At 72.3% G+C, this 44849-nt stretch carries 31 protein-coding genes (1 of these 31 only partly in view); 20 read left to right on the top strand and 11 right to left on the bottom strand.

The genetic code is table 11. The features are described 5' to 3' along the window. Window positions 1-207: 207 nt before the first annotated feature. From ABFX51_RS23865 to ABFX51_RS23855, 3 genes are all read right to left on the bottom strand, one after another. Window positions 208-429 (bottom strand): DUF5703 family protein, encoded by a 222-nt coding sequence (locus ABFX51_RS23865; RefSeq protein WP_091503613.1) that lies wholly within the window; start codon window positions 427-429, stop codon window positions 208-210. Beyond that, the gene (locus ABFX51_RS23860) at window positions 426-1433 is read right to left on the bottom strand and encodes a YncE family protein (RefSeq protein ID WP_346054985.1); all 1008 of its coding nucleotides are present in this window, start codon (window positions 1431-1433) and stop codon (window positions 426-428) included. Before ABFX51_RS23860 ends, ABFX51_RS23865 begins: the two co-directional genes overlap by 4 nt. Window positions 1434-1511: 78 nt before the next feature. Next, window positions 1512-2474: an aldo/keto reductase gene (locus ABFX51_RS23855; RefSeq protein WP_177228488.1), complete on the bottom strand. Its 963-nt coding sequence runs from the start codon at window positions 2472-2474 to the stop codon at window positions 1512-1514. Window positions 2475-2589: 115 nt separating this feature from the next. Here ABFX51_RS23855 and ABFX51_RS23850 point away from each other — a divergent pair, with 115 nt between their 5' ends. From ABFX51_RS23850 to ABFX51_RS23840, 3 genes are read left to right on the top strand one after another with little or no spacing between them, the layout of a single operon-like run. Next, window positions 2590-3426 (top strand): undecaprenyl-diphosphate phosphatase, encoded by an 837-nt coding sequence (locus ABFX51_RS23850; RefSeq protein ID WP_346054984.1) that lies wholly within the window; start codon window positions 2590-2592, stop codon window positions 3424-3426. Between the two features lie 15 nt (window positions 3427-3441). Continuing rightward, window positions 3442-4152 carry a histidine phosphatase family protein gene (locus ABFX51_RS23845; protein WP_091504283.1) on the top strand — a complete coding sequence of 237 codons (711 nt, stop codon included), beginning with the start codon at window positions 3442-3444 and terminating at the stop codon, window positions 4150-4152. Further along, window positions 4149-6209, top strand: a complete 2061-nt coding sequence (locus tag ABFX51_RS23840) for a M3 family metallopeptidase (RefSeq protein ID WP_346054983.1) — start codon at window positions 4149-4151, stop codon at window positions 6207-6209. The genes ABFX51_RS23845 and ABFX51_RS23840 overlap by 4 nt, the downstream gene beginning before the upstream one ends. A gap of 394 nt (window positions 6210-6603) precedes the next feature. Here ABFX51_RS23840 and ABFX51_RS23835 read toward each other — a convergent pair whose 3' ends face one another. From ABFX51_RS23835 to ABFX51_RS23825, 3 genes are read right to left on the bottom strand one after another with little or no spacing between them, the layout of a single operon-like run. Beyond that, window positions 6604-7596: a malate dehydrogenase gene (locus ABFX51_RS23835; protein ID WP_091503619.1), complete on the bottom strand. Its 993-nt coding sequence runs from the start codon at window positions 7594-7596 to the stop codon at window positions 6604-6606. Continuing rightward, the gene (locus ABFX51_RS23830) at window positions 7593-9752 is read right to left on the bottom strand and encodes an FUSC family protein (protein ID WP_346054982.1); all 2160 of its coding nucleotides are present in this window, start codon (window positions 9750-9752) and stop codon (window positions 7593-7595) included. Before ABFX51_RS23830 ends, ABFX51_RS23835 begins: the two co-directional genes overlap by 4 nt. Beyond that, a complete protein-coding gene (locus tag ABFX51_RS23825; protein ID WP_428832497.1) occupies window positions 9752-12706 on the bottom strand; it encodes a GH92 family glycosyl hydrolase in 2955 nt (984 codons plus the stop codon). The genes ABFX51_RS23830 and ABFX51_RS23825 overlap by 1 nt, the downstream gene beginning before the upstream one ends. Before the next feature lie 139 nt (window positions 12707-12845). Between ABFX51_RS23825 and ABFX51_RS23820 the strand changes: the two genes are divergently transcribed. Continuing rightward, the gene (locus ABFX51_RS23820; protein WP_346054981.1) at window positions 12846-13640 is read left to right on the top strand and encodes a class I SAM-dependent methyltransferase; all 795 of its coding nucleotides are present in this window, start codon (window positions 12846-12848) and stop codon (window positions 13638-13640) included. Window positions 13641-13656: 16 nt separating this feature from the next. Here the strand turns inward: ABFX51_RS23820 and ABFX51_RS23815 are convergent, their stop codons facing one another. The 3 genes from ABFX51_RS23815 to ABFX51_RS23805 all read right to left on the bottom strand — a co-directional run bounded on the left by ABFX51_RS23815 (window position 13657) and on the right by ABFX51_RS23805 (window position 19606). Continuing rightward, window positions 13657-17421: a GH92 family glycosyl hydrolase gene (locus tag ABFX51_RS23815; RefSeq protein WP_346054980.1), complete on the bottom strand. Its 3765-nt coding sequence runs from the start codon at window positions 17419-17421 to the stop codon at window positions 13657-13659. Window positions 17422-17496: 75 nt separating this feature from the next. Beyond that, window positions 17497-18786, bottom strand: coding sequence for a M20/M25/M40 family metallo-hydrolase (locus tag ABFX51_RS23810; RefSeq protein ID WP_346054979.1), 1290 nt, complete (start codon window positions 18784-18786; stop codon window positions 17497-17499). Further along, on the bottom strand, window positions 18779-19606 hold the full coding sequence (locus ABFX51_RS23805) for a M55 family metallopeptidase (RefSeq protein ID WP_091503624.1): 828 nt from the start codon (window positions 19604-19606) through the stop codon (window positions 18779-18781). The genes ABFX51_RS23810 and ABFX51_RS23805 overlap by 8 nt, the downstream gene beginning before the upstream one ends. Before the next feature lie 258 nt (window positions 19607-19864). Between ABFX51_RS23805 and ABFX51_RS23800 the strand changes: the two genes are divergently transcribed. The 4 genes from ABFX51_RS23800 (at window position 19865) to glgC (ending at window position 23341) form a co-directional block, all read left to right on the top strand. Then, window positions 19865-20194: a putative quinol monooxygenase gene (locus tag ABFX51_RS23800; protein WP_091503626.1), complete on the top strand. Its 330-nt coding sequence runs from the start codon at window positions 19865-19867 to the stop codon at window positions 20192-20194. 151 nt (window positions 20195-20345) lie between these two features. Further along, window positions 20346-20792, top strand: a complete 447-nt coding sequence (locus tag ABFX51_RS23795) for a C40 family peptidase (RefSeq protein ID WP_245782821.1) — start codon at window positions 20346-20348, stop codon at window positions 20790-20792. 177 nt (window positions 20793-20969) lie between these two features. Beyond that, the gene (gene glgA, locus ABFX51_RS23790) at window positions 20970-22124 is read left to right on the top strand and encodes a glycogen synthase (protein WP_346054978.1); all 1155 of its coding nucleotides are present in this window, start codon (window positions 20970-20972) and stop codon (window positions 22122-22124) included. Further along, window positions 22121-23341, top strand: coding sequence for a glucose-1-phosphate adenylyltransferase (glgC, locus tag ABFX51_RS23785; protein ID WP_177228489.1), 1221 nt, complete (start codon window positions 22121-22123; stop codon window positions 23339-23341). The genes glgA and glgC overlap by 4 nt, the downstream gene beginning before the upstream one ends. 2275 nt (window positions 23342-25616) lie before the next feature. On the opposite strand, the gene ABFX51_RS23780 is transcribed toward glgC, so the two are convergent. Next, complete coding sequence (locus ABFX51_RS23780; protein WP_346054977.1) at window positions 25617-26978, bottom strand: hypothetical protein; 1362 nt, start codon at window positions 26976-26978, stop codon at window positions 25617-25619. A 154-nt stretch (window positions 26979-27132) separates the two neighbouring features. On the opposite strand from ABFX51_RS23780, the gene ABFX51_RS23775 reads away from it, so the two are divergent. Beyond that, a complete protein-coding gene (locus tag ABFX51_RS23775) occupies window positions 27133-27891 on the top strand; it encodes a hypothetical protein (RefSeq protein ID WP_346054976.1) in 759 nt (252 codons plus the stop codon). 42 nt (window positions 27892-27933) lie between these two features. Here ABFX51_RS23775 and ABFX51_RS23770 read toward each other — a convergent pair whose 3' ends face one another. Further along, window positions 27934-29067 (bottom strand): nucleotide disphospho-sugar-binding domain-containing protein, encoded by a 1134-nt coding sequence (locus tag ABFX51_RS23770; RefSeq protein WP_346054975.1) that lies wholly within the window; start codon window positions 29065-29067, stop codon window positions 27934-27936. 197 nt (window positions 29068-29264) lie between these two features. Here ABFX51_RS23770 and ABFX51_RS23765 point away from each other — a divergent pair, with 197 nt between their 5' ends. From ABFX51_RS23765 to ABFX51_RS23715, 11 genes are all read left to right on the top strand, one after another. After that, a complete protein-coding gene (locus ABFX51_RS23765) occupies window positions 29265-29816 on the top strand; it encodes a TetR/AcrR family transcriptional regulator (protein ID WP_346054974.1) in 552 nt (183 codons plus the stop codon). A gap of 120 nt (window positions 29817-29936) precedes the next feature. After that, a complete protein-coding gene (locus tag ABFX51_RS23760; protein ID WP_346054973.1) occupies window positions 29937-31424 on the top strand; it encodes an aldehyde dehydrogenase family protein in 1488 nt (495 codons plus the stop codon). A 98-nt stretch (window positions 31425-31522) separates the two neighbouring features. Next, entirely contained in the window at window positions 31523-32887 is a 1365-nt protein-coding gene (locus ABFX51_RS23755) for a serine hydrolase domain-containing protein (protein ID WP_346054972.1), read from the top strand. After that, on the top strand, window positions 32884-34458 hold the full coding sequence (locus ABFX51_RS23750) for an ABC transporter substrate-binding protein (RefSeq protein WP_346054971.1): 1575 nt from the start codon (window positions 32884-32886) through the stop codon (window positions 34456-34458). Before ABFX51_RS23755 ends, ABFX51_RS23750 begins: the two co-directional genes overlap by 4 nt. Window positions 34459-34579: 121 nt before the next feature. Next, on the top strand, window positions 34580-35566 hold the full coding sequence (locus ABFX51_RS23745) for an ABC transporter permease (protein WP_346054970.1): 987 nt from the start codon (window positions 34580-34582) through the stop codon (window positions 35564-35566). A 3-nt stretch (window positions 35567-35569) separates the two neighbouring features. Further along, complete coding sequence (locus ABFX51_RS23740; protein WP_346054969.1) at window positions 35570-37468, top strand: dipeptide/oligopeptide/nickel ABC transporter permease/ATP-binding protein; 1899 nt, start codon at window positions 35570-35572, stop codon at window positions 37466-37468. Then, window positions 37465-38391 carry an ABC transporter ATP-binding protein gene (locus tag ABFX51_RS23735; RefSeq protein WP_091503645.1) on the top strand — a complete coding sequence of 309 codons (927 nt, stop codon included), beginning with the start codon at window positions 37465-37467 and terminating at the stop codon, window positions 38389-38391. The genes ABFX51_RS23740 and ABFX51_RS23735 overlap by 4 nt, the downstream gene beginning before the upstream one ends. Before the next feature lie 24 nt (window positions 38392-38415). Beyond that, a complete protein-coding gene (locus ABFX51_RS23730) occupies window positions 38416-41715 on the top strand; it encodes a serine hydrolase (RefSeq protein WP_346054968.1) in 3300 nt (1099 codons plus the stop codon). A 1-nt stretch (window position 41716) separates the two neighbouring features. Then, entirely contained in the window at window positions 41717-42601 is an 885-nt protein-coding gene (locus tag ABFX51_RS23725) for a GNAT family N-acetyltransferase (protein WP_346054967.1), read from the top strand. Next, the gene (menC, locus tag ABFX51_RS23720) at window positions 42598-43704 is read left to right on the top strand and encodes an o-succinylbenzoate synthase (protein ID WP_346054966.1); all 1107 of its coding nucleotides are present in this window, start codon (window positions 42598-42600) and stop codon (window positions 43702-43704) included. Before ABFX51_RS23725 ends, menC begins: the two co-directional genes overlap by 4 nt. Window positions 43705-43788: 84 nt before the next feature. Beyond that, window positions 43789-44849: the 5' portion of a PucR family transcriptional regulator gene (locus tag ABFX51_RS23715; RefSeq protein ID WP_346054965.1), read on the top strand. Its footprint extends 583 nt past the window's final position; the window shows 1061 of its 1644 coding nt (coding positions 1-1061); the start codon lies at window positions 43789-43791; its stop codon lies off the right edge, out of view.

Here is a 44849-nt window from a genome sequence, read left to right as displayed (position 1 = left end):
ACCACGCACTCCACACCGACCACCACCACTTGACATAGAAGCTTCCTGACGGCGTCGCTTCGCGATGGCTTCGCCCACCCTTGACCCGCCGGATCGGCCGTAAGTGCGGCTGGGGATCGGGGCGGGGGTGGGTGTGGGCGGTGTGGCCGCTCGCTTCGCGTCGCCGGGTGGCGGTGTGTGTGGGCGGTCATCCCGTGCCTGCGGTTGTTACGAGGCCAGGTAGTTCACATCTGCTGGGCGGCGCTTCCTGCGGAGCCAGACCCTGCGGGTGCCGTCGGAGTACAGGCGGACCGTGGACAGTTCCCAGCCCGCGAACTCCGCGTGGATGGACAGTTGCGTGGCGGCCGCACGCCGGGAGACGCCCGGTGGCAGCTGCAGCCGCCGGTACTCCCAGTCTCCGTCGACCACCGCCTCGGACGAGGTTGTCATGGCTGGATCACCTGGACCCCTTCTCCCGTTGCCGAGCCGACGTAGACCTTGCCGGTCCGGGCGTCGACCGTTACCGAGTTCGGCTGGCGCACCGTCGGGAACCGGTACTTCTCCACGGGCTCCCCACCCCGCACGTCGAAGCCCACCACCTCGTTGCGCTCCGTGAGCGTCACCCACGCCATCGAACGCTGGGCGTCGTACGCGATGCCGTACACGCCGCCGGGCACCGGGTACATCTGGCGCAACAACAGCGGATCCATCGAGAACGCGAGGAGCGCCCCCGCCCGCGTGTCCGTCACCAGGACCCGGCCGTACGAATCGGCCACGGCGTTGGTCGCGCCGTCGCCCGCCCGCAGGCCCTCACCGATCGCACCGCCCGGCACGTCGACCGTGAAGACCGCCGTGCGCAGCCGGTCCAGCACCACCGTGTGGTCCCCGGAGCTCACCACCTCGTCGGCGCTGTACAGCCCGCCCGTGATCGTCTTCACGAGCTTCCCGCCCTGGTACACCTCGACGGCCTTGCGGTCCCGCACCGCCACCAGCGTGTCCGCGCCCGCCGCGACGGCGTCCGCGGGCTGGCCCGGCACGCCCAGCTCACCGGCCTGGCCACCGCCCACCGGGATGTTCGCCACGGTCCCGCGCCCGGGGATGCTGGCCAGCACCTGCCCGGCCCCGAAGCTCAGCTGCTCGACAGCACCCGGCACCGCGACCCGCACGGGCTGCGCGCTCGGCTCATCCAGCCGGTACAGCAGCACCGCGGGCGGCTGGTCCACCGCCACGGCCAGCGTCCGGGACGCCGCATCCGCCGCCATCGCCGTCACCGCCGGCGACGCCAGCACCGTGCCGGCGGGCGTCACAGCGGGGGCGGGGGAAACGGCGGCCGTCGCCGCGACCGGGTTGTTCACGATCTGCAGCTCGTCGTCGCCCTTGCCGGTGTCCGAGGAGCAGCCCGCCACGAGCAGCGCGCACGCGACCGGCATTGCCACCACGGCGGACCTCCGCACCCGACCTCCGGACCTTCCGACGTTGCGCCCCAGCATCCTCCACAATGCCCGCCACGTCACGTCTGTGTCACCTGCTTGTCACCTCGGCCACCGCTCCGGGTAACCGAACTCGATCGCGCTGACGTCGTCCAGCGCGGCTTTGATGGCGTTCGGGAGCACGATCTCCTCCGCCGCGAGCGAGCCCGTGAGCTGCCCCGTGTCCCGCGCCCCGACCACCGGCGCGACCACTCCGGGCCGGTCCCGGACCCACGCGAGCGCGACCGCCAGCGGCGACGTGCCGAGGCCGTCCGCCGCGGTGGACACCGCCTCCACGATGCGGGCCGCGCGGTCGGTGCGGTGCTGCTCGACGTACCCCGCGTACGTGGGGGAGGCGCCGCGCGAGTCCGCCGGGGTGCCCGTGCGGTACTTGCCGGTCAGCACGCCCCGGCCCAGCGGCGCCCACGGCAGCAGCCCGACCCCGTGGTGCAGCGCGGCGGGCACGACCTCCCGCTCGACCCCGCGTTCGACCAGCGAGTACTCGGCCTGCACCGACACCAGCGGCAGCGTGCTGCTCGCCGCGGCCGTGGCCAGCTGCCAGCCGGAGTAGTTGGAGACGCCGACGTAGCGGACCTTGCCCGACGTCACGGCGTAGTCGAGGGCGGAGAGCGTCTCGGCCAGCGGGACGGTGTCGTCCCACGCGTGCAGCTGCCACAGGTCGATGTGGTCCACGCCGAGCCTGCGCAGCGAACCGTCGAGCGCCGACAGCAGGGCGCCGCGGGAGGCGCCGCCGCCGAACGGGCCGTCCGTGCGCCGGGCGACGGCCTTCGTGGCGATCACGACGTCCTCGCGGGGCACCAGGTCCGCCAGCAGCCCGCCCAGGATCCGCTCGCACTCGCCCTCGGCGTAGATGTCCGCCGTGTCGACGAGCGTGCCGCCGGCGTCCACGAACGCGACCAGCTGGCTCGCCGCCTCGTCGGCGTCGGTCTCCCCGCCCCAGCTCATCGTGCCGAGCGCCATCCGGGAGACGCGCAGTCCCGACCGGCCCAGCTGTCGCTTCTCCATGCCACAGAGAGTAACTGCCCTGCACGGACTCAAGCCCGACGGTCCGGTGATCAACGCTGCCGATACCCTTCGGCACCGTGCAAATCAGACTCAACCCGACAAAGGCCCGGTGACCATGGGCTGGATCGAAGCGATCATCCTCGGCCTCGTGCAGGGCCTGACCGAGTTCCTCCCCATCTCCTCCAGCGCGCACCTGCGCATCACCGCCGCGCTGGCCGGCTGGGAGGACCCCGGCGCCGCGTTCACCGCGGTGATCCAGATCGGCACCGAGCTGGCGGTGATCCTCTACTTCGGCCGCAAGATCGGCCGGATCATCCGCGCCTGGTTCCTGTCGATCTTCCGCAGCGAGTGGCGGCAAGACCCGGACGCGCGGATGGGCTGGCTGGTGATCGTCGGCTCGATCCCGATCGTCGTGCTGGGCCTGCTGTTCCAGGACTCCATCCACTCGACGTTCCGCGACCTGCGGATCACCGCGACGGTGCTGATCGTGTTCGGCATCATCCTCGCGATCGCCGACCGGGTGGGACGCCAGTACCGCACGCTGGACCACCTCACCGTGCCGCACGGCCTCACCTTCGGCATCGCGCAGGCGCTCGCGCTGGTGCCGGGCGTGTCGCGCTCCGGCGGCACCGTCACGGGCGGTCTGCTGCTCGGCTACACGCGTGCCGAGGCGACCGAGTACTCGTTCCTGCTCGCCGTGCCCGCCGTGCTCGGCTCGGGCTTCTACGAGGTCAGCAAGATCGGCGAGGGCAGCGGACCCGAGTGGGGGCCGACGATCCTCGCGACGCTCGTCTCGTTCGGCGTGGGCTACCTGGTGATCTCGTGGCTGATGCGGTTCATCAAGACACGCAGCTACGTCCCGTTCGTGATCTACCGGGTGGCGCTGGGCATCGCGCTGTTCGTGCTGATCGCCGTGGGCACGCTGGACCCGAAGGCCGGTCCGGACTTCTGACGTAGTGTGGCGGCCGTGGCTACCGTGATCCTCCTGCGGCACGGCCGCTCGACCGCCAACGGTTCGGGCGTGCTTGCCGGCCGCACCCCCAAGGTGGGGCTCGACGACACCGGCCGCGGCCAGGCCGACGCACTGCCGGGCAGGCTGGCCGGCGTGCCGCTGGCCGAGGCCGTCGTGTCGCCGATGCTGCGCTGCAAGCAGACCGTCGCCCCGCTGCTCGCCGAGCGGGGGCTCGACCGCACCGTCGAGCCCCGGCTGTCCGAAGTGGACTACGGCGAGTGGACGGGGCGCGAGCTGAAGACGCTCGTCAAGGAACCGCTGTGGCGGGTGGTGCAGGCGCACCCGTCCGCGGCGGTCTTCCCCGGCGGCGAGGGCCTGGCGAGCATGCAGGCCAGGGCCGTGGCGGCGGTGCGCGAGCACGACGCCCGGATCAGCGCCGAGCACGGCGACCACGCGGTCTGGCTGCTGTGCAGCCACGGCGACGTGCTGAAGGCGATCCTCGCCGACGCGCTGGGCCAGCACCTGGACGCGTTCCAGCGGATCGTGGTCGACCCGGCGTCGATCTCCGTCGTGCGCTACACCGAGACGCGGCCGTTCGTGCTGCGGGTCAACGACCACGGCACGGACTTCGCCGGGATCGTGCCCCCGCCGCCGAAGCGGGGTAGGAAGAAGGCATCCTCCGACGCGGAGGTCGGAGGTTCCACAGGACGAAGGGGCCGTCAGTGAACTCTCAGCTCTCTCCGGACAACCCGTTCGCGAGCCCGAGCGAGCTGCCCTACGGGCTGCCGCCGTTCGACCGGATCGCCGACGAGCACTACGCGCCCGCGTTCGAGGCGGGGCTGGCCGAGCACGCCGCCGAGGTCGAGGCCATCGCCGCGAACCCGGAGCCGCCGACGTTCGACAACACGATCGTCGCGCTGGAGAAGTCGGGGCGGCTGCTGTCGCGCGTGGCGTCGGTGTTCTTCAACCTCACCTCCTCGGACACGAACCCGGTGCTGCAGGACCTGCAGGCCGAGGTCGCGCCGAAGCTCGCCGCGCACTCCGACGCCATCCACCTCGACCCGCGGTTGTACGGGCGGGTGCGGGAGCTGTACGAGCGGCGGGAGTCGCTGGGCCTGGACGCGGAGTCGGCGTGGCTGCTGGAGCGCGTGCACACCGACTTCCAGCGGGCCGGTGCCGGGCTGCCGGAGGGCGACCAGGAGCGGCTGCGTGAGCTCAACGCGGAACTGTCCACTTTGAGCACCCGCTTCCAGGAGAACCTGTTGCGGGACACCAATGATCTCGCCGTCGTGGTGGACGACGAGCGGGAGCTGGCCGGGTTGTCGGCGGACGCGGTGGCCGCGGCGCGCGAGGCGGCGAACTCACGCGGGCTGACGGGGAAGTTCCTGCTGACGCTGAACCTGCCGACGTCGCAGCCGCTGCTGGCGTCGCTGGAGAACCGCGCGGTGCGGGAGCGCTTGTTCCGCGCCTCGGTTTCGCGCGGCAAGCGGGGCAACGACAACGACAACAGCGAGGTGCTGACGCGCATCGCCGCGTTGCGGGCGGAGCGGGCGGCGTTGCTGGGCCACCCGCACCACGCGGCGTACGTGATCTCGGACGAGACCGCGGGGACGGCGGAGGCGGCGATGAGCCTGCTGGAACGCCTCGCCCCGGCCGCGGTGGCGAACGCGAAGCGGGACGCCGAGGAGCTGCAGCGGTACCTGGAGCAGGACGTGCCGGGCGCGACGCTGGAGCCGTGGGACTGGGCCTTCTACGGCGAGCGGGTGCGCAAGGCGCGGTACGACGTGGACGACGCCACGCTGCGGCCGTACTTCGAGCTGGACCGCGTGGTGCGGGACGGCGTGTTCTTCGCGGCGAACAAGCTGTACGGGCTGAGCTTCACGGAGCGGCACGACCTGCCGGCGTACCACCCCGACGTGCGGGTGTTCGAGGTGTTCGACGCGGACGGTTCGCCGCTGGGGCTGTTCCTGGGTGACTACTACACGCGCGACTCCAAGCGCGGTGGCGCGTGGATGAACACGTTCGTCGACCAGTCGGGCCTGCTGGGGGAGCGGCCGGTCGTGGTGAACAACCTGAACATCGCGCGCCCGCCGCAGGGTGAGCCGACGCTGCTGACGTTCGACGAGGTGGTAACGGCGTTCCACGAGTTCGGGCACGCCCTGCACGCGCTGCTGTCGGACGTGCGGTACCCGACGTTCTCGGGCACGAACGTGCCGCGGGACTTCGTGGAGTACCCGTCGCAGGTCAACGAGATGTGGATGCTGTGGCCGGAGGTGCTGGCGAACTACGCGAAGCACCACGAGACGGGGGAGCCGCTGCCGCAGCGGCTGGTGGAGCGCCTGCAGGAGGCGGCCCAGTACGGCCAGGGCTACTCGACGACGGAGTACCTGGCGGCGGCGCTGCTGGACCAGGCGTGGCACACCATCTCCCCGGACGACGACGTGCGGGACGTGGCGGGCTTCGAGGCGGCGGCGCTGGAGAAGGCCGGGGTGGCGCTGCCCGTGGTGCCGCCGAGGTACCAGAGCACGTACTTCGCCCACATCTTCAGCGGCGGTTATTCGGCGGGCTACTACTCCTACATCTGGAGCGAGGTCCTGGACGCCGACACGGTCGAATGGTTCCGCGAAAACGGCGGCCTGACCAGGGCGAACGGGGACCACTTCCGGAAGGAGCTGCTGAGCAAGGGCGGGAGCACGGACTCGATGGCCGCGTTCCGCACGTTCCGCGGCCGGGACCCGGAGATCACGCCACTGCTGAAACGCCGGGGTCTGACGGGAGTGTAAGCGGGGGTTGGCCCCGCCGCGGCGGGAGCCGGGGACGCCCCGGTGCTGACGTGGCGGGGTTTGCGCGGGAGTTCCAGCCGGAAGGCCCCCGCCGGGTGCTGGCGAACGCCCCAGCACCCACCCCCACCCCCGCACCCCAGGGCCGAGGGCGCGCCAGCGCCCAACGGCCCCAGGCCCTTACACCCCTCCCGCCCCTTCGCCCCCAGCCCGCTTTGCGCGCGGCCGGGGGCGGGCCAAGAGTGGCGAAGCCATCGCGAAGCGACGCCGAAGGCGCTCTTGACGCGCCCCCTCCGCGCGTAAAACCCTCAAAAGCGAAGGGCCCCAACCCACCCCCGAACGCAACGACGCCCCGGCCGCCAGGCCGGGGCGTCGAGCCGAACACCGAAAGCAGAACTCAGCCAACCAACCCGAGCTTCCGCACAGCCTCCCGCTCCTCGGCCAGCTCGGCCACCGAAGCGTCGATCTTGCCGCGCGAGAACTCGTCGATCTCCAGGCCCTGCACGATCTCCCACTTCCCGTCACGGGTGGTCACCGGGAACGACGAGATGAGCCCCTCCGGCACGCCGTACGAGCCGTCCGACGGGACGGCCATCGAGGTCCAGTCGCCCTCGGCGGTGCCGTTGACCCAGGTGTACACGTGGTCGATCGCGGCCGAAGCGGCCGACGCCGCCGACGACGCGCCACGGGCCTCGATGATCGCCGCGCCGCGCTTGGCGACCGTCGGGATGAAGTCCTCCTCCAGCCACTTCTGGTCGTTCACGGCCTCGGCCGCGGTCTTCCCGCCGACCTCCGCGTGGAACAGGTCCGGGTACTGGGTGGCGGAGTGGTTGCCCCAGATCGTCATCTTCTTGATGTCGGCCACGGACACGCCGAGCTTCTTCGCCAGCTGGGCCAGCGCCCGGTTGTGGTCGAGGCGCGTCATGGCGGTGAACCGCTCGGCGGGCACGTCGGGGGCGTTGGACTGCGCGATCAGCGCGTTGGTGTTGGCCGGGTTGCCGACGACGAGCACCTTGATGTCGTCGGCCGCGCCGGCGTTGATCGCCTCGCCCTGCGGCTTGAAGATGCCGCCGTTGGCCTCCAGCAGGTCGCCGCGCTCCATGCCCTTCGTGCGAGGGCGGGCGCCGACGAGCAGCGCCACGTTGGCGCCCTCGAACGCCTGCTTCGGGTCGTCGAAGATGTCGGTGCCCGCGAGCAGCGGGAAAGCGCCGTCTTCGAGTTCCATCGCGGTGCCCTCGGCCGCCTTGACCGCCTGCGGGATCTCCAGCAGCCGCAGCTTCACCGGCGTGTCCGCGCCGAGCAGCTGACCGGACGCGATGCGGAACAGCAGCGCGTAGCCGATCTGGCCGGCGGCGCCGGTGACGGTGACGTTGACGGGGGCTTGGGTCATTGCGTACTCCTGCGGACGTTCTCTTGGCTTGTAGTGCGAACTCTATCGGCCTCCGGTCCCGCCGACCGGGTGCGTCGCCCCACATCCGGCTTGACCGATTCCGCTGCCGGGACGCCGAACACCCGCCCCAGCGCGATGATCCCCTCGTCAAGGCGGCTCAGGCTGGTCAGCACGGACCGCACGTGCCGGTCGTCGGACTCCCGCGTGACCGCCGTCTCAGGGTCCCGGTCGAGCTTGTCCTGCGTGCCGCCCCGCACCGACTCGGTCAGCACGTCGAGGTTGTGGCTGATCCGGTCGGCGAGCCCGGTGAGCCGGTCGTCCCCGGCGAGCAGACCGGGCTCGGCGCGGGCCGCGATGTGGCGCGCCCGGAAGGAGATCCGGTCGAGCGCGGACAGCACGCTCGCGCCGAAGTCGCGGCGGCTGGACAGGCTCATCGGGTGGGTGAGCGGTTCGACCGTCGTGCGGACCTGTTCGATCGACCGGTCCAGCTCCCGCGACAGCTCGATGACGTTGATGTTCTCCCGGCCGGACAGCAGCGCCTCGACCCCGTCGAGGAACTCGTGCACGTCGCCCAGCACCGCCTCCAGGTCCGAGCGCAGCACCGTCCTGGTGCGCACGGGCAGCACCACGACCGCCGCGATGATCCCGGCGGCGGCGCCCACCGTGGTCTCCGCCACCCGCAGCCACAGCACGTCGATGGTGAACGTGCCGAGCATGCTGTAGAGCAGGCCGAGCATGCAGGTGATGAAGAACGACATCACCAGCTGCGACACGCGCGCCGTGTAGACCAGGCAGAACACGCACACCAGGATCAGCACGACGGTGAGCGCGAGGTTGCCGGTGACGAGCAGCGCCAGCAGCATCCCGCCGAAGATCCCGACGAGCGTGCCGACGACCCGCCGGAAGCCCTTGACGAACGTGGCGCCCGTGGTCGAGGTGTTGAGGAACACGACGAACACCGTCAGCACCGCCCAGTACCACCGCTGGTGCGACACCAGTTCGCCGCCGAGCACGGCCAGACCCCCGCCGATCATGGCCTGCAGCGCCGCGCGCGCCTGGTTGTCGAAGGCGAAGAAGCGCTTGGGCTCCGGCTCATCGGGCTCGGGCAGCTCGGCTTCGGCGGAGTAGTCGTGCTCGGCGATGCGCTGCGCGTTGACGTCGGCGAGCGCGAGCTCGGCGATGGCGCGCCGCAGCTCGTCGCCGGGCTCGGGTTTGTCCCGCAGGCGGCTGCCGGTGACGAGCATCCTGCTGAACTCGTCGGTGTCGCTGATCACCGGCAGCTCGCGGGGGTCGTGCTCGATGAGGTGCTCGAACCGCAGCAGGCTGCCGACCAGCTCGTCCCGCACTTCGTCGGGCAGCTTCTCGGTGCTGGTGCGGCGCACCACGAGCGACAGCCACTGCGCGGCGATCTCGATCTCGATGGCCCGGCGCCGCAGCAGTTCCGACGCGGGCGGGTCCATCACCTCGTTGATGGCGTCCTCGATCATCAGGACCGACTCGTGCAGCCGGGAGTCCGCGCGGCGCAGCTGGTTGCGGCGGCGCTCGGTGCCGCCGCTCGCGAGGTAGGCCGCCGCGGCGGCCGCGTGCCTGCCGAGCCGGGCCCGGAACGCCCTGCGCACCCGCGTCAGCTCCCGTCCGGGGTTGCGCCGGAGCACCAGGAACCGCATCACGGCGTTGCCGGTGAGCCCGACGGCCAGCGCCAGGAGGTACTGCGGCAGCTGCGTGAGGTGGATCTGCAGGAACATCGAGAAGAAGAACATGAAGAACGCGAGCGCGCCCAGCGCGGGGCCGCGCGGCGCGAACCGCTGCGCGTAGACCGCCAGGAAGATCAGCAGGATGAACAGTACGCTGTCCAACGGCGGCCTGGTGATCCCGAACGCGGCGACGGTCAGCGACAGCGCGCCCGAGCAGAACGCGAGCACGAGCGTCACGGCCTGCGCGCGCGGTTCCTTGTCGTTGACGGTGAAGGCCGACTGCATCGCGCCGATCGCCGCCACCATGATCGTCGGGATGGGGCGGCCCGCGAGGCCCAGCACGGCGATCGCGAACACGATGCCGCCCACCGCGAGGCCCGCGCGGTGCAGCCGCAGCAGCCCCGGGTCGGCGGCCACGAGCCGGTCACGCAGCCGTTCGGCGGTCATCCGCAGGGTGTCCATCAGCGCTCCCCGGCCAGCAGTTCCCACTGGGCCAGCGACAACCGCCGCCCGGAGAACGCCGTGATCCGCAACCGGTAGCGCGGGAAGGCGGCCGATGCCGTGAGCGCGAACGGCCGCGTCTGGCGGCGCCAGCGGAACGTCTCGCCCGCACGCTCGTCGAGCACCTGCCACGTCTGCCCGTCCTCGCTGCCCTCCAGCACCCACGCGGTGGGGGAGCCGTGCGCGCCCGAGGTGAGCGTGTACAGCTCCACGGGCCGTGGTGGACCGTCCACTGTGAACTCGATCGCCGGTGGCGAGGTGAACGTGAGCTGGGTGCGGCTCGTGTCGTCGGACAGCGTGGGATGCGTCGAGCGGCCGGGCAGGTCGGCCAGCGGGCGCGGCGGGGCGTCGCCTTCGGTGAGCGACGGGGGCGGGGTGCCCCACTCGGACGGTTCCGCGGCCAGCTCGAACTCCAGCGTCGCGCCCGTGACGAGCCGGTCGTGCGACAGCCACGCCTGCTCGTGCGGCTCGCCGTCGACCCGCAGGCGGCGTACGTACGGCCCGCTGCCGGACGTCGTGATCACCACGTGCTTTCCGTTCTCCAGTGCGATTTCCGCGCGCCGGAACAGCGGCGCGCCCAGGACGTAGCCGGGGCTGCCCACGGCGAGCGGGTACAGGCCGAGGGAGGCGAAGACGTACCAGGCGGACATCTCGCCGTTGTCCTCGTCGCCGGGGTAGCCCTGCCCGATCTCGCTGCCGAGGTAGCAGCGGGTCAGCACCTCGCGGACGACCGCCTGGCCCTTCGCCGCCGCACCCGCGTACGCGTACATCCAGGGGATGTGGTGTGACGGCTGGTTCGAATGGCCGTACTGGCCCAGCCGCACGTCGCGCGCCTCGGTCATCTCGTGGATGATCCCGCCGTAGGAGCCGGGGTTGCGCCCCGTCTCGGGCGTCGCGAAGAAAGCGTCCAATTTGGACTCCAGTGCGGCGCGGCCGCCGTGCAGGTTCGCCAGTCCCTGCCCGTCGTGCGGGACCGAGAACGCCGTGTTCCAGCCGTTGGTCTCGGTGTAGTCGAAGCCCCAGCGCGCCGGGTCGTAGTCCTGCGGGGACCAGCGCCACGCGCCGTCGCGGTGGCGGCCCTGGAAGAACCCGGTCCGCGGGTCGAAGTGGTGGACGTAGTGCAGGGCGCGCTGCCGGAAGTAGGCCGCGTCGTCGGCGCGTCCCAGCGCGGCCGCCAGGTTGGCGATGCCGAAGTCGTTGATGCACGCCTCCAGTGCCCAGGACAGGCCCTCGTGGGTGCTGAGCGGCGTGAAACCCAGGAAGATCGACTCGTGCAGGCCCTTGCGGCCGACGCCCCGGCGCGGCGGGGCGACGGTGGCGTTCCTGAGCGCCGCGTCGTAGGCGGCTTCGACGTCGAAGTTCCGCACGCCCTTGAGGTAGGCGTCGGCGAAGGCGACGTCGGAGCTGGTGCCCGTCATGAGGTCGGCGTAGCCGGGGGAGGACCAGCGCGCGATCCAGCCGCCTTCGCGGTACTGCTGCACGAAACCCTCGATCAGCTCACCGCACTTGCGTGGCGTGAGCAGCGCATACGCGGGCCAGCAGGTGCGGTAGGTGTCCCAGAAGCCGTTGTTGACCGACATCGGCCCGTCGACGACCTTCGCGCCGGTGCGGCGGCGGGTGCTGGGCCACCAGCGACGCACGACGGGGCTCGCGTGCCGCCGGCCGCGCGGGGTCTCCTCGTGGGCGGAGTTGGGGTAGAGGAACAGCCGGTAGAGGCCCGAGTAGAAGGTGGTCAGCTGGTCCTCGGTCGCGCCGTCCAGCTCGATCCGCCCGAGCAGGTCCTGCCACGCCTGCCGCGCGTCCTCCCGCACCTGCTCGAACGTCGTACCGGCCGGGATCTCGGCGTCGAGGTTGCGCCGGGCCTGCTTCGCGCTGATCAGCGACGTCGCGATGCGCAGCTGGACGGTGGCAGTGCCGAACGCGAGCGCCTTGCCGTCGCGGCGGCCCGGCCGGTCGAACGCGCCGTGCACGAACATCCGGCGCGCGCCCACGGACAGGCGGCTGCGTACCCACGTGTAGCCGGTGACCGTGCCGCGTTTCGGGTCCAGCCGGATCCCGCCGCGCCTGCAGGCGAACCGGATCTTCGCCTCGCCGGGGAAGGTGAAGCGGAACACCGCGGCGTGGTCGGCCGGCGCGAGGTCGACGGTGAGCCCGCTGTCGAACCGCACGCCGTAGTGGTGCGGCCGGCCGGTCTCGTGCTCGCGCGTGAACGCGAGATCGCCTTCGGGGATGACGTGGAAGGTGTGCCGGTCGCCCATCCAGGGGCTGGGCTGGTGGCTGAGCGCGAAACCCGCCAGGCGCGGGCGGTTCGTGGCGTCGTTGCGGCGGTGGTACTCGTACAGCCAGGTGGTGGACGACGCGTCGGTGACCGGGGTCCAGAAGTTGAAGCCGTGGGGCACCGCGGTGGCCGGGAACGTGTTGCCGCGCGAGAACTCCGAGCTGGAATGGGTGCCGCGGGTGGTGCGCACCCAGTCCACCGGATCCCACCGCCGAGGCGGCCGGTCGCTGATGCGGACGTCGTCGATCCAGCCCGCGTCGTCCCCGCCCGCGAGCACGATCGCCCGCACCCGCCCCGGCGGCAGCGGGCGGCGGACGAGGTTCCACTGGTCCGGGTAGAGCGCCTTCGGGTCGAGCACGTCCGTCAGGGTGCTGCCGTCGTCCAGCTCCACGTCCAGCGCCACGGAGGTGCCCCGCTCGGGGAAGACCACATAGGACAGCTCGGTGTGCTCACCAGCCGGGACGTCCACGTCGAACAGCCGCACCCGGCCAGGCCGGTCGTACCGCAGCGCCCGCAGCCCGGTGAACCCCACACCCGCCTTCGCGGTGGGCGACTCCGCGGGCCCGGCCCCGATCTCCCCGGCGAGCGGAACGGGATCCCCCTCTTCGAAGGACGAAAAGAACCGGTCGGCGATCACGGCCCTACCGTAACCCGCTCCGGTTGCCCGGCGAGGTATCTGACCCGTCCTATCGGGTCGTGGTGCCCCGGCACGGCCAGGCGGCGCGTCCGGCGGGAGAAAGATCGAAAACCTGGAGGAAACCACGGAGAGGAAGCCCATGTCCACCGAACTCGGGAACGAGTACATCTTCAACGGAAGGCACGTGGCGGACGTCCCCCGGCGGCTCCGCGCGCTCGAGGAGAGCTACGACCCCGGGACGGTCGGCAGGCTGGAGCGGCTCGGGGTGGGCGCCGGCTGGCACTGCCTGGAGGTGGGTACCGGAGCGGGGTCGGTGGCCCGCTGGCTGAGCCACCGGGCCGGCCCGGCGGGCCGGGTGCTCGCGGCCGACCTCGACACGTCGTTCTTCACCGGGGAGGGCCTGGACAACGTGGAGGTCCGGCAGCTGGACCTCCGCTCGGAGCGGCCGCCCGAAGGGGAGTTCGACCTGGTGCACGCCCGTCTGGTGCTCGGCCACCTCCCGGAGCGCGATCGGGTCCTCGATGCGCTCGTCGCGGCACTGCGGCCGGGAGGCTGGCTGCTGGTGGAGGAGGCCGAGGAGTTTCCCTTCCACGGCATGGGCGACGGGCTGCACCGCGAGGTCGTGCTGGCGGCGCTGGCCGCGATGGAGACCGCCGGGTTCACGGCGAAGTGGGGGCGGAAGTTGCCCGCCCTGTTCCGGGCGCGCGGGCTGGAGGACGTCTCCGCGGTCGTCGAGGCGCCGATCGTCCCCGGCGGCTCGTCCGGGCTGGAGTGGCTCCGGCTCTCCATCGATCAGCTGATCCGCGGCGGCCACCCGATCCAGGTGCACGGCCGCGGTGGGTACGAGCAGTGGCGGCGGAAGAGCGAGGACCCGGACACCTGGCTGGTCAGCCTCCCGCTGGTCGCGGCCCAGGGGAGGGCGGCCCGCCGGTGACCGGGTCCGCGCTCGTTCAGCGCGCCTTGCCCAGCAGCTCCACCTCCGCGAGGGTCACCTGGCCGGTGAACTGCAGCCGGTAGCTCGTGTAGCTGCCCGGGTGCGCCACCTGGAACGGCCGCGTCTGGTCGCGCCACTGGAACGACTGGCCGCTGCGGCTGTCGAGCGTCGTCCAGTGCTGTCCGTCGTTCGAGCCGCTGAGCACCCAGGCGGCCGGGTCGGCCCCCGCCTGCTTGCCCGAGGTCAGCGTGTACGACGACACCGGGTTCCCCGGCGCGGCCAGCTGGTAGGTCACGGTCGTGGCCTGCGCCTCGGTCTTCGACGTGTTGTCGAACAACGCGGCGTCCGAGCCGGTGCCCTTGCCGGGGCCGGTCACGTCGGCGAGCGGCTGCGGCACCTGGTCGCCCTTGGTGATCGACGCCGGGGCGTCGCCGGGGCCGGTGCCCCACTTCGACGGGTTCGGGCCCATGTCGAAGTCGAGCGTGCCGCCGTGGGAGATCAGGTCCGCGGGCAGCGACGTCGAGGTCCACGGCCTGCCGTTGACCCGCAGGCCCTGCACGTAGACGTTCTTCGCGTTGTTCTTCGGCGCGTTGATCACCAGGTCGCGGCCGGGCAGGTGGAGCGTGGCCTTGGTGAACAACGGGGAGCCGACCGCGTAGTTCGGGCTGCCCATCTGCAGCGGGTAGAAGCCCAGGGCGCTGAAGATGTACCAGGCCGACATCTCGCCGTTGTCCTCGTCACCCGGGTACCCCTGGCCCAGCTCGCTGCCGACGTAGAGGCGTGAAAGCGCTTCCCGCACCTTCGCCTGCGTCTTGAACGGCTGACCGGCGTAGTCGTACATGTAGAGGATGTGGTGCGAGGGCTGGTTCGAATGCCCGTACTGGCCCATCCGCACGTCCCGCGCTTCGCGCATCTCGTGGATGATGCCGGTGTACGAACCACGGAAGGTCGCGGTTTCGGGCGTGGCGAAGAACTGGTCGAGCTTGTTCGCCAGGCCCTGCTTGCCGCCGTAGAGGTTCGCCAGGCCCTGCCCGTCCTGCGGCACGGTGAACGCCATGCCCCAGCCGTCGGTCTCGGTGTAGTCGCCGCCCCAGTTGCGCGGGTCGTACTGGCCCGCCGGCAGCCGGAAGCTGCCGTCCGGGTTGCGGCCCTGGAAGAAGCCGACGCTCGGGTCGAACATCGTCACGTAGTTCTGGGCGCGGTTGAGGAAGTAGGTGTAGTTGTCCAGGTACTCCTGCTTGCGCGGGTCGTTCGGCCGCGCCTGGTCGTAGAGCTTCTTCGACATGTTCGCGATGCCGAAGTCGTTGATGTAGCCCTCGAGCGCCCACGACATGCCCTCGCCCGTGGTGGTGGGGGTGTAGCCGAGGAAGATCGAGGTGTCCAGCCCCTTGCGGCCGACGGCGTCGTTCGGCGGGAGCACGGTGGCGTTCTTGACCGCCGCGTCGTAGGCCGACCGGACGTCGAAGTTGTCGATGCCCTTGAGGTAGGCGTCGGCGAAGGCGACGTCGGAGCTGGTGCCGGTCATCAGGTCGGCGTAGCCGGGGGAGGACCAGCGGGAGATCCAGCCGCCGTCCCGGTACTGCTGCACGAACCCGTCGATCATCTTGCCCGCCATGTCCGGCGAGAGCAGGTCGTACGCCGACCACGTGGTCCGGTAGGTGTCCCAGAACCCGTTGTTGACGTACATCGTGCCGTCCTTCACCCCGGAGCTGACGGGGCTCTGGTACTGGTACTTCGGCTGCCGCGCGGTGCCGGTGTTCTCGAAGCCCGAGTTCGGGTAGAGGAACAGCCGGTAGAGGTTGGAGTACAGCGTGGTCAGCTGGTCCTGGCTGGCGCCCTCGACCTCGATCACGCCGAGCTGCCGGTCCCACGCCGCCTGTGCGGCGTCCTTCACCGACTCGAACGACGCCCGCGGGGCGATCTCCAGCGCCAGGTTCCGCTTCGCCTGGTCGAGGCTGATCAGCGAGGTCGCGATCCGCATCGTGACGGTCTTCGAGGCGAACTTGAGGTAGCCGCGCACGTTGTCCCGGCCGTCGCCCGGCAGCATCGCGCCGGTGGTGGGCGCCTGGTCGAACGTGGCGTACACGTACATCCGGGTGGCACCGGCGGAACCGGCGTTCACGTCGGAGTAGCCGGACAGCGAGCTCGTCGCGGGGTCGAGCGTGAGCCCGCCGTCGTTGCGGATGTTGTCGAAGACGAGGTTCGCGTTCCCGTCGGGGAAGGTGAACCGGAACATCGCCGCGTGGTCGGTGGGCGCGATCTCCCCGCGGATGCCGTTCTCGAACCGCACGCCGTAGTAGTACGGGCGCGCGGTTTCGTTCTCGTGCTTGAACGGCAGCGCCCGCGCCGTGCGGTTGCCGTCCGGCACCCCGGCCGTCGCCGAGGGCATGACCTGGAACGTCTGGCGGTCGCCCATCCACGGGCTCGGTTCGTGGCTGAGCCCGAACGCCTGCAGCGTCGGCAGGTTCTGGTCGTTGTTGGACTCCTGGTAGCGGTAGAGCCAGTTGTCGGCGCCCGCGTCGGTCATCGGGGTCCAGAAGTTGAACCCGTGCGGCACGGCGGTGGCGGGGAAGTTGTTGCCCCGCGAGAAGTTGCCGTTCGCGTTGGTGCCGCGGGTGGTGAGCACGTTGTCCGACAGCCGCGCGGCCGGGCGCTGCGGCACGGGTGCGATCTGCACGTCGTCGACCCAGCCGTTGAAGCTCGCCGGGCCGTCCGGGTTGTCGTAGCCGAGGATGATCCGGTCGACCGTCTTGCCGCGCGCGACCTTGCCCAGCTGCGCGCGGATCAGGTTCCACTGGTTGGTGTAGAGCGCTTTCCCGGCGCCCTGGCCCTGCGGGGACAGCGTGAACCCGTACTGGTCGGTGGCGCCGAGGTCGCTGAGGTACGTGCCGTCGGTGAACGCGAGGTCGACGGCGACGTTCGTGCTCGGGTACTTCAGGTCCGCCCCGGTGAACTCGGGGAAGATCTTGTACGACAGCTCGGTGTCCGGGCGCACCGGGATGTGCACGTCGAACATCGTGTTGTACGAGTAGCCGCGGCCCTCGCTGGTCTGCGTGCCGGTGTAGTGGAAGGCGTGCAGCCCCGTGTAGCCCGCGCGCGGCTTGTTGCTGTACCCGCTCGCCGGGCCGCCGTCGGGGTAGCTGCGCATGTGCGGCAGCGGCGGCGGGGCCGGTTCGTCGTTGGCCAGCAGCAGTTCCGACAGCTGCAGGATCGGGCCGCCGTTGTTCGCGGTGACCTCCAGCCGGAAGTACTGGTAGGTGACCGGACCGCCGAGCTGGTAGGTGTGGGTCTCCAGGCGTTCCCCGAGGCTCTGCCCGGACTGCTGGTCGATCGTCGTCCAGGTCTGGCCGTCGGCGGAGCCCTGCAGCGTCCAGTCCTTCGGGTCGCGCTCGGGGGCGTCGTTGCCCGCGGTGAGCGCGTAGTGCGTGATCGAGACCGGCTCGGAGAACTGGAACCGCACCCAGCCGGTGGGTTCCCACGCCAGCCACTTGGTGTCGGGGTTCGCGTCGACGAGGTTGACCGCGACCTCGTTGCCGCCGGTGTTCTCGTCGCTGGCGGTGACCTGGGTGATCTTGCCCCTGACGTCGCCGGGGACGACGGAACCGTTGGCGCCGTTGACCCCCGACGCGCGCTCGGCCGTGTCGACGGCGGGCTGCGGGTCGCCGGGCTCGAAGGAGGAGGAGAAGCTCGCGATCGCGGGGGCGGCCGCCGCCGAGGGCACGGCGGCCAGCCCCGCCACGAGGGCGGCACACGCCACGAACACTGCGCTGGTTCGGACCATGAGCCGAAGCTCAGCGCGGCAACCCCTGGTGCGTCAAGGATTCCGGCGAAACCTGGCCGAAACAGGACAGGCCGGTCACACCGACGAAAGTAGGTGCCCCAGCACGCGCTTGCCGAACCGGAGGCCCTCGACGGGCACCCGTTCGTCGACGCCGTGCGCCATCGCGTTGTACGGGTAGCCCTCCGGCACCCACAGCGGCGCGAACCCGTAGCAGTCGATCCCCAGCGGGCTGAACGCCTTCGCGTCCGTGCCGCCGCCCATGCAGAACGGCACCACGACGGCCTCCGGGTCCTCCGCCCGCAGCGCCGCCGCCATCGCCTCGAACCACGGCGAGTCCACCGGCGCCTGCACCGGCGGCTGGTGCGCCACGAACTCACGCTCGACGTGCGGCCCGAGCAGGCTGTCGATCGTCGCGAACAGGTCCTCCTCGCTGCCCGGCAGCACCCGCGTGTCCAGCTGCGCCTGCGCCACGCTCGGGATCACGTTCACCTTGTACCCGGCGTCGAGCATCGTGGGCGTGCAGCTGTTGCGGACCGCGTTCTCCACCAGCGCCGCGGCCGGGCCCAGCCTGGCGAGCGTGCCGTCCACATCGGACAGATCGACGGCCACGCCGAGCGCCTCGCCGGCCCGCCGCAGGAACGCCTCGACGGTCGGGGTGAGGTGCACCGGCCAGCGGTGCGCGGCGATCCGGTGCAGCGCGTCGACCAGGTGCACGACGGCGTTGTCGTCATTGCGGCGAGAACCGTGCCCGGCGCGGCCACGGGCGGTCACCCGCATGTGCGCGGTCCCGCGTTCGGCGGTGCCCACCGGGTACAGCCGGACGGTCCGCCCGTCCGCCGCCGGCGCGCGGTAGGTGTAGCCGCCGGTTTCGCTGATGGCGGCGGCGCAGCCGTCGAAGAACTCGCGGTGCTCGGCGGCGAGCCAGTGCGCGCCCCACTCGCCGCGGTCCTCCTCGTCGGCCACGAACGCCAGCACCAGCTCCCGCCGCGGGCGCAGCCCGTCGGAGAGCAGCGACAGCACCATGGCGCAGAAGTCCTTCATGTCCACCGTGCCGCGGCCCCACAGGAAACCGTCGCGGACCTCGCCGGAGAACGGGTGCACCGACCAGTCCACCGGGTCCGCGGGCACCACGTCGAGGTGGCCCTGGATCAGCAGCGGCGGCAACGCGGGGTCGGTGCCCGGCACGCGCGCCAGCACGTTCGCCCGCCGTGGCGCGGACTCCAGGATCTTCGGCTCGATGCCCGCCTCCGACAGCACCCCCGCGACGAACTCCGCCGCCTCGCGCTCGCCCTCCGAGTCCCCGTGCCCCCGGTTCGTCGTGTCGAACCGCACCAGCTGGGCGCACAACTCCACCACGTCAGCCATAGATCCCCTGTACCGCGCCCGCGGCGATCGCCGTGACCACCTTGAACGCCTTCATCGCCTCGGTCATGTCCGCTGCCTCGAAGCCGACCCTACGCACCCCGGTCTGCTCCACCGTGGGCACCACGGCGGCGGCCTGCGCGAGGTGGCTCGCGTCGAACTCCACCTCGATGCGGTGCGGGTGCCGCCGCGCGTCACCACGGCCCGCCCTGGACATCGCGCGCTCGGCGGCGACCTTCAGCGCGGTGGCCGTCCGCTGCGGCGGGGTGCAGATCGCGGCGTAGCGGCTCACGCACTCCTTCACCGCGACACCGATCGCCTCGGGCGCGTAGTCGCGGGCGTCGTCGCACGTCTTGTCGTCGCCGGTGACCATCAGCACGGGCACGCCGTACTCGGCCGCCAGCGCCGCGTTGAGCCGCCCCTCGCTGGCCGGCACGCCGTCGAGCCAGACTCCGGTGATCTGGTTTTCCAGGTACGTGTGGGACAAAACCCCGTCACCGCCGGCACCGGCGTGGTAGCCGAGGAACACCACGCCGTCCACGCCGGAGTCGATGCCCTGCATCATCGACAGCGGCTTGTGGCGGCCGGTGAGCATGCGGGCGCGCGGGTCGAGGTCCTCCAGCAGCAGGTTGCGCTGGGACGAGTGCGCCTCGTTGACCAGCACGTCGCTCGCGCCGCCCTCGTGCAGCCCCGCGATCGCGGCGTTGACGTCCCCGGTGAACAACCGCCGGAAGCGCTGCCACTGCTCGGTGCCCGGGATCACGTCGTCGGTCCACGTGACGCCCGTGGCGCCCTCCATGTCGGCGGAGATCAGGATGCGCATGGTCCGCGACCCTACCGGGGCGCGAGCCCGGCTCCCGGCTCGTGCGCGGGTGGGCCGGTCCGGTCGCTCGGGGGGCTGACGCGACCGGGCCGGCTACCCGGAAGGACAGGCGCACCGAGCGTGGCGCCGCTGTGGTGACCTGCCCGCAGGGTTGGAGGGGCGGAACCCGCGATCGGGACGCCGCCGGCGGCCAGACCACACGATCGAGTGACGGGTGCGATGATCGGCGGGACAGCTCGAACCGACGCGAGGAGTGAGATGACCAGCGAGAACCCCGTCGTGGTGGTGGCCACCGCCGAGGCGAGCCCGGGCAAGGAGGACGAGGTCGAGCAGGCGTTCCGCAAGGCCGTGCGGGCCGTGCACACCGAGCCGGGCTGTCTGCTCTACGCGCTGCACCGCGACCCGCGCTCGCCCTCGACGTTCGTGATGGTCGAGAAGTGGGCGTCCGCGGAGGCGCTGGCCACGCACGGCAAGGCCCCCGCGCTGGCCGAGCTGGGCGGCGTGCTCAAGGGGCTGCTGGCGCGGCCGCTGGAGGTGCGCACGCTCACCCCGCTGCCCGAGGGCGACGAGCGGCTCGGCCAGGTCTGACGCCTTTCTCCCGCCGGTGAGATGAATCACCGGAAGGAGTATTTATTGTTTTGTGATCCGCGCCCCGGGAAATCGGGCGGCGGCTCCCGGAATAGCCGGGGGCCCATTCGAGACGAGGAGTTCGAATAGATTTCCCGAGGAGGACCACATCGTGCCCACTCGATTGCGGACGCTGGCGGCCGCGACGGCGCTGAGCACCGTCGCGACCGCCGGCCTGCTGGCCCCCGCCGCCACCGCGGCCGAACCCACGACGGGCGACCGCGTGGTGAGCGCCGCCGCCGCGCAGGCGGGCAAACCGTACGCGGCCGGCGGCTCCGGGCCGGACAGCTTCGACTGCTCCGGGCTCGCGCAGTACGCCTACCGGCAGGCCGGGATCAGCCTGCCGCGCACGGCGAGCCAGCAGCGCTCCGCGGCCCGCGGCGTGGCACAGGCCGACGCGCGCCCCGGCGACCTGATCTTCTTCAGCAACGGCGGGCGCGTGTACCACGTCGGCATCTTCGCCGGCGGCAACCGGATGTGGGCGGCGCCCGAATCCGGTGACGTGGTCAAGCTGCAGACCATCTGGACGAGTTCCTACACCGTGGGCCGCGCCTGGTGACGCCCGCGCCGGGCCTTCCCGGTGACGGGGAGGCCCGGCGTGAAGCGCTTTCCGGCAAGCCGCCGCCCACCCCGGCGGCGGCCGCCGGAAACCCGGCGTACACCTGCGGGTTGTCCGGTTCACATTCGCCCGGACAACGCACTGCGCCCGACCCGCTTCTGGCCGTAGGGTCGGTGCATGAGAGTCGGTCTGCTCACCCGCGAGTTCCCGCCCGACGTCTACGGCGGAGCCGGCGTCCACGTCGAGTTCCTCGCCCGCGAACTGCGGAACCTCGTCGATCTCGACGTCCACTGCTGGGGAGCCGACCGCGAAGGCGCGCACGGGCACCGCGATCCCCACGGCTACGCCCAGCCCGCGTTCGCGACCATGGACATCGCGGTGTCGATGGCCGACGCGCTCGCCGGGCACGACCTCGCGCACAGCCACACGTGGTACGCCAACCTCGCCGGGCACCTCGCCAAGCTCGCCCACGGCATCCCGCACGTGCTCACCGCGCATTCGCTGGAACCGCTGCGGCCGTGGAAAGCCGAGCAACTCGGTGGCGGGTACCGGGTTTCGCTGTGGATCGAGCGCACCGCGTTCGAAAGCGCCGACGCCATCATCGCGGTGAGCGAAGGAATGCGGCGCGACGTGCTGGCCACCTATCCGGCGGTGCCACCGGAACGCGTGCACGTCGTGCACAACGGTATCGACACCAAGCTCTACCAACCCGTTTCCGGTACGGATGCCTTGCGGGCACACGGAATCGACCCCGCGCGGCCGTACGTGTTGTTCGTCGGCCGCATCACGCGGCAGAAGGGCGTGCCGCACCTCGTCCGCGCGGCCGCCGCCCTGGAGCCGGGGGTGCAGGTGGTGCTGTGCGCCGGCGGTGCCGACACCCCTGAGCTGGACGCGGAGTTCCGCGGCCTCGTCGCCGACCTGCAGGCAAGGCGTGACGGCGTGTTCTGGATCCCGGAAATGCTGCCCCGCGAACAACTCGTGGAGCTGCTCACGCACGCCGCGGTGTTCGCGTGCCCATCGGTGTACGAGCCGCTGGGCATCGTGAACCTGGAGGCGATGGCGTGCGGCACGGCGGTCGTGGCCAGCGACGTCGGCGGCATCCCGGAAGTCGTCGAAGACGGCGTGACCGGCCTGCTCGTGCACTACGCCGAGGAGGACGCCGCCGGCTACGAAGCCGGCCTCGCCGCGCGGATCAACGAGCTCGTCGGCGACCGGGAGCGGGCCGCCGAGATGGGTGCCGCGGGCAGGCGCCGGGCCGTCGAGGAGTTCGGCTGGGCTGCCATCGCCGCCCGGACGGTCGGGATCTACCAAGCGAGCGGGAGGTCTTCGTGAACGACGTGTCAGACGTGCTGGGCATCGTCCTCGCCGGCGGGGAGGGCAAGCGGCTGATGCCGCTCACGGCGGACCGCGCCAAGCCGGCCGTCCCGTTCGGCGGGGTGCACCGGCTCATCGACTTCGTGCTGTCGAACCTCGTGCACGGCGGGGTGCGGCGGATCTGCGTGCTGACGCAGTACAAGTCGCACTCGCTCGACCGGCACATCAGCACCACGTGGCGGCTGTCGTCGCTGACCGGGGAGTACGTCACGCCGGTACCCGCGCAGCAGCGGCTGGGGCCGCACTGGTTCCAGGGCAGCGCGGACGCCATCCACCAGAGCCTCAACCTGGTCTACGACGAGTGCCCGGCCTACATCGCGGTCTTCGGCGCGGACAACATCTACCGGATGGACCCGCGGCAGATGCTCGACGCCCACCTCAAGTCCGGCGCGGGCGTGACGGTCGCGGGCATCCGGGTGCGGCGGCAGGAGGCGAGCGCGTTCGGCGTCATCGACACGACCGACGGCACGCACATCGACGCGTTCCTGGAGAAGCCGGCCGATCCGCCGGGCCTGCCGGACTCGCCGGACGAGACGTACGTGTCCATGGGCAACTACGTGTTCACCACGCAGGCGCTCATCGACGCGCTCAAGGCGGACGCGGGGAACCCGGAGTCCAAGCACGACATGGGGCGCGACATCATCCCGGCGTTCGTGGCGCAGGGGGACGCGGCCGTGTACGACTTCAGCACCAACGAGGTGCCGGGTGAGACGGAGCGTGACCACGGGTACTGGCGCGACGTCGGCACGATCGACAACTACTTCGAGGCGCACTGCGACCTGATCTCGACGCACCCGATCTTCAACCTCTACAACCGGAAGTGGCCCATCCTGGCGCACCCGGCGCAGCGCGCCGCGGCGAAGTTCGTCGAGGGCGGGACGGCCAACCAGTCCATCGTGAGCAACGGCTGCATCATCTCGGGCGCGCAGGTGGTCGAGTCGGTGCTGTCGCCGGACGTCGTGGTGGAAAACGGGGCGGTGGTGCAGGGTTCGGTGCTGCTGGACGGCGTGCGCGTCGGCTCGGGGGCGGTCGTGCGGCGGGCGATCCTGGACAAGAACGTCGTCGTGCCGCCGGGCGCGCACATCGGGGTGGACCTCGAGCGGGACCGGCAGCACTACCACGTCAGCCCCGGCGGGATCGTGGTGCTCGGCAAGGGGGCGACGGCGCTCACCTAGCTCGGCCGGGGTCACTCGATCCAGTGGTTGAACGGCGGCGGGCGTCGCTGTCGGATCGGGCTGGGTACGCCTCTGGGGGACCCGGGGAGGGGCTCCGGGCGAACGAGGGGCGGTGACGGCCGGTATGGCGGGTTGGGGTCTGGACGGCGGCGCGTGGGGCCTGGTGGCACTCGTGGGACTCGCCGGCCTGCTGGGACTGCTGCGGCTGCTCGCGCCCCGGGAGCCGGACAACCCGCTGGAGCGCTACCCGGAGGTGAATCAGCCGCCCGTCCCGTTCACCGACATGACGCCGACGCCGCCCGTGCTGCCCGCGCTCGGGGGGATGGCCGGCGCTCCGGGTGGGCCTGGGGCCGTGGGGGCGGCCGGGGCGCCGGGTGCTATCGGGACGCCGGGTGCTTTGGGGAGTGCCGGAGCGGCGGGTGCTGCGGCGCCGGGGATGGAGGCGCGGCCCGAGCCGGTGGGCGGTTCTGCGCTCCCGGGTGCGGAGGCCCGGCCGGAGCCCGTGAGCTGGGGGAGCGCGGTCCCTGGCGGTGGGGTGCCTGAGTGGGAGCGGCCAGGCGCTGCGGTGCCGGACTCGCATGAGGAGGATGCCTGGGGTTCGGTTGCGGAGTCGCCGGGCTGGGGTTCACCGCAGGATGGAGGCTACCGCCCCGAACAGACCGAGCCGGGCGAGCCACACCCGCTTTCGGGCGGCGCGGCCTCGTGGGGCGGCTGGACGGGTTCCGGATTGGGGGAGCCGGAGGTCGAGGTCCCGGCGGCGCGACAGGAGTCGGACTGGCCGGGCTCCGTCCCGCCGAGCCGGGAGGAACCCGAGCGCGAAACGGCGAGCGTGGGGGCGGCCCGGGCGTGGGCCGAGGACGATCCGCAGTTCACGGTGCCCCACGTGCAGCACCACGCCCGCGTCGAGTTGCTGCGCGAGGACGCGGTGCCGGAAGGCAGCACCACCCCGGCGGAAGGTGTGTTCGCCGGTCAGGTGCTGCCCGCGACCGCCGTCGACACCCGCGCCGAGACGCCGGTGACCGATCGCCCGGGCCGCCACCGCCTCCTCGAAGATGACGACGATTTCCCGGTGGAAGCACCGTCCGCGCCCCAGGGGCTCAGCCCGTGGACCGGTGACAGCGGCCAGTCGGGTCCGGAAGCCTCCGGTTCTCGCGACGGTGAATGGGATCGTGACCCGGGGAGGCATGCTGCGGGTAGCGGAAACGGGCGGACGCAGCCCACCGCCCCGTACGACTTCGAGACGGCGGGGGAGCAGCCCGCGGAGCTCTTCGACAAGACGGCCGAGTGGGAGTCGTCCAGCCCCGCGGCCGAGGAGCAGGCCGCTGCGGGTGTGGATCATGGGGCGCCCTCCGGGGCGGAGGCACCCCGGGAGCAGTCAGGTGACCAGGCTGCGGCGTCTGAAGGGGGCTGGGAGCCGTTTGGCGCGACCTCGGAGGTGAGGCCGGAGGCCTCTCGGGCAGAGTCAGGTGGCCAGGTTGTGGCTCCTGAGGCGGGTTGGGAGCCGTTTGGTGCTCCCTCGGGGGCCGAGATGGAGGCACCCCGGGAGCAGTCAGGTGACCAGGTTGCGGCTCCTGAGGCGGGTTGGGAGCCGTTTGGTGCCCCCTCCGGGGCGGGTCCGGAGGCGACGCAGCCAGAGTCAGGCGGCCAGGTTGCGGCGGCTCCTGAGTCGGGCTGGCAGCAGCCGGAGGCGACTCAGCCACAGTCGGTCGGCCAGCCTGTGGCGGCTCCTCAGCCGGGTTGGGAGCCATTCGGCGCCCCCTCCAGGACCGAGGCCGCTCAGCGGCAGTCAGGCGGCCAGGCTGCGGAACCGGTGAGCCCGCAGCACCAGCCCGCCGCGCCCGCCGAGGTGGCGGTGACTCGGGAACCCGCAGGCCAGGCCGCGGGAGCGCCGGGCTCTCAGGCCGCTTGGGAACACCCCGCTACGGCTGAGCACGCCCCGGACCCCGCCCGGGCGCACTCAGCAGGCCACCCCACCCCTGCCGAGACGGCGAACCCGCAGCAGCATCCGAACCAGCCGACCGCACAATCCGAGGCCCACGCGACCCGCGAGCACCCCGAAGCCCCGGCGAACCCCCAACCCACCCAGCAGCACCCCGCCCCACCGGCGGGCGCCCCAGACACCCCGCCCCACCACTCCGACCCCCGTTCGGAGCAACCACCGATGCCCCACCCGGACCAGACCCGCCAACCCCACCGCGAGGAGCGCGCCTACGCCGGGCCCGAACCGCGACGTGGGGTGATCGACCGGCTCCGGGGGTTGCTGCGGCGGCGGTGATCAGTACGCGCGGGTGTCGTTGCGCTGCCAGTTCCAGATGACGCTCAGCTTCGCCTCCTGGGCGAGCACGCCGACGAGCATCCGCAGCTGGCATTCCGGCAGGGGCAGGCAGTCGATGTGCTCGGGCACGGTGAAAGCGCCGTCCCGGGTGAAGACCTTCAGCAGGTCCGTCGCGGTGCGGATGCCGAAGCGCCGCAACGCGATCCGCGCCGCGGGGCCGGCCAGCGGCTGCGAATCGTGCCGGACGGCTTGTGCGCGCTGCGCCTGCTTGAGGTCCTCGCGCTCCGCCGCGTCGAGGTGCATCAGCAGGAACGCCTGGTCCAGCCAGTCGATCACCCGCCCCGGCGGCACCTTCGTGTGCAGGATGACGTCGACCAGGTTCATGCTCGTCAGGTTCTGCATGTCCTCGACACCCTCCTCCAGCAACCGCGCCTCGTACCACAGGCTCAGCCCGTCCAGCTGGTCCAGCGGGTACTGCGGCTTCAACGGCTGCATCACCGTGCCGAACACCTTCGCCGTCACGCGCTGGATCAGCTGCAGCCCCGCCAGCGGGAAGAACCCGATCACGAACGCCAGCGCCAGCTCCGCCGACACCGCGGGCGCCCCCATCCCGCGCACCACCTGGTGCACCACGGCCACGACCAGCAGCACCAGCACGATCCGCTGCACCGCCGACGTGTACGCGCTCGGCCGCAGGTCCGTCTGGAAGAACCGCCGCACCAGCATGCCCGTCACGAACGCGTAGGCCCCGATGAACCCGTACTTCAGCACGTCCCACACCAGCCCCGGCGAGGTGAGGAAACCCGTGTCCCACAACACCGCGGACCAGCCCGCCGCCAGCACCGTGGTCAGCAGGAAGACCGGGAACAGCGACTCCGCGCTCACCACCGGCTCGTCCGCGGACCGCCCGCTGCGCAGCCGCCCGTAGTAGGCCTCGAACTTCTCGCGGTAGATCTCGTCCCGGGGGTGCGGCCCCGCCGCCCACGCCACGTGGTACGACGAGTTCTCGGCGGGCTCCGGCAGGTGCTCCGGCCGGTCCCAGCCCAGCCGGTGCAACGTCAGCACGTACTCCCGCCACACCGCCTGCGCCCGCACGTACAGGAACCGCACGTACAACCAGCCCGGCAGGAACGACAGGCACCACAGCACGAACAGCTTCAGCGCGCCCGGCCCCCACTCCGCGGTCCGCGGCCAGCTGCGGTGCGCCAGGAACCCGGCCACCACCACGGCGGCCGCCGCGGTGAGGACGATCAGGGCGTTGAGCCACACCGCCACCACCTTCCGCCGCAGCCACTGCTGCAGGTGCGGCGCCCGCAACGCCGCCAGGAACCCGCGCCCCGTCACCGCTGTCGCCGTGCTCATCGGACTCTCCCCTCTGCCGGACACCGGGGAAATCGCCGCTCGCGAAGCGTCGTGACACCGTCACCCAACCGGCCGAGCGCCCGCGTTTGTACGTCCCTTGTATCCCGGCCCGTCACGCTGACCGCACAGCCGAGGAGACATCAGGGAGGACCCCATGAAGATCCTGCGACGCGTCGCGGGCGCGGTCGGCATCGCCGCGACCGCCGTCCTGCTGGGCACCGCACCCGCCATGGCCGCCACCGGCACCGTCCACACCGACTCCGGCGCCCCGCTGACCGTGCGCTCGTCGCCCAGCACCAGCGCGGGTGCGGTGGGCACCATCGCCGAGGGCAAGTCGGTGACGATCGACTGCCAGACCAACGGCGACACGGTCAGCGGCAAGTACGGCACCACCGACATCTGGGACCACGTGCCCGCCAGCGGCGGCTACATCAGCGACGCCTACGTCTACACCGGCTCCGACGGCCGCGTGGCACCCGACTGCTCGGGCACCACGCAGACGTGCTCGGGATCGGGCCTGGGCAACCCGAACACCTGCGCGCAGGCGGTGGCCAAGGCCAAGTCCCGCGTCCACACCGACTACGACTCCTCCTACGACGGCTGGTGCGACCGCATCAACGCCCAGAACTACGGCTGGAGCGCGAGCGGCTCCAACACCGCGTACATCCACTGGACGCAGATCCCGGCCTCGTACAAGCACCCCGGCGACACCGAGGTGCCCGCCGGCGGCCTCGCCTACTTCGGCAACGGCGGCGCCGGCCACACGATGATCTCCATCGGCAACGGCCAGTTCCTGTCCAACGACATCCACGGCGCCGGGACCTACACGCAGACGACCATCGCCGAGATCAAGCAGAAGTGGGGCCAGACCTACCTCGGCTGGGCCCAGCCCTGGTTCAAGATCAACCACTGACGGCGGAACCCGGCCCCCGGACACGGAAACCGTGCCCGGGGGTCACCGCACAAGATCGATCACCCGCTCGGCGACCTCCACCGGCGACGGCAGCGCGGCGATCTCCGCCCGCACCTCCTGCGCGCGGCGACGGAGGTCCCCGTCCTCGCTCAGCCGCGTGAGGAGTTCGGCGTCCAGGTCCGCCTCAGCAGCGGACAAGCCCGCCCCGCCGTCCCGCACGGCGGCGGCGTTGAGGTACCGGTCGGACCCGCTGGGGAGCACCAGCTGGGGGACACCGGCGACGAGGGCCCCCAGTGTCGTCCCGGCGCCGCCGTGGTGCACGAGGGCGGTGCTGGTGCGCAGCAGCGCGTCGAGCGGTATCCACCCGGCCAGCCGGACGTTGTCCGGCACGGGGCCGAGGCCGTTGGTGTCGGCGTCCCCGAGTGCGACGACGAACTCGGCGTCCACCTGGTCGGCCACCGAGAGCAGCCGCGCGACCGGACCGAGCCCGGTCAGGCCCGTGGCGACGGTGCCGAGCGTGACGGCCACCCGGGGGCGGCCGGTGGCGGGACCGGGCCGCACCAGGTCGTCCGTCAGCACCGCGCCCCGGTTGTACGGCACGTAGCGCATGCTCCAGCCCTCGACCGCCGGGACGAGGCTGGGCGGCGCGACGTCGATGGCGGCCTGGTACTCCGGCACGGCCGTGACGTCGAGCCGCCGCATCACCTCCGTCATGTGCGAGACGATCAGCTTCCCCATCCCGGCGGCGCGCAGGAAGCCGAACCCGTGTCGCACGAGGGGGATGCCGAACCTGCCCGCGGCGGCGAACGCGGCCGCCTCCGTGGCGCTCTGCACGATGACGTCCGGCCGCCACTGCTCGACGGTGCTCGTGGTCCCGTCGGTGAGTCGCGTGGACATGTCCGCCAGCATCGGCACGACCGCGGCCAGGTCGGTGTTCTCCCGCGTGATCAGCTTGACGAGTTCCGGGTCGCTGCGGAACCGCTCGCTCATCAACGCGGCGAAGTCCCGGCCGGGGAAGACGTCCGCCACCGGCAGCCCCGCCTCGGCCGCGGCCCGCGCCGCCGCTCCGGTGGTGGCCACGAGCACCTCGTGTCCCGTGATCCGCAGTGCCCAGGCCAGCGGCACCGTGGGGAACAGGTGACCGATGCCCGGTGTGACGACGAACAGAACGCGCATGAACGGACTCCTGGAGGAGGACGGAGGACGGCTTCCCGCGACCAAGCCGAGCACGGTTCCGCCGGCGCCGGGGGCCGGATGCGGTCGCCGGGGCCGCTCATCGCCCCAGGTCTGCCCCAAAGCGCAGCACGCCGAAGTGAACAGCCTGTCCGCTACTCTGGGGAGAGCAGGACGACGATCACCGGAAGGGTGTGGCCATGACCCGGGACACGGCTGCCGTCAAGCGCGCCGATGCCGAGCGGAACCGCGCGAAGATCCTCGCGGTCGCCAGGGAGGCGCTGGCCGGCTCCGGTGATCTGCCGTCCATGGCCGAGATCTCCCGGCGGGCCGGGGTGGGCATGGCCACCCTGTACCGCAACTTCCCCGGCAGGCTCGAGCTGATCGAGGAGCTGTACCGCACCCAGATCGACGAAATCTGCTCCGCTGCCGAGAACACCGAAGGGGAGACGCCGGGCGAAGCGTTCTTCGCCTGGCTCGACTACTTCCACGCGGCCGGTGCGCGCAAGGGCCCGCTGGCCACCCTGCTGCTGGCCGATTCCCCGGGGGAGAGCCGGGTGCTGAGCGAGCACCGGGCGCGCGTGATCGCCGCCGCCGAACCGCTCTTCCAGGCCGCGCAGCGCAGCGGTGAAGTCCGCGACGACGTCGCGCTCGGTGAGGTGCTGGACGCGGTCGTGGCCGCCGGCCGGATCCCGGCCTCTCGCGGCTCGATGGTGCGCGTCCTGTTCGACGGCCTGCGCCGGCACGGGTAGCGGCGAAAATGTCCTCCACCACGCCCTGGCACGGGTGGACTTGCTAAGTGGATAGCCTGTTCACTACTATCTGAACAGGCTATCCACTTAGGGAGCCGTACCAGGACGAGAGGGACCACCATGACTGAGATGCTGCGGACCCATCGCGACGTGCCGGAGTTCGTGCGCGGGGGAGACCGGCTGATGTCGATCGGCGGGCAGTGGGTGCCGGCGGTGTCGGGGCAGACGCTGCCGAACGTCGACCCGGCCACCGAGGAGCCCCTGGCGAGCGTGCCCCGCGGTGGCGCGGCGGACGTCGACGCGGCCGTGCGGGCCGCGCGGCGCGCGTTCGCCGACCCGGAATGGGCGGACATGACCCCGGACCGGCGGGGCCGGATCCTGAACCAGATCGCCGACGTGATCGAGGCGCACGCCGAGGAGCTGGCCACGATCGACTCGGTCAACATGGGCGCGCCGCGCCTGGTGACCGACACGATGCTCGCCGAGGCGAGCGAGGTGTTCCGCTACTTCGCGGGCTGGCCGACGAAGATCTTCGGCACGCACGTCCCCACCACGGGCGACCGGCTGGGCTACACGCGCAAGGAACCCCTGGGCGTGGTCGGCGTCATCTGGGGCTGGAACGGGCCGATGGGGCAGCTGCCCAGCAAGCTCGCGCCCGCGCTGGCCGCCGGGAACACCGTGGTCCTCAAGCCCGCCGAGACCGGGTCGCTGAGCACCCTCCGCCTGGCGGAGCTGCTGGAGACCACCGACCTGCCCGCCGGGGTGGTCAACGTCGTCACCGGCCTCGGCGCCGAGGCGGGTGAGGCGCTCGTCGCGCACCCGGACGTCGCCAAGATCGCCTTCACCGGGTCCACCGCCACCGGCAAGCACGTCCAGGAGCTGGCGTCGCGGACCCTCAAGCAGGTCACGCTCGAACTCGGCGGCAAATCACCCGCCGTCGTCTTCGCCGACGCCGACCTGCGGCAGGCCGCGCGCGGGGTCGCCGCCGGCTTCCACGGCAACGCCGGGCAGGCCTGCGTCGCCACCACCCGCATCTTCGTCCAGGACAGCGTCCGCGAGGAGTTCCTCGCCCTGCTCACCGAGACCATGGCCGCCCCGCCGTTCGTCCCGGGCGACCCCCTCACGCCCGGCACCGTCGTCGGCCCGCTGTCCACCAAGACCCAGTTCGACCGCGTCAGCTCCTACCTCGACCTCGCCGTCGCCGAAGGGGCCCGGGTCGTCACCGGCGGCACCCGCCACGGCGACCGCGGCTACTTCGTCGCCCCGACCCTCCTGGATGACACGACGTCCGACATGCGCGTGGTGCGGGAGGAGATCTTCGGTCCCGTCGCGACCATCAGCACCTTCACCGACGTCGACGACGCCGTCGCGCAGGCCAACGACACCGACTACGGCCTCGCCGCCTCGGTGTGGACCACCAGCCTCAGCACCGCCCACCAGGTGGCCGCGCGCCTGGAGGCGGGCACGGTCTGGATCAACACCTGGGGCGAGATGAGCACGGGCAACCTCCCCTTCGGCGGGTACAAGCAGTCCGGCATCGGCCGGGAAGGCGGTCTGGAGGTCCTGGACGCCTACACCCAGACCAAGACCGTCCTCGTCGCCCTCTGACGGCTGCCCGGGCTTTCGTCCTCTGCTACCGAAATGGGCCCGGGTGCTTGTGCGGGCGGACGAAGCGGTTCGTCCGATCGTGGGGCTACGGTCGCCCGATGGCGAACCTGGACGAGACCAAGCAGTGGCTGGCGGACCGGTTTCCCCGGCTACTGGCCGACCACGGGGTGCCCGGCGCGGCCATCGCGGTCTCCGTCGGCGGCGAGGTCCTCGACGCCGCCGGCGGGGTGCTGAACACCGCCACCGGCGTCGAGGCCACCCCCGATTCGGTGTTCCAGATCGGGTCCATCACCAAGGTCTGGACCGCCACCCTCGCGATGCAGCTCGTCGACGAGGGGGCGCTCGAACTCGACGTGCCCGTGCGCGGCTACCTGCCGGACTTCCGCCTCGGCGACGAGACCGCGGCGGCGACGATCACGGTGCGGCAGCTGATGTGCCACACCTCGGGCTTCGAGGGCGACCTGTTCACCGACACCGGCAAGGGGGACGACTGCGTCGAGAAGTACGTCGCCACCCTCGACGGCGTCGACCAGCTGTTCCCGCCGGGCGAGATGTTCTCCTACAACAACGCGGCCTACTGCGTGCTGGGCCGCATCATCGAGGTCCTGCGGGGCAAGCCCTACGACACCTGCCTGCGCGACCACCTGTTCACCCCGCTCGGGCTGACGCACGCGGCGACCAGCGCCGACGAGGCGATCCTGCACCGGGCCGCCGTCGGGCACCTCCAGGTGGACGGCGAAGCCCGCCCCGCGCCCATGTGGTCGCTCGTGCGGTCCAACGGGCCCGCGGGCTCGGTGCTGGCGATGCGGCCCCGCGACCTGCTCACGTTCGTGCGGGCGCACCTCGACGGCGGCGGCCCCGCGCTCAGCGCCGGGTCCGTCAAGGCGATGCAGGAACGGCAGGTCGCGCTGCCGCCGCTCGGCCTCATGGGCACGTCGTGGGGGCTCGGCTGGGAGATCTACGACCTGCCCGGCGGCACGATCATCGGCCACGACGGCGGCACCATCGGCCAGGCCGCGTTCCTGCGCGTAGTCCCCGAGCGCGACGTCGCGATCGCGCTGCTCACCAACGGCGGCGACCCGATCTCGCTCTACGCCGACGTCTTCGGCCACCTGCTGCCGGCGCTGGCGGGGATCGACCGGCCGCCGTTCCCGGAACCGCCGTCCGACCCCGCGCCGTTCGACGCGAGCCGGTACACCGGCACCTACTCCTGCGAGGTCGCCGACGTGACGGTGAGCCAGGACGACGACGGCCGGGTGTGGCTCGAGCAGGTGCCCAAGGGGGTGCTCGCCGAGGTGGGCGAGGCCGAGCGGACCGAGCTGGTCCGGCTCGACGGCGACACGCTCATCACCCGCGAGGCACCACACGGGCTGCACCAGCCCCACGTCTTCCTCGGCGACGACGGCACCGGCCGCGCCGAGTATGTCCACAGTGGACGAGTGATCCGCCGGGAGGCACGATGAAGAAAGCTCTGACCCTGGCGGGGGCCGGCGTGCTCGCGCTGTCCCTCGCCGCGTGCGGCGGGGGGAGCGCGGGTGGCGGCGCCGTCGTGGACGGCAGGACGTTCACCTTCGTCCTGCCCGGCGACCCCGGCAGCCTCGACCCGCACTTCACCACCCTGTCCACGGCGCTGCAGGCGGACAAGTTCCTCTACGACTCGCTGGTGAACCTCGACGCGTCGGGCGCGACCACCGCCGGGCTGGCGGCGAAGTGGGACGGCGACACCACCAAGGCCACGTTCACGCTGCGGCCGGGCATCACCTGCGGCGACGGGACGCCGCTCACGGCGAGCGTGGTCGCGGACAACATCAACTTCGTGGGCGACCCGAACAACGCCGCCGCGTTGCTCGGGATCTACGTCCCCGCCGGGGCGAAGGCCACGGCCGACGACGCCGCGGGCACGGTCAGCGTCACCTCGCCCGCGCCGGACGCGTTCCTCGTGCGCAACGTCGGCACGCTGCCGATCGTGTGCGGCAAGGGCATGAAGGACCGCAACCTGCTCAAGCAGGGGGCCGACGGCACCGGCCTGTTCAAGCTGACCGAAGCGGTGTCCGGCGACCACTACACCCTCACCCGGCGCAAGGACTACGCGTGGGGTCCCGGCGACTGGAAGACCGACACGCGCGGGCTGCCGGACACGGTCGTGCTGCGCGTGGTGGCCAACGAGACCACCGCCGCCAACCTGCTGGTGTCCAAAGAGGTCAACGCGGCGCAGATCCTGGGTCAGGACCGGCAGCGGCTCAAGGCGTCCGGTCTGTCCGAAAAGGACATCGAGTCGCCGTTCGGTGAGCTGTGGTTCAACCAGAAGGCCGGCCTGCCCGGCGCCGACGAGAACGTGCGGCGCGCGCTGACGCAGGCGCTCGACCTCACCCAGGTCGGCCAGGTGCTGACCGGCGGCACGGGCAAGCCGACCACCAGCCTCGTCGCCCCCGGGCTCGGTCCCTGCAACGGCAACACGATCGGCCCGCTGCCCGCCCACGAGGTGAACGCCGCGAAGGCGGCGCTGGACGCGGCCGGGTGGGTCGCCGGCCCCGACGGGGTGCGCGTGAAGGACGGCCAGCGGCTGGCACTGACGTTCTACTACCCGACGAGCGTCGGCGCCGGCATGCAGTCCGGCGCGGAGCTGGTCCAGCAGCAGTGGGGCGCGGTGGGTGTGCAGGTCGACGTCAAGGGCATGAGCAACACCGAGAGCACGCAGATCCTCGGCGGGCAGGGGACGTGGCACGCGATGCTGCTGCCGCTGTCGGTGAGCCTGCCCAGTCAGCTCGTGCCGTTCCTGTCCGGCCCGGCCGGGGCCGAGGGCAACAACTTCGCCTACATCCAGAACCCGCAGTACGACGCCATCGTGCAGCAGGCGTCGAACATCGCGGGCTCGGACGGCTGCGCCAAGTGGGGCGAGGGCGACCGGGCGGTCGTGCAGCGCCTGGACATCGTGCCGTTCGTCAACACCGTGCGGCCGATCTTCAGCCAGGGCGTCACGTACGACCTGAGCGAGGGCAGCGTCGCGCCCGCCACGATCCGCATGCTCGGCTGACGCCTTCGTCCGCGCCGACAGGGCGCGCCGGGCGAGTCCGTGCCGTCGCACGAACACCCGGCGCGCCCGAACCGGAAACATCAAGTCCAGCAAGGAACTTCTTCGAGGGGAGGCCGCCAGCGTGACCACCGTCAGCGCCGGCGTCCGCCGGCTGCCCACCGACTCGCCGTGGCTGCGCTTCGCGCTGCGCCGCGCGGGACGCCTGCTGGTGTCGGTGTGGGTGCTGCTGACCGCCGCGTTCGGCATGATCCACCTGATCCCCGGCGATCCGGTGCGCGCGGCGCTCGGGCCCACGGCCTCACCGGAGCTGGTCGCGGCGCGGCGCGCGGCGCTGGGCCTGGACGACCCGCTGTGGCAGCAGTACCTGCACTACCTCGGTGACCTGTTCAGCGGCCGGTTCGGCGTGTCGATGACCTCGGGCCTGCCGGTGTCCCAGGTGATCGGGGACCGGCTGCCCGCGACGCTGGAGATCGCGGGCTACGCGTTCCTGCTCGCGCTGGCCGTGGCGATCCCGGTGGGTGTGGGCATGGCGGTGCTGACGCGCAACGGCAGGCACCGGCACGCCGAGCTCGCCTTCACCACGACGAGCGTGGTGCTGGCGGCGATCCCGGAGTTCCTCATCGCTGTGGCGCTCGTGTTCGTGTTCGGCGTCAGCCTCGGCTGGGCGCCGGTCGCGGGGCGGTCGGGGCCGGAGTCGTACGTGCTGCCGGTGCTGGCGCTCGCGGCGGGACCGGCGGCCGTGCTCGCCCGGCTGGTGCGGGTGGAGATGCTCGCGGTGCTGCGGGCCGACTACATCCGCACCGCGCGCGCCAAGCGGCTGCCGTCGTGGCTGGTGTACCTGCGCCACGCCCTGCCCAACGCGCTGACGTCGACGCTCACCCTCGGCGGGCTGCTGCTGAGCGCGATGGTGGCGGGCACGGTCCTGGTGGAGAACGTGTTCGCGTGGCCGGGGCTGGGCAGCACGATCGTGCAGTCGATCCTCGCCAAGGACTACCCGGTGGTGCAGGGCGTGGTGCTCGTCTACGGGCTCGGCGTGCTGCTGGTGAACCTCGCGGTCGACGTCGCGCTCGCGCTGCTCGACCCGCGCTCGACGATCAGGGAGAGCTGAGCGGTGCGCAGGTCGAAGTGGGGCGGGGTGCTGCGCAGCCCGGTGGGCGCGAGCGCGGCGGTGGTGCTGTGCGCGCTGGTCGTGCTGGCGGTGCTGGCGCCGCTGCTGTGGAGCGACCGGGCCGCCGCGGTGGACACCGGGCAGATCCTGCAGGGTTCGTCGGCGCAGCACTGGATGGGCACCGACAACCTGGGCCGTGACGTGTTCTACCGCGTGCTGGTGGCGACGCGCCTGTCGGTGGAGCTCGCGCTCGCGGCGACCGCGTTCGGTGTCGTCGTCGGCCTCGTGCTGGGCACCGCCCCGGTGTTGTTCGGCGCGCGGGTCGGCCGGTTCGTGCACGGCGTGGTGTCCATCGCGGTGGCGTTCCCCGGGCTGCTGCTGGCGTTGTTCTTCGCGGTGATCTTCGGGGTCGGCACCGTCGGCGGGGTGCTGGCGATCGGGCTGGCCACCGCGCCGGGGTTCGCCCGGCTCACCCAGACCCTCGTGGCACGGGTGACCGCGCTGGACTACGTGGCGGCCGCGCGGATCGCCGGGGTCGGCCGGGTCCGGCTGCTGCTGCGGCACGTGCTGCCGAACATCGGCGAGCCGCTCGTGGTGAACGCGACGATCTCGGCGGGCGGCGCGCTGCTCGCGTTCGCCGGGCTGTCGTTCCTCGGGCTGGGCGTGCAGGCACCGGACTACGACTGGGGACGGCTGCTCGGGGAGGGCCTCAACAGCCTCTACGTGCACCCGGCCGCCGCGCTCGCGCCCGCGGTCGCCGTGGTGGTCGCCGGGCTGGCCTTCAACCTGTTCGGCGAGGCCATCGCGAAGGGGATCGGGCAGCACGAAGCGCCGCAGCGCGGGAAAACCCGCGAGCCCGAGCCCGAAGCCGCGCCGCTCACCGAGACCGGGGACGCCGTGCTCGCGGTGGAGAACCTGCGCGTCAGCTTCCCCGGTCCCGCCGGGCCGGTCACGCCCGTCCGCGGGGTGAGCTTCACGCTCGGCCGCGGCGAATGCGTCGGCGTGGTGGGGGAGTCGGGGTCCGGCAAGAGCCTCACGGCGCTCGCGGTCGCCCAGCTGGTCGAGGAACCGGGGCGGGTGCACGCCGACCGGCTGGAGTTCCTCGGCACCGCGCTGCTCGACCAGGGCGAGCGCGCCGGCAGGCAGCTGCTCGGCACCTCGTTCGCGATGGTGTTCCAGGACCCCATGACCTCGTTCAACCCCACGCAGCGCATCGGCGCGCAGCTGGCCGAGGTCGCCAGGCGGCACCAGGGGATGGGGCGGCGGCAGGCGCTCGCCCGCGCCGTCGACCGGCTGCGCGCGGTGCGCGTGCCCGCGGCGGAACGGCGCGCCCGCCAGTTCCCGCACGAGTTTTCCGGCGGGATGCGGCAGCGCGCGATGATCGGCATGGGCGTGATGGGCAAGCCCGCGCTGATCGTCGCGGACGAGCCGACGACCGCGCTCGACGTCACGGTGCAGCGGCAGGTCCTGCGGCTGCTGCTCCAGGTCCGCGACGCCGACGACGTCGCGATCCTGCTGATCAGCCACGACATCACCGTCGTCGCGCAGGTCTGCGCCCGCGTGCTGGTGATGTACGCCGGGCGGATCGTGGAGGACCTGCCCGCCGCCGAACTGCGCACCGCCGCCCGGCACCCGTACACGCGGGCGCTGCTGGAAGCGGTGCCCGACATGAGCACCGACCGGGACCTGCCGCTGGCCGTGATCCCGGGCCGCGCGGCCGAACCCGGCGCGCTGCCACCGGGGTGCGCCTTCGCGCCCCGGTGCGCGTTCGCCGACGAGCGGTGCACGAGCGCGGAACCGCCGCTGGTCGCCGACGGGCAGGGGCGGCGGGTCGCGTGCTGGCACGCCGACGAGATCGCACCGGCCGGGCAGGCACGCGTGCGGGTGGGGGAGTCGCGATGAGCACACTGGTCTTCGAGCACGTCACCGTCCGCTACGGCGGGCGCCACCGGGGGCTGACCGCCGTCGACGGCGTGGACCTGACGGTGCCGGACGGCGCGATCGTCGGCCTGGTGGGCGAATCCGGCTCCGGGAAGTCCACTTTGGCCAGAGCCGCGGTCGGGCTGACCCCGGTGTCCGGCGGGCGCGTGCTGCTGGACGGGCAGCCGCTGAAGCGGCGCGGCCCCGTGCGGATGGTGTTCCAGGACCCGTACTCCTCGCTCGACCCGAGGATGACGATCGGCGCGTCGATCGCCGAAGGGCTGCCGCGCGGCACCCGTGACCGCCGCGGCGAGGTGGCCAGGCTGCTGGACCTGGTGGGCCTGGACCCCGACCGGGCGCGGATGCTGCCCGCGCAGCTGTCCGGCGGGCAGCGGCAGCGGGTCGCGCTCGCGCGGGCGCTCGGCGGACGGCCCGAGGTGGTGATCGCCGACGAGATCACCTCCGCGCTCGACGTGTCCATCCAGGGCACCGTGCTCAACCTCGTCCGCGACCTGCAGCGCCGGATGCGGCTGTCGATGCTGTTCATCTCCCACAACCTCGCCGTCGTGCGGTACGTCAGCGACTTCATCGCCGTGATGTACCTGGGCCGGATCGTCGAGTACGGGCCCGCCGACGACGTGCTGGCCGACCCCCAGCACCCCTACACGCGGGAGCTGCTGGCGGCCGCCGAGACCGTGGCACTGTCCGAACCGGACGCCGTGGCCGACGTCGAGCCCGCCGACCCGCACCACCCGCCGCCCGGCTGCCGGTTCCACCCGCGCTGCCCGGTCGGCCCGCTCGTGCTCGCCGACCGCGGGATCTGCCGCGAGGCCGAGCCTGCCGGTGCGGGGCACCGGCACCAGGCGGCGTGCCACTTCGCCGCCACCCCCGAACTCGTTTCCTGACCTGCGACCCGCGAGGAGAACCCGGTGACCCGACGTCTGCGCATCGAAGACCTCACCGCCGTGGCGGCGCCGGAACACCCGGCGCTGTCCCCGGACGGCACCGAGGTGCTGTACGTGCTGCGCACCTGCGACCGCGACGCCGACGAGAACGTGTACACGCTCTGGCGGGCGAACCTCGACGGCGGCGACGCCCGGCCGTTGACGCGCGGGCGTGCCGACACCGCGCCCGCCTGGTCGCCCGACGGCCGGCGCGTGGCGTTCCTGCGGGACGGGAACGTGTGGCTGCTGCCGCTGGACGGCGGCGAGGCCGAACAGCTCACGTCGCTGCCGCTCGGCGCCGGAACGCCGGTGTGGAGCCCGGACGGGTCGGCCATCGCCTTCTCCGCCCCCGTGGACACCGAGGGCACCCCGGACGACGCCCCGATGGCCGCGGACCGCCTCGACTACCACGCTGACGGCTCGGGCTGGCTGCGCGGCATCCGCAAGCACCTGCACGTGCTCGACCTCGAGACGCGGCAGTGCCGCCAGGTCACCTCCGGCGACTGGCACGCCGGCGACCCGGCGTGGTCGCCGGACGGCACCAAGCTCGCCTTCTCCGCCGCGACGGGCGCCGACCGCGACCTGCGCCTGCGCGTCCCCGTGCACGTCCTCGACGTCACCGACCCGGCGGCCCGGCCCGAGCAGGCCGGTCTCGCCGAGGGCGTCGGCGGCCCGGTGACGTGGACCGCGGACGGCACGGCGCTGCTGGTCGTCGGCCACCCCGGCGGGCCGAAGGGGCACGCGCGGCTGCTGCGGGTGCCGCTCGACGGCGGCGAGGTCACCGACCTCGCGGGGTCCTTGGACCGCAACGTGATGCCGGGCGGTCCCGGCTACCCGGGTGCGCTGCCGCGCCTGACCGCCGACGGCGGCGCCGTGCTGTTCTGCGTGCGTGAGCGCGGCTGCACCCACCTGTACTCGGTGCCCGTCGACGGCGGCGCGCCGCGCCCGCTCCTCACGGGTGCGGGGCGCACGGTGGCGGGCCTGTCGATCGCGGGGAGCACGGCGGTCGTCGTGCTCGTCACGCCGGCCTCCTACGGCGAGATCGTCCGGCTCGACCTGGAGACGGGCACCGAGACCGTCCTCACGCGACACGGCGACGCACTGTCCGAAGTGGACCTGTTCGCCAAGGAGGAACGGGAGTTCCGCATCTCCGACGGCACGGTCGTGCAGGGCTGGCTGATCCGGGACCCGGCCGTCACCGGACCCGCGCCGCTGCTGCTGGACGTCCACGGCGGCCCGCACAACGCGTGGCACGGCGGCGCCGACGACGTGCACCCCTACCAGCAGGAGCTGGTCTCGCGCGGCTGGGCGGTGCTGCTGGTCAACCCGCGTGGCAGCGACGGCTACGGCGAGGAGTTCTACACCGCCGTGGATTCCGCGTGGGGCACGGCCGACGCCAAGGACTTCCTGGAGCCGCTCGACGAGCTGGTGAAGGAGGGCGTCGCCGACCCGGAGCGGCTCGCCGTGGCCGGTTACAGCTACGGCGGCTACATGACGTGCTACCTCACCAGCCGGGACAACCGCTTCGCGGCCGCCGTCGCCGGTGGCGTCGTCTCCGACCTCTCCAGCATGGCCGGCACCTCCGACGAAGGACATTTCCTGCTGGAGTACGAAGTCGGGGCGCTGCCGTGGGAGGAGCCAGGGCGCTTCGCGGAGATGTCGCCGTTCGCCAAGGTCGACCAGGTCCGCACGCCGACGCTGGTCGTGCACGGCGCCGCGGACCTGCTGTGCCCGGTGGGGCAGGCGCAGCAGTGGTACAGCGCGCTGCGGGAGCGCGGCGTCCCGTCGCGGCTCGTGCTCTACCCCGGCGCCCCGCACGCGTTCATCCTCAACGGCAAGCCCTCCCACCGGATCGACTTCAACGAGCGCGTCGTCGACTGGGTCGAGCAGTACGCGAACCACCGCCGCCCGCGCGCCGACGCGGCGCACTGGCAGCGGCGGCTCACGGAACTGGCCGAGCGGCACCACGTGCCCGGCGCCGCGCTGGGCATCCTGCGCCTGCGCCCCGGGCAGGAGGACGAGCTCGTGGAGGCCGCCACCGGGGTGCTCAACGTGGAAACCGGCGTCACGGCCACGACGGACTCGGTGTTCCAGATCGGGTCCATCTCGAAGGTCTGGACCACCACGGTCGTCATGCAGCTCGTCGACGAGGGCCTGCTCGACCTGGACGCCCCCATCGCCGATCTGCTGCCCGAGCTGCGCCTGGCCGACCCGGACGTGGGCAAGCAGGTGACGATGCGGCACCTGCTGACGCACACCAGCGGCATCGACGGCGACGTGTTCACCGACACCGGCCGCGGCGACGACTGCCTGGAGAAATACGTGGCGGGGCTGGCGGAGGTCGCGCAGAACCACCCGCTCGGCGTCACCTGGTCGTACTGCAACTCCGGCTTCTCGCTGGCGGGCCGGGTGATCGAGAAGATCACCGGGAAGACCTGGGACGCGGCGCTGCGTGAGCGCCTGTTCACGCCACTGGGCCTGCGGCACACGGGCACCCTGCCGGAGGAGGCGCTGCTGCACCGGACGGCGACCGGGCACTCGGGCACGACCGAGCCGGTCAAGGCACCGGTCTGGACGCTGCCCCGCTCGGCAGGCCCCGCCGGGCTGATCAACGCCACGACGGCCGACGTGCTCGCGTTCGCGCGGCTGCACCTGACCGGCGGCCTCGCGGCCGACGGCACGCGCCTGCTGAGCGAGGAGAGCGCCGCGGCGATGGCCGCCAAGCAGGTGGACCTGCCGGACAAGCACACGCTCGCCGAGTCGTGGGGGCTGGGCTGGTTCCGGCTGGACTGGGGCGGACGCAGGCTGATCGGGCACGACGGCAACACGATCGGCCAGGCCGCGTTCCTGCGGCTGCTGCCCGACGAGGGGCTCGCGGTCACGCTGCTCACCAACGGCGGCAACGCCCGCGACCTCTACCAGGACCTCTACGGCGAGATCTTCGCCGAGCTGGCGGACGTCGAAATGCCCCGGCCGCTGGAGCCGCCCGCCGAGCCCGTCGACGTCGACATCACGCCGCACCTCGGCACCTACGAGCGGGCGAGCGTGCGGATGGAGGTGCTCGCGGGCGACGACGGGCCGCGGCTGCGCACGACGGTCACCGGCATGCTCGCCGACCTGGTGCCCGACCCCACCGAGGAGCACCCGCTGGTCGCGGTGGCGGAAAACCTCTACGTGGTCAGGGAACCCGAGGGGCAGATGTGGATCCCGGTGACCTTCTACACGCTGCCCGGCGGGGAGCGGTACGTGCACCACGGCGTGCGCGCCACTCCGAAGGTGTCCTGACGTGGCGCAGACCGTCAGAGCGAACACCGGGCTTCTCGGCCAGCCGGCCGCGTCGGCCGCGCGCCGCGCGGCCGACGCGGCGGGCGTCACCGTCGCGGAGATCGCCGACCTCGACGGGTTCGACACCGTGTACCGGCTGTTCGACGCGATCTGGCGGCCGGACCCGAAGAACCCGCCGATCACCACCGAACTGATGCGGGCGCTGACGAAGGCGGGCAACTACGTCGCCGGTGCCTACGCGGGCGGGGAGCTGGTCGGCGCGTGCGTCGGCTTCTTCGGCACGCCGGCCGCCGAGGTGCTGCACAGCCACATCGCCGGGGTCGCCCCGGCCATGGCGGGCCGCAGCGTCGGCCTCGCGCTGAAACTGCACCAGCGGGCGTGGGCGCTGCGGCGGGGGATCACCGGGATCGAGTGGACCTTCGACCCGCTGGTCAGCCGCAACGCCTACTTCAACCTCGCCAAGCTCGGGGCCACCGCCGCCGAGTACCTGCCCAACTTCTACGGCGGGATGCGCGACGGCATCAACGGCGAGGACGAGACCGACCGCCTGCTCGTGTACTGGCGGCTGGACTCGCCGGCGGTGCTCGCGGCGTGCGACGGCACCCCGGGCCCGCTGTCGGCGGAGGCGGAACGCGCGCGCGGCGCCACTGTCGCGTTAGGACGGTCGGACCAGGGCGCCCCGGTACCGGGTACGACGGAGGGCGACGTGCTGCTCGTGGCGGTGCCGCGGGACATCGAGAAGCTGCGGGTGACCGATCCCGGCGTCGCGAAGGACTGGCGGGTCGCGGTGCGGGAGACGCTCGGGACGCTGGTCGGCGGTGGCGCGCGCATCGCCGGTTTCGACCGGGCGGGGTGGTACGTGGTGACGAGGGAGGACGGGCGATGAAACTGACGGGACTGGAACTGCACCGGATCGCGATGCCGCTGGTGGCCCCGTTCCGGACGTCGTTCGGCACCCAGACCACGCGGGACATCCTGCTGCTGCGCGCCGTCACCGACGACGCCGAGGGCTGGGGCGAGTGCGTCACGCTGCCCGACCCGGTCTACTCCTCGGAGTACGTCGACGCGGCGGCCGACGTGCTGCGGCGGTTTCTCGTGCCTGCGCTCGCGGCGCACGAGCGGCTGGCGGCGCACCTGGTCGGGCCCGCGCTGGCCCACTTCAAGGGGCACCGGATGGCCAAGGCGGCACTGGAGATGGCGGTGCTCGACGCGGAGCTGCGGGCGTCGGGCCGGACGCTCGCGCGGGAGCTGGGCGCGGTGCGCGACCGCGTGCCGTGCGGGGTCTCGGTCGGGATCATGGGCTCGGTCGGCGAACTGCTCGACGCCGTCGGCGGCTACCTCGACGAGGGCTACGTGCGGATCAAGCTCAAGATCGAGCCGGGCTGGGACGTCGAGCCGGTGCGTGCCGTGCGCGAGCGGTTCGGTGACGACGTGCTGCTGCAGGTCGACGCCAACACCGCCTACACACTCGCCGACGCCCGGCACCTCGCGCGGCTCGACCCGTTCGGCCTGCTGCTGATCGAGCAGCCGCTGCCCGAGGAGGACGTGCTCGCGCACGCCGAGCTGGCCAAGACCGTGCGCACCCCGATCTGCCTCGACGAGTCGATCACCTCGGCGAAGTCGGCGGCGGACGCGATCAGGCTGGGTGCCTGCCAAGTCGTCAACATCAAGCCCGGCCGCGTGGGCGGGTACCTCGAAGCGCGCCGGATCGCCGACGTGTGCGCCGCCCACGACGTGCCCGTGTGGTGCGGCGGGATGCTGGAGTCCGGGCTGGGACGCGCGGCGAACGTGGCGCTCGCCGCGCTGCCGGGCTTCACGCTGCCCGGCGACACCTCGGCCTCCGGCCGGTACTACCGCACCGACATCACCGCGCCGTTCGTGCTCGAGGACGGCCACCTCTCGGTGCCCACGGCGCCGGGCATCGGGGTCGACCCGATCCCGGAGGTGCTGGACGAGGTCACCACCTCCACGGAGTGGCTTTCCTGGTGACGTTCGTCCGCCGGCACGAAACCGGCGGCTGATGTCGTCCGCGGGAACGAACTAGGCTGACCTCCCGGCTCCTAGCTTCGGGAGGTGCTCGTTTCCGTGAACCTGCGTCCGCAAGCCAGCCTGGGCCGCGTTCTCGACGACCTGGGTGAAACGCTGCTGGAACTCGTCGCGGGGCAGCGCGACGTCGCCGGGGACATCGGCGGCGTCGCGATCCACGACCCGCTCGAGGAACCCGTGCTGCCCCACCACGCGCTGGTGCTGGGGGTGGGGCTGAGCGAGCCGGACGAGGTGGTGCGGCTGCTGCGGGCGCTCGCCCGGCACGACGCGGCGGGGCTCGTGGTGCGCTCGCCCGTCGCGCTGACCGGCGAGGTGACCGCGGCCGTCGAGGAGACCGGCGTCGCGCTGCTCGGGCTGACCCGCGGCGCATCGTGGGCGCAGCTCGCGGCCATGCTGCGGTCCCTGCTCGCCGAGGGCGACGTGGGGGAGGGCGAGCAGGAGACGCTGGCCGGCCTCCCGTCCGGTGACCTGTTCGCGGTGGCCAACGCGATCGCCGCGCTGATCGACGCGCCCGTCACCATCGAGGACCGCCGTTCACGCGTGCTGGCGTTCTCCGGCAGGCAGGACGAGGCGGATCCGTCACGGGTCGAGACGATCCTCGGCCGCCAGGTACCCGAACGCTTCGCCCGCATGCTCACCGAACGAGGGGTCTTCCGCGAGCTGTACCGCAGCGACGCCACTGTCTACTTCGGACTTCCGGAGCAGGCGGTGGACGGGCTGTCCCTGCCCAGGGTCGCGGTCGCGGTGCGAGCGGGGGACGAGGTGCTGGGCTCGATCTGGGCGGCCGTGCGCGAACCGCTGAGCGAGGACCGCGAACAGGCGCTGCGCGACGCCGCCCGGCTGGTGGCGCTGCACATGCTGCGGATCAGGGCCGGTGCCGACGTCGAACGCCGCCTGCGGACCGACCTGGTGAGCACCGCGCTGGAGGGCGGGGCGGGTGCGCGCGAGGCGCTGACCCGCCTGGGGCTGGCCGACCAGCCCGTGGTCGTGCTGGCACTGGCGGTGCTCGACGAGGACGAGCACGACGCGGGACTGGCCACGGAACGGCAGCGGATCAGCGACGGGCTCGCGATGCACCTGTCCGCCGT

Origin of the sequence: Amycolatopsis dongchuanensis (assembly GCF_039542405.1) — a bacterium.
In the GTDB taxonomy this organism is placed as follows: Bacteria; Actinomycetota; Actinomycetes; order Mycobacteriales; family Pseudonocardiaceae; genus Amycolatopsis_E; species Amycolatopsis_E sacchari.
The sequence above is the reverse complement of the archived record's forward strand: the minus strand, read 5'-3'. Positions and strand labels throughout refer to the sequence as shown.

Excerpts from the sequence above, each read along its gene's own strand:
- ABFX51_RS23750 (WP_346054971.1), top strand. The coding sequence starts at position 32,884 with ATGAAGAAAGCTCTGACCCTGGCGGGGGCCGGCGTGCTCGCGCTGTCC.
- glgA (WP_346054978.1), top strand. The coding sequence starts at position 20,970 with ATGAGAGTCGGTCTGCTCACCCGCGAGTTCCCGCCCGACGTCTACGGC.
- menC (WP_346054966.1), top strand. The coding sequence starts at position 42,598 with ATGAAACTGACGGGACTGGAACTGCACCGGATCGCGATGCCGCTGGTG.
- ABFX51_RS23765 (WP_346054974.1), top strand. The coding sequence starts at position 29,265 with ATGACCCGGGACACGGCTGCCGTCAAGCGCGCCGATGCCGAGCGGAAC.
- ABFX51_RS23830 (WP_346054982.1), bottom strand. The coding sequence starts at position 9,752 with ATGGACACCCTGCGGATGACCGCCGAACGGCTGCGTGACCGGCTCGTG.
- ABFX51_RS23865 (WP_091503613.1), bottom strand. The coding sequence starts at position 429 with ATGACAACCTCGTCCGAGGCGGTGGTCGACGGAGACTGGGAGTACCGG.
- ABFX51_RS23820 (WP_346054981.1), top strand. The coding sequence starts at position 12,846 with ATGTCCACCGAACTCGGGAACGAGTACATCTTCAACGGAAGGCACGTG.
- ABFX51_RS23760 (WP_346054973.1), top strand. The coding sequence starts at position 29,937 with ATGACTGAGATGCTGCGGACCCATCGCGACGTGCCGGAGTTCGTGCGC.
- ABFX51_RS23770 (WP_346054975.1), bottom strand. The coding sequence starts at position 29,067 with ATGCGCGTTCTGTTCGTCGTCACACCGGGCATCGGTCACCTGTTCCCC.
- ABFX51_RS23755 (WP_346054972.1), top strand. The coding sequence starts at position 31,523 with ATGGCGAACCTGGACGAGACCAAGCAGTGGCTGGCGGACCGGTTTCCC.
- ABFX51_RS23775 (WP_346054976.1), top strand. The coding sequence starts at position 27,133 with ATGAAGATCCTGCGACGCGTCGCGGGCGCGGTCGGCATCGCCGCGACC.
- ABFX51_RS23780 (WP_346054977.1), bottom strand. The coding sequence starts at position 26,978 with ATGAGCACGGCGACAGCGGTGACGGGGCGCGGGTTCCTGGCGGCGTTG.
- ABFX51_RS23800 (WP_091503626.1), top strand. The coding sequence starts at position 19,865 with ATGACCAGCGAGAACCCCGTCGTGGTGGTGGCCACCGCCGAGGCGAGC.
- ABFX51_RS23835 (WP_091503619.1), bottom strand. The coding sequence starts at position 7,596 with ATGACCCAAGCCCCCGTCAACGTCACCGTCACCGGCGCCGCCGGCCAG.
- ABFX51_RS23815 (WP_346054980.1), bottom strand. The coding sequence starts at position 17,421 with ATGGTCCGAACCAGCGCAGTGTTCGTGGCGTGTGCCGCCCTCGTGGCG.
- ABFX51_RS23735 (WP_091503645.1), top strand. The coding sequence starts at position 37,465 with ATGAGCACACTGGTCTTCGAGCACGTCACCGTCCGCTACGGCGGGCGC.
- ABFX51_RS23850 (WP_346054984.1), top strand. The coding sequence starts at position 2,590 with ATGGGCTGGATCGAAGCGATCATCCTCGGCCTCGTGCAGGGCCTGACC.
- ABFX51_RS23810 (WP_346054979.1), bottom strand. The coding sequence starts at position 18,786 with ATGGCTGACGTGGTGGAGTTGTGCGCCCAGCTGGTGCGGTTCGACACG.
- ABFX51_RS23855 (WP_177228488.1), bottom strand. The coding sequence starts at position 2,474 with ATGGAGAAGCGACAGCTGGGCCGGTCGGGACTGCGCGTCTCCCGGATG.
- ABFX51_RS23805 (WP_091503624.1), bottom strand. The coding sequence starts at position 19,606 with ATGCGCATCCTGATCTCCGCCGACATGGAGGGCGCCACGGGCGTCACG.